The organism is Actinocatenispora comari (assembly GCF_017312725.1).
Taxonomy (GTDB): domain Bacteria; phylum Actinomycetota; class Actinomycetes; order Mycobacteriales; family Micromonosporaceae; genus Actinocatenispora; species Actinocatenispora comari.
This window is the reverse complement of sequence record NZ_BOPO01000149.1, coordinates 56,205-111,473: the sequence shown is the minus strand read 5'-3', so window position 1 is coordinate 111,473 and position 55,269 is coordinate 56,205. Positions and strand designations below refer to the sequence as shown.

56 protein-coding genes and 1 tRNA gene (1 of these 57 cut by a window edge) are annotated in these 55,269 nt (G+C 72.3%); 28 read left to right on the top strand and 29 right to left on the bottom strand.

The window, feature by feature from the left end; genetic code table 11:
- On the top strand, nucleotides 1-267 hold the 3' portion of the coding sequence (locus NUM_RS35340; RefSeq protein WP_207129289.1) for a response regulator. Its footprint begins 381 nt before the window's first position; 267 of the gene's 648 nt are visible here — the last part of the coding sequence; its start codon lies beyond the left edge, outside the window; the stop codon is at nucleotides 265-267.
- Nucleotides 268-324: 57 nt separating this feature from the next.
- Here NUM_RS35340 and NUM_RS35335 read toward each other — a convergent pair whose 3' ends face one another.
- On the bottom strand, nucleotides 325-957 hold the full coding sequence (locus NUM_RS35335) for a TetR family transcriptional regulator (RefSeq protein WP_207129288.1): 633 nt from the start codon (nucleotides 955-957) through the stop codon (nucleotides 325-327).
- Nucleotides 958-1,359: 402 nt separating this feature from the next.
- Here NUM_RS35335 and NUM_RS35330 point away from each other — a divergent pair, with 402 nt between their 5' ends.
- Nucleotides 1,360-2,943, top strand: a complete 1,584-nt coding sequence (locus NUM_RS35330; protein WP_207129287.1) for an MFS transporter — start codon at nucleotides 1,360-1,362, stop codon at nucleotides 2,941-2,943.
- A gap of 705 nt (nucleotides 2,944-3,648) precedes the next feature.
- On the opposite strand, the gene NUM_RS35325 is transcribed toward NUM_RS35330, so the two are convergent.
- Nucleotides 3,649-4,494: a LysR family transcriptional regulator gene (locus NUM_RS35325; RefSeq protein ID WP_207129286.1), complete on the bottom strand. Its 846-nt coding sequence runs from the start codon at nucleotides 4,492-4,494 to the stop codon at nucleotides 3,649-3,651.
- 102 nt (nucleotides 4,495-4,596) lie between these two features.
- Here NUM_RS35325 and NUM_RS35320 point away from each other — a divergent pair, with 102 nt between their 5' ends.
- Nucleotides 4,597-5,322: an SDR family oxidoreductase gene (locus NUM_RS35320; protein ID WP_207129285.1), complete on the top strand. Its 726-nt coding sequence runs from the start codon at nucleotides 4,597-4,599 to the stop codon at nucleotides 5,320-5,322.
- Nucleotides 5,323-5,398: 76 nt separating this feature from the next.
- Here NUM_RS35320 and NUM_RS35315 read toward each other — a convergent pair whose 3' ends face one another.
- Nucleotides 5,399-5,998, bottom strand: a complete 600-nt coding sequence (locus NUM_RS35315; protein ID WP_207129284.1) for an NADPH-dependent FMN reductase — start codon at nucleotides 5,996-5,998, stop codon at nucleotides 5,399-5,401.
- 102 nt (nucleotides 5,999-6,100) lie between these two features.
- Here NUM_RS35315 and NUM_RS35310 point away from each other — a divergent pair, with 102 nt between their 5' ends.
- The 5 genes from NUM_RS35310 to NUM_RS35290 all read left to right on the top strand — a co-directional run bounded on the left by NUM_RS35310 (nucleotide 6,101) and on the right by NUM_RS35290 (nucleotide 11,638).
- A complete protein-coding gene (locus tag NUM_RS35310) occupies nucleotides 6,101-6,937 on the top strand; it encodes a helix-turn-helix domain-containing protein (RefSeq protein WP_207129283.1) in 837 nt (278 codons plus the stop codon).
- A gap of 314 nt (nucleotides 6,938-7,251) precedes the next feature.
- Complete coding sequence (locus tag NUM_RS37815; protein WP_263975162.1) at nucleotides 7,252-8,268, top strand: NUDIX hydrolase; 1,017 nt, start codon at nucleotides 7,252-7,254, stop codon at nucleotides 8,266-8,268.
- A 100-nt stretch (nucleotides 8,269-8,368) separates the two neighbouring features.
- A complete protein-coding gene (locus tag NUM_RS35300; RefSeq protein WP_207129282.1) occupies nucleotides 8,369-8,626 on the top strand; it encodes a hypothetical protein in 258 nt (85 codons plus the stop codon).
- 283 nt (nucleotides 8,627-8,909) lie between these two features.
- On the top strand, nucleotides 8,910-10,751 hold the full coding sequence (gene asnB, locus NUM_RS35295) for an asparagine synthase (glutamine-hydrolyzing) (RefSeq protein ID WP_207129281.1): 1,842 nt from the start codon (nucleotides 8,910-8,912) through the stop codon (nucleotides 10,749-10,751).
- A 95-nt stretch (nucleotides 10,752-10,846) separates the two neighbouring features.
- Nucleotides 10,847-11,638, top strand: coding sequence for a DUF4352 domain-containing protein (locus tag NUM_RS35290; protein ID WP_207129280.1), 792 nt, complete (start codon nucleotides 10,847-10,849; stop codon nucleotides 11,636-11,638).
- A 58-nt stretch (nucleotides 11,639-11,696) separates the two neighbouring features.
- Here the strand turns inward: NUM_RS35290 and NUM_RS35285 are convergent, their stop codons facing one another.
- From NUM_RS35285 to NUM_RS35275, 3 genes are all read right to left on the bottom strand, one after another.
- Nucleotides 11,697-12,500 (bottom strand): S1 family peptidase, encoded by an 804-nt coding sequence (locus tag NUM_RS35285; RefSeq protein WP_207129279.1) that lies wholly within the window; start codon nucleotides 12,498-12,500, stop codon nucleotides 11,697-11,699.
- Nucleotides 12,501-12,782: 282 nt separating this feature from the next.
- Nucleotides 12,783-12,941, bottom strand: coding sequence for a hypothetical protein (locus tag NUM_RS35280; RefSeq protein ID WP_207129278.1), 159 nt, complete (start codon nucleotides 12,939-12,941; stop codon nucleotides 12,783-12,785).
- Between the two features lie 70 nt (nucleotides 12,942-13,011).
- The gene (locus tag NUM_RS35275) at nucleotides 13,012-13,320 is read right to left on the bottom strand and encodes a hypothetical protein (RefSeq protein WP_207129277.1); all 309 of its coding nucleotides are present in this window, start codon (nucleotides 13,318-13,320) and stop codon (nucleotides 13,012-13,014) included.
- A gap of 68 nt (nucleotides 13,321-13,388) precedes the next feature.
- Here NUM_RS35275 and NUM_RS35270 point away from each other — a divergent pair, with 68 nt between their 5' ends.
- Nucleotides 13,389-14,000 (top strand): TetR/AcrR family transcriptional regulator, encoded by a 612-nt coding sequence (locus NUM_RS35270; protein WP_207129276.1) that lies wholly within the window; start codon nucleotides 13,389-13,391, stop codon nucleotides 13,998-14,000.
- Between the two features lie 63 nt (nucleotides 14,001-14,063).
- Here NUM_RS35270 and pstB read toward each other — a convergent pair whose 3' ends face one another.
- From pstB to NUM_RS35245, 5 genes are all read right to left on the bottom strand, one after another.
- Nucleotides 14,064-14,840 carry a phosphate ABC transporter ATP-binding protein PstB gene (gene pstB / locus NUM_RS35265; RefSeq protein ID WP_207129275.1) on the bottom strand — a complete coding sequence of 259 codons (777 nt, stop codon included), beginning with the start codon at nucleotides 14,838-14,840 and terminating at the stop codon, nucleotides 14,064-14,066.
- A 15-nt stretch (nucleotides 14,841-14,855) separates the two neighbouring features.
- Nucleotides 14,856-15,932: a phosphate ABC transporter permease PstA gene (pstA, locus tag NUM_RS35260; RefSeq protein ID WP_207129274.1), complete on the bottom strand. Its 1,077-nt coding sequence runs from the start codon at nucleotides 15,930-15,932 to the stop codon at nucleotides 14,856-14,858.
- Nucleotides 15,929-16,945, bottom strand: a complete 1,017-nt coding sequence (pstC, locus tag NUM_RS35255; RefSeq protein ID WP_207129273.1) for a phosphate ABC transporter permease subunit PstC — start codon at nucleotides 16,943-16,945, stop codon at nucleotides 15,929-15,931. The genes pstA and pstC overlap by 4 nt, the downstream gene beginning before the upstream one ends.
- Before the next feature lie 89 nt (nucleotides 16,946-17,034).
- On the bottom strand, nucleotides 17,035-18,144 hold the full coding sequence (gene pstS / locus NUM_RS35250; RefSeq protein WP_207129272.1) for a phosphate ABC transporter substrate-binding protein PstS: 1,110 nt from the start codon (nucleotides 18,142-18,144) through the stop codon (nucleotides 17,035-17,037).
- Nucleotides 18,145-19,005: 861 nt separating this feature from the next.
- Complete coding sequence (locus tag NUM_RS35245; RefSeq protein WP_207129271.1) at nucleotides 19,006-19,728, bottom strand: adenosylcobinamide amidohydrolase; 723 nt, start codon at nucleotides 19,726-19,728, stop codon at nucleotides 19,006-19,008.
- Nucleotides 19,729-19,947: 219 nt separating this feature from the next.
- Between NUM_RS35245 and NUM_RS35240 the strand changes: the two genes are divergently transcribed.
- Nucleotides 19,948-20,622: a Crp/Fnr family transcriptional regulator gene (locus NUM_RS35240; protein ID WP_030449834.1), complete on the top strand. Its 675-nt coding sequence runs from the start codon at nucleotides 19,948-19,950 to the stop codon at nucleotides 20,620-20,622.
- A gap of 115 nt (nucleotides 20,623-20,737) precedes the next feature.
- On the opposite strand, the gene NUM_RS35235 is transcribed toward NUM_RS35240, so the two are convergent.
- The 6 genes from NUM_RS35235 to NUM_RS35210 all read right to left on the bottom strand — a co-directional run bounded on the left by NUM_RS35235 (nucleotide 20,738) and on the right by NUM_RS35210 (nucleotide 27,471).
- Entirely contained in the window at nucleotides 20,738-21,577 is an 840-nt protein-coding gene (locus NUM_RS35235) for a serine/threonine-protein kinase (RefSeq protein WP_225919062.1), read from the bottom strand.
- 208 nt (nucleotides 21,578-21,785) lie between these two features.
- Nucleotides 21,786-25,304: an adenylate/guanylate cyclase domain-containing protein gene (locus NUM_RS35230; RefSeq protein ID WP_207129269.1), complete on the bottom strand. Its 3,519-nt coding sequence runs from the start codon at nucleotides 25,302-25,304 to the stop codon at nucleotides 21,786-21,788.
- Nucleotides 25,301-26,095, bottom strand: a complete 795-nt coding sequence (locus NUM_RS35225; protein ID WP_370467119.1) for an MBL fold metallo-hydrolase — start codon at nucleotides 26,093-26,095, stop codon at nucleotides 25,301-25,303. Before NUM_RS35225 ends, NUM_RS35230 begins: the two co-directional genes overlap by 4 nt.
- A 266-nt stretch (nucleotides 26,096-26,361) precedes the next feature.
- The gene (locus tag NUM_RS35220) at nucleotides 26,362-26,826 is read right to left on the bottom strand and encodes a RidA family protein (protein ID WP_207129313.1); all 465 of its coding nucleotides are present in this window, start codon (nucleotides 26,824-26,826) and stop codon (nucleotides 26,362-26,364) included.
- Complete coding sequence (locus NUM_RS35215; RefSeq protein ID WP_157035221.1) at nucleotides 26,823-26,984, bottom strand: DUF4177 domain-containing protein; 162 nt, start codon at nucleotides 26,982-26,984, stop codon at nucleotides 26,823-26,825. Before NUM_RS35215 ends, NUM_RS35220 begins: the two co-directional genes overlap by 4 nt.
- A 4-nt stretch (nucleotides 26,985-26,988) precedes the next feature.
- On the bottom strand, nucleotides 26,989-27,471 hold the full coding sequence (locus NUM_RS35210) for a hypothetical protein (protein WP_207129268.1): 483 nt from the start codon (nucleotides 27,469-27,471) through the stop codon (nucleotides 26,989-26,991).
- Nucleotides 27,472-27,562: 91 nt separating this feature from the next.
- Here NUM_RS35210 and NUM_RS35205 point away from each other — a divergent pair, with 91 nt between their 5' ends.
- From NUM_RS35205 to NUM_RS35190, 4 genes are read left to right on the top strand one after another with little or no spacing between them, the layout of a single operon-like run.
- Entirely contained in the window at nucleotides 27,563-27,979 is a 417-nt protein-coding gene (locus NUM_RS35205) for a MerR family transcriptional regulator (RefSeq protein WP_207129267.1), read from the top strand.
- Nucleotides 27,980-27,989: 10 nt separating this feature from the next.
- A complete protein-coding gene (locus tag NUM_RS35200) occupies nucleotides 27,990-28,487 on the top strand; it encodes an Rv0361 family membrane protein (RefSeq protein WP_207129266.1) in 498 nt (165 codons plus the stop codon).
- A 1-nt stretch (nucleotide 28,488) separates the two neighbouring features.
- A complete protein-coding gene (locus tag NUM_RS35195) occupies nucleotides 28,489-29,550 on the top strand; it encodes an ArsA-related P-loop ATPase (protein WP_370467118.1) in 1,062 nt (353 codons plus the stop codon).
- Nucleotides 29,547-30,716: an ArsA family ATPase gene (locus NUM_RS35190; RefSeq protein WP_225919059.1), complete on the top strand. Its 1,170-nt coding sequence runs from the start codon at nucleotides 29,547-29,549 to the stop codon at nucleotides 30,714-30,716. The genes NUM_RS35195 and NUM_RS35190 overlap by 4 nt, the downstream gene beginning before the upstream one ends.
- A 251-nt stretch (nucleotides 30,717-30,967) precedes the next feature.
- Here NUM_RS35190 and NUM_RS35185 read toward each other — a convergent pair whose 3' ends face one another.
- Nucleotides 30,968-31,270 (bottom strand): WhiB family transcriptional regulator, encoded by a 303-nt coding sequence (locus NUM_RS35185; RefSeq protein ID WP_035298806.1) that lies wholly within the window; start codon nucleotides 31,268-31,270, stop codon nucleotides 30,968-30,970.
- Nucleotides 31,271-31,726: 456 nt separating this feature from the next.
- Between NUM_RS35185 and NUM_RS35180 the strand changes: the two genes are divergently transcribed.
- The gene (locus tag NUM_RS35180; RefSeq protein ID WP_225919058.1) at nucleotides 31,727-34,051 is read left to right on the top strand and encodes a transglycosylase domain-containing protein; all 2,325 of its coding nucleotides are present in this window, start codon (nucleotides 31,727-31,729) and stop codon (nucleotides 34,049-34,051) included.
- A 132-nt stretch (nucleotides 34,052-34,183) separates the two neighbouring features.
- On the opposite strand, the gene NUM_RS35175 is transcribed toward NUM_RS35180, so the two are convergent.
- On the bottom strand, nucleotides 34,184-34,639 hold the full coding sequence (locus NUM_RS35175; protein ID WP_207129265.1) for a GatB/YqeY domain-containing protein: 456 nt from the start codon (nucleotides 34,637-34,639) through the stop codon (nucleotides 34,184-34,186).
- A 78-nt stretch (nucleotides 34,640-34,717) separates the two neighbouring features.
- Here NUM_RS35175 and NUM_RS35170 point away from each other — a divergent pair, with 78 nt between their 5' ends.
- The gene (locus NUM_RS35170; protein WP_207129264.1) at nucleotides 34,718-35,608 is read left to right on the top strand and encodes a metallophosphoesterase; all 891 of its coding nucleotides are present in this window, start codon (nucleotides 34,718-34,720) and stop codon (nucleotides 35,606-35,608) included.
- A gap of 132 nt (nucleotides 35,609-35,740) precedes the next feature.
- Nucleotides 35,741-35,814, top strand: a tRNA-Pro gene (locus NUM_RS35165).
- Between the two features lie 225 nt (nucleotides 35,815-36,039).
- Here NUM_RS35165 and NUM_RS35160 read toward each other — a convergent pair.
- Nucleotides 36,040-36,651, bottom strand: a complete 612-nt coding sequence (locus NUM_RS35160; protein ID WP_207129263.1) for a hypothetical protein — start codon at nucleotides 36,649-36,651, stop codon at nucleotides 36,040-36,042.
- A gap of 246 nt (nucleotides 36,652-36,897) precedes the next feature.
- On the opposite strand from NUM_RS35160, the gene NUM_RS35155 reads away from it, so the two are divergent.
- Nucleotides 36,898-38,013, top strand: a complete 1,116-nt coding sequence (locus tag NUM_RS35155; RefSeq protein WP_207129262.1) for a hypothetical protein — start codon at nucleotides 36,898-36,900, stop codon at nucleotides 38,011-38,013.
- An 83-nt stretch (nucleotides 38,014-38,096) separates the two neighbouring features.
- Here the strand turns inward: NUM_RS35155 and NUM_RS35150 are convergent, their stop codons facing one another.
- Nucleotides 38,097-38,600, bottom strand: a complete 504-nt coding sequence (locus tag NUM_RS35150) for a GNAT family N-acetyltransferase (protein WP_207129261.1) — start codon at nucleotides 38,598-38,600, stop codon at nucleotides 38,097-38,099.
- 293 nt (nucleotides 38,601-38,893) lie between these two features.
- Between NUM_RS35150 and NUM_RS35145 the strand changes: the two genes are divergently transcribed.
- Complete coding sequence (locus NUM_RS35145; protein WP_207129260.1) at nucleotides 38,894-39,676, top strand: dienelactone hydrolase family protein; 783 nt, start codon at nucleotides 38,894-38,896, stop codon at nucleotides 39,674-39,676.
- Here NUM_RS35145 and NUM_RS35140 read toward each other — a convergent pair.
- The gene (locus NUM_RS35140; RefSeq protein WP_207129259.1) at nucleotides 39,666-40,097 is read right to left on the bottom strand and encodes a GNAT family N-acetyltransferase; all 432 of its coding nucleotides are present in this window, start codon (nucleotides 40,095-40,097) and stop codon (nucleotides 39,666-39,668) included. The two genes, NUM_RS35145 and NUM_RS35140, sit on opposite strands and share 11 nt — an antisense overlap.
- Before the next feature lie 211 nt (nucleotides 40,098-40,308).
- Here NUM_RS35140 and NUM_RS35135 point away from each other — a divergent pair, with 211 nt between their 5' ends.
- Nucleotides 40,309-40,479, top strand: coding sequence for a hypothetical protein (locus NUM_RS35135; protein ID WP_207129258.1), 171 nt, complete (start codon nucleotides 40,309-40,311; stop codon nucleotides 40,477-40,479).
- A 322-nt stretch (nucleotides 40,480-40,801) separates the two neighbouring features.
- On the opposite strand, the gene NUM_RS35130 is transcribed toward NUM_RS35135, so the two are convergent.
- A complete protein-coding gene (locus NUM_RS35130) occupies nucleotides 40,802-41,020 on the bottom strand; it encodes a hypothetical protein (protein WP_207129257.1) in 219 nt (72 codons plus the stop codon).
- A gap of 327 nt (nucleotides 41,021-41,347) precedes the next feature.
- Here NUM_RS35130 and NUM_RS35125 point away from each other — a divergent pair, with 327 nt between their 5' ends.
- On the top strand, nucleotides 41,348-42,817 hold the full coding sequence (locus tag NUM_RS35125; RefSeq protein ID WP_225919057.1) for a diguanylate cyclase domain-containing protein: 1,470 nt from the start codon (nucleotides 41,348-41,350) through the stop codon (nucleotides 42,815-42,817).
- A gap of 699 nt (nucleotides 42,818-43,516) precedes the next feature.
- On the opposite strand, the gene NUM_RS35120 is transcribed toward NUM_RS35125, so the two are convergent.
- The gene (locus NUM_RS35120) at nucleotides 43,517-44,203 is read right to left on the bottom strand and encodes a hypothetical protein (RefSeq protein ID WP_207129256.1); all 687 of its coding nucleotides are present in this window, start codon (nucleotides 44,201-44,203) and stop codon (nucleotides 43,517-43,519) included.
- Nucleotides 44,204-44,269: 66 nt separating this feature from the next.
- Nucleotides 44,270-44,800 (bottom strand): TetR/AcrR family transcriptional regulator, encoded by a 531-nt coding sequence (locus NUM_RS35115; RefSeq protein ID WP_207129255.1) that lies wholly within the window; start codon nucleotides 44,798-44,800, stop codon nucleotides 44,270-44,272.
- Between the two features lie 87 nt (nucleotides 44,801-44,887).
- Here NUM_RS35115 and NUM_RS35110 point away from each other — a divergent pair, with 87 nt between their 5' ends.
- From NUM_RS35110 to NUM_RS35100, 3 genes are read left to right on the top strand one after another with little or no spacing between them, the layout of a single operon-like run.
- Complete coding sequence (locus NUM_RS35110) at nucleotides 44,888-45,406, top strand: DoxX family protein (RefSeq protein ID WP_225919056.1); 519 nt, start codon at nucleotides 44,888-44,890, stop codon at nucleotides 45,404-45,406.
- 49 nt (nucleotides 45,407-45,455) lie between these two features.
- Complete coding sequence (locus tag NUM_RS35105) at nucleotides 45,456-46,133, top strand: TetR/AcrR family transcriptional regulator (RefSeq protein ID WP_207129254.1); 678 nt, start codon at nucleotides 45,456-45,458, stop codon at nucleotides 46,131-46,133.
- Nucleotides 46,133-47,068, top strand: a complete 936-nt coding sequence (locus NUM_RS35100) for a hypothetical protein (RefSeq protein ID WP_207129253.1) — start codon at nucleotides 46,133-46,135, stop codon at nucleotides 47,066-47,068. The genes NUM_RS35105 and NUM_RS35100 overlap by 1 nt, the downstream gene beginning before the upstream one ends.
- A gap of 107 nt (nucleotides 47,069-47,175) precedes the next feature.
- Here NUM_RS35100 and NUM_RS35095 read toward each other — a convergent pair whose 3' ends face one another.
- Nucleotides 47,176-48,258: an aspartate-semialdehyde dehydrogenase gene (locus tag NUM_RS35095; protein ID WP_207129252.1), complete on the bottom strand. Its 1,083-nt coding sequence runs from the start codon at nucleotides 48,256-48,258 to the stop codon at nucleotides 47,176-47,178.
- 6 nt (nucleotides 48,259-48,264) lie between these two features.
- Entirely contained in the window at nucleotides 48,265-49,530 is a 1,266-nt protein-coding gene (locus NUM_RS35090; protein ID WP_207129251.1) for an aspartate kinase, read from the bottom strand.
- A 290-nt stretch (nucleotides 49,531-49,820) separates the two neighbouring features.
- Here NUM_RS35090 and NUM_RS35085 point away from each other — a divergent pair, with 290 nt between their 5' ends.
- From NUM_RS35085 to NUM_RS35075, 3 genes are all read left to right on the top strand, one after another.
- Nucleotides 49,821-50,615, top strand: coding sequence for a hypothetical protein (locus NUM_RS35085; RefSeq protein WP_207129250.1), 795 nt, complete (start codon nucleotides 49,821-49,823; stop codon nucleotides 50,613-50,615).
- 268 nt (nucleotides 50,616-50,883) lie between these two features.
- The gene (locus tag NUM_RS35080; protein WP_207129249.1) at nucleotides 50,884-51,957 is read left to right on the top strand and encodes an NAD-dependent epimerase/dehydratase family protein; all 1,074 of its coding nucleotides are present in this window, start codon (nucleotides 50,884-50,886) and stop codon (nucleotides 51,955-51,957) included.
- Nucleotides 51,958-51,987: 30 nt separating this feature from the next.
- Entirely contained in the window at nucleotides 51,988-52,794 is an 807-nt protein-coding gene (locus NUM_RS35075) for a WecB/TagA/CpsF family glycosyltransferase (protein WP_207129248.1), read from the top strand.
- Here NUM_RS35075 and NUM_RS35070 read toward each other — a convergent pair whose 3' ends face one another.
- Nucleotides 52,795-53,682 (bottom strand): aldo/keto reductase, encoded by an 888-nt coding sequence (locus NUM_RS35070; RefSeq protein ID WP_207129247.1) that lies wholly within the window; start codon nucleotides 53,680-53,682, stop codon nucleotides 52,795-52,797.
- A 137-nt stretch (nucleotides 53,683-53,819) separates the two neighbouring features.
- Complete coding sequence (locus NUM_RS35065; protein ID WP_207129246.1) at nucleotides 53,820-54,449, bottom strand: isochorismatase family protein; 630 nt, start codon at nucleotides 54,447-54,449, stop codon at nucleotides 53,820-53,822.
- A 168-nt stretch (nucleotides 54,450-54,617) separates the two neighbouring features.
- Here NUM_RS35065 and NUM_RS35060 point away from each other — a divergent pair, with 168 nt between their 5' ends.
- Complete coding sequence (locus NUM_RS35060) at nucleotides 54,618-55,259, top strand: TetR/AcrR family transcriptional regulator (RefSeq protein WP_207129245.1); 642 nt, start codon at nucleotides 54,618-54,620, stop codon at nucleotides 55,257-55,259.
- Nucleotides 55,260-55,269 lie beyond the last annotated feature (10 nt).

Here is a 55,269-nt window from a genome sequence, read left to right as displayed (position 1 = left end):
CCGAGCGTCACCCGGCGGCTGATCGCCGACTTCGTCGACCGGCCGACCCCGGCCCGGCCGGTACCGGCGCTGGAGGCGGTGACCGAGCGGGAGCGCGAGGTGCTGACGCTGGTCGGGCGCGGCCTGTCCAACGCCGAGATCGCCGGCCAGCTCTACATCAGCGCGGCCACCGCGAAGGCGCACGTGGCCCGGCTGCTGACCAAGCTGGACGCCCGGGACCGGGTGCAACTGGTCATCATCGCGCACCGCACCGGACTGGTGTCCTGAAACAGTCCATTGTGGACGAACTGCCGGCGGTCGGGCCGCGGCCGACGGCGGGTCGGGTCAGGACCGCCAGTGCCGGAAGATGTCCGGCAGCGCGGCGAGGCAGCGCTCCAGCTCCTGACCCATCAGTACCGGGTCGATGGCCGCGGCGTCGCACGAGCTGAGGGTGGCCACCCGCAGCGCGCCGTCGAACGTGGTGACCGCGAGCCGGGGCCGCGGATCGTCGGCCATGTCGACGCCCTCCCGCTCGGCGAGCAGCTGCGCCAGCCGCTCGCCGCGGGCCACCGTCCGGCGCAGGTTCTCGGCCAGCAGTGCGGGCGTGCGGTTGACCAGATCGATGGTGCTGCCGAGGATCTGGCGCCGCTGCTCGATCTCCGGGTCGTCGCCGGCGAAGGCGCCGATCATGGCGCGCGCCGCGAGCCGCAGCGCGGTCATCGGCGGCTCGCCGGGCGGCCGCCGGCGCACCTCGTCGGTGAACCCCTCCTGCATCTCGGCCAGCGGCGCCAGCGCCATCTCCTCCTTGCCGGCGAAGTACCGGAACAGGGTGCGCTGCGACACGTCGGCCGCCGCGGCGATCTCGTCCGTGGTGGTGCCGTCGAAGCCCTGCTCGGTGAACAGCCGCTGGGCGGCCGCGATCAGCGCCTCGCGCGTCTGCTGCTTCTTGCGCTCGCGCAGCCCCGCCGACTCCGTCATCCGCGCCACCTCCTTCAGAGATCAGTTCAGAATGGACTGTCGGCGCCCGGCGGGCCCAGAACGACGCTGGCCGCGTTGTCGGCACGTCCGAGTGGCTCCGCCACACGAACGCGCCTCCGCCTTGCCAGCCCCGCTCTGGACCACGCCAGCCATCCGACGCCATTCTGAACTGGTCTCTTCGATACTCGCCGGTGTCGTCCTGAGCGTCAGGGTCATGTGTCTCACATTGCCACTTGTCAGCGACTGACAATATGCTGTGCCGCGGGGGTTGAGTCGCGTGGGGGAGCGCGGCTCGGGCGTCGGCAGCGCGGCGTGGCACAGCCCGTTCGATCGGGTGTCTTGGGGGACAGCTCGCCGCGCGCCGACTGCCCACCATCAATCGATCTTGCGGGGGAGACCCACATGAGTACCACTGCGGCCGGTACGGCGATCACGACCGCACGCAGCACCGGCCGCGGGGGCCCGTGGGCGACCCTGGTCGCCGTCGCCTTCGGCGTGATCATGGTCGCGCTGGACGGCACCATCGTCGCCATCGCCAACCCCGCCATCGGCAAGTCGCTGCACGCGTCCCTGTCCGACCTGCAGTGGATCACCAACGGCTACCTGCTCGCGCTGGCCGTCTTCCTGGTCACCGCCGGCAAGCTCGGCGACCGGTTCGGGCACAAGAGCATGTTCCTCGTCGGCGTGGTCGGCTTCGCCGCCAGCTCCGGGATCATCGGGCTCTCCGGCAGCATCGGCCTGATCATCGCGTTCCGGGTGCTGCAGGGTGTCTTCGGTGCGCTGCTGCAGCCGGCGGCCCTCGGGTTGCTGCGCGAGGCGTTCCCGCGGGAGAAGCTGAACATCGCGATCGGCATCTGGGGTGCCGCGATCGGCCTGTCCACCGCGGCCGGCCCGATCGTCGGCGGCCTGCTCGTCGAGCACGTCAACTGGCAGTGGGTGTTCTTCGTGAACCTGCCGGTCGGTGCGCTCGCGCTGGTCCTCGGCCTGCTCGTACTGGGCCGCAACCACCGGGTCGACCGCGGCTCGCGGGCCGACGTCCCCGGCATCGCGCTGCTGTCGGTGGCGATGTTCGCGCTGGTGTTCGGCGTGATCAAGGCGTCCGACTTCGGTTGGGGCGACTGGCGCACGATCGGCCTGTTCGTCGGTGCGGCGGTGTTCGCGGTGCTGTTCATCCTGCGCGAACGGTCCGCCCGCGACCCGCTGCTGCCGCTCGGCCTGTTCCGGTCCCGGTCGCTGTCGGTCGGTACCGTGCTGATGGTCCTGATGGCGTTCGCGATGTTCGGTTCGCTGTTCTTCGTCACCTTCTACCTCCAGCTCGTGCACGGCCTCTCGCCGGTGCAGTCCGGCGTCCGGTTGCTGCCGATGACCGCCGGCATGGTGGTCGGCTCGCCCATCGCCGGTGCGCTGATCGGGAAGATCGGGCCGCGCGGCCCGGTCGCCACCGGGATGGCCGCGGTCGCGATCGCGATGTTCGGCCTGTCCCGGCTGCCGATGGAGGCGTCCGCCGGCCTCACCTCGCTCTGGTTCGTCATCCTCGGCCTCGGCCTGTCCGTGGTCATGGTCGGCGCCACCGAGGTCATCGTCGGCAACGCGCCGGTGCAGCTGTCCGGCGTCGCGTCCGGCGTCCAGCAGGCGGCCATGCAGGTCGGTGGCGCCCTCGGTACCGCGGTGCTCGGCGCGGTGATGACCGCCCGGGTCGGCAACGTGCTCAACGGGCACTGGACCGACCAGCACCTGCCCGCCCTGACACCGGCGCAGGTCGACGCGGCCAAGAGCGCGGTGGCCGGGGGCGTGGCACCGGTACCGCCGGGTACCAAGGCGGAGATCGCGGCGCTGATCACCAAGGCCAGCAACCTGTCGTTCCTGGACGGGATGCACCTGGCGTTCACCGTGGCGGCGGTGGTGGCCGTGGTCGCGGTCGGGCTGTCGCTGCTGATCCGCCGCTCCCGCAACGGTTCCAGCGCCCCAGCCGTACCGCACGTCTAGCGGCCGGTCGCCGTTCGGGGCGGCGCGGCCCGTCTCGCGTCGCCGCGTCCGCTCTTGCTGCCGGCGCAAAGGCCACCTCTACCCGCTGAGGTGCGTCCCAAGCGCTCGTGTCGCGGGGTGTGTCCGGGCTGGTGGTGTAAAGGCCACCTCTACCCGCTGAGGTGCGTCCCAAGCGGCGGTGTAAAGGCCACCTCTGTTCACGCTCTGACCCCTTGTGGGGGAATGCGAGGAGAGGGCTTCGCCCCCTCCTCGCGCTCCTTCCCCGCCAAGGGGGCCGCCCCCTTGGCCATCCCCGCCCAGCCCCCGGTACTGCTGCCCATCGACGCCCAGTGGCCTACGAAGAAGAACGGGGCCCCGGTCCGGCCTACCCATCACGGCCACGCCCGCTTCGCGTCGCGTCGCACCGTGGGCAGTTGGTTGTCGTGGCGGGCTGGGCGTCGATGGGCAGGCCGCACCGGGCCCCGTAGTTCCGAAGCGGCCAGGCGGGGTCCTGCCTGATCACTGATTCCCCGACAGGGGATGTCAAGGGGGCGACTGCCCCCTTGATGGGGTGGGGTGTGGGGAGGGGCGAAGCCCGCTCCCCACGTTCCCCCACGGGGGTGAAAACCGCGAACAGAGGTGGCCTTTACACCGCCAGCAACAGCGAACCCACCGCCGACACGAGCGCTTCGGGAAGCACCTCAGCGCAAAGAGGTGCCCCCCGGTTCAGAGGCGGATGGCCGTAGCGATGAGAGTGGCGATGGGGTGGGAACGGGTCTGGGGTGGCCAGGCGATGACCGTGGTGACGTCGGGGGCGTCCACGACCGGTACGGCGACGAGGTCGTCGTGCAGGTGGGCGCGGACCGTCTCGGGCATGACCGCCATCGTCCGGCCGAGCGCGATCAGCTGCAGCAGCTGGGTGTGATCCCGGACCTGCGGCCCGGGGCCGTCCGGGTAGCTTCCGTCGGCGGCCGGCCAGCGCGGTTGCGGCAGGCCGGGTAGCGCGGCGACGTCGGCCATCCGTACCTGCGTCCGGGTGGTCAGCGGGTGCCCGGCCGGCAGCACCGCGACCTGCCCCTCGGTCCGCAGCGGCTCGGTGTCCAGCCCGGTGACCCGGTCGTACGGCAGGTGCAGCAGGCCGACGTCGGCGTGTCCGGTGCGCAGCAGCCGTTCCTGCTCGCCGGGGCCGCACAGCAGCACGTCGACGGGGACCGCGCCGGGCTCGGCGGCGTACGCGTCGAGCAGCTTGGCGAGCAGTTCGCCGGCGGCGCCGGCCTTCGTGACGAGGACGATGCCGCCCGCGCCGGTCGCCTGCGCGGCCCGGCGGGTGCGGCGTTCGGCGGCGGCCACCGCGTCCAGCGCCGCCCGGCCCTCCCGCAGCAGCGTCGCGCCGGCCTCGGTCAGCGCGACCGCGCGGCTGGACCGCTCCAGCAGTCTCGCGCCGAGGCGGTGTTCGAGCTGGCGGATCGCCCGGGACAGCGGGGGTTGCGCGATGCCGAGCCGCTCCGCCGCCCGGCCGAAGTGCAGTTCCTCGGCGACGGCCACGAAGTACCGCAGCTCCCGCGTCTCCATGCCGCCACGGTATCCCGCGCCGAGGGGATCGATACCGGTGCGGTATCGACGGGTACCCGATCGGTGTTGGAGCGCGGGTCGCCGCCGACCGACGATCGGGGCATGAGTGAAGCGACGACTGCGCTGGTCACCGGCGCGAACAAGGGCATCGGGTACGAGATCGCCGCGGGCCTGGGAGCCCTCGGCTGGCGGGTGGGGGTCGGCGCGCGGGACGACCGGCGCCGGGAGGAGGCGGTCGCGAAGCTGCGAGCGGCCGGTGCCGACGCGTTCGGCGTACCGCTGGACGTGACCGACGACGCGAGCGTGGCCGCCGCCGCCGAGCTGATCGCGGCCGAGGCCGGCGGCCTCGACGTGCTCGTCAACAACGCCGGCGTCACCGGCGGGATGCCGCAGGCGCCGACGACGGTGGCCGCCGACACGATCCGGACCGCGGTGGAGACCAACGTGATCGGCGTCGTACGGGTCACCAACGCGATGCTGCCGATGCTGCGCCGGTCCGCCTCGCCGCGGATCGTGAACATGTCGAGCAGCGTGGGTTCGCTGACGCTGCAGACCACGCCGGGAGCCGAGGTCGGCCCGATCTCCGCGGCGTACGCCGCATCGAAGACGTTCCTGAACGCCGTGACGGCGCAGTACGTCAAGGAGCTCGCCGACACGAACATCCTGGTCAACACCGGCTGCCCGGGGTTCTGCGCGACCGACCTGAATGGGTTCCGTGGCGTGCGGACGCCGGAGCAGGGGGCGCAGATCGCGATCCGGCTGGCGACGCTGCCGGACGACGGTCCGAACGGCGGCTTCTTCGACGACAACGGCGTCGTCCCCTGGTGAAGCGGTGGACGGGTGAAGGCCGGCAGCGCGGGGACGAGGTCCCGATCCCGTTTCGCAGGTTCGGGCGTGCCGGGGGTCAGGCGGGTACGGGATAGGGCGTGGTGGCGCGGGCCGAGCGCAGGGTGGTGGACCACCAGGCGAGCTGGCTGAGCAACTGGTGGGCGTGGTCGGTACTGGCGGGGTCGGCGGGGTGGCCGTCCTGCCAGGCGGTGAAGTAGTTGGGGAAGGCGAGCCCGTCCCGGATGGTGACCGCGTGCAGCTCGGTCAGGACGTTCTCCAGGTGGAGCACCGCGTGCCGGCCACCGGCCGCGCCGCCGTAGCTGACGAACGCCACGGGCTTGGCGGTCCACTGGGTGAAGTGCCAGTCGATCAGCGCCTTCAACGACGCCGGATAGCTGTGGTTGTACTCGGGCGTGACGATGACGAACGCGTCGGCCGCGTCGAGCCGCTTGGTGACCGGCAGCATGCCGTCGGGCCGCGGGTAGTCGTCGCCGGCCAGCTTCGGCGGGACGGCCGGCAGCGTCAGCGGGATGTCCACGTCGGCCAGGTCGATCACGTCGACGTCGAAGCCGCCGTGTTCTCGTGCCCGGTCGGCGATCCAGGAACCGACGACGGGGCCGAACCGGCCCTCCCGGACGCTGCCGACGATGACCGCAAGGGTGCTGTTCTCGTTCATGCCCTCGATGGTCGGCGCCGGCGGGCGGGACAACCAGACCGCGATCAGGCTGGCCCTCGCAGGGCCACGCTGCGGCTTCCCCGGCTCGGTACGCTTCCCGGCATGGGTACGCCGCTGGGAGACTTCGTCCGGGCCAAGCGGGACAGCATCCGGCCGGCCGATCTCGGCCTGCCGGACCAGCCGCGTCGCCGGGCCCCTGGGCTGCGGCGCACCGAGCTCGCCACCCGGGCCGGCGTCAGCGTCGAGTACCTGACCCGGATCGAGCAGGGCCGGGACCGCAACCCGTCGATCGCGGTGCTCAACGCGCTCGCCGACGGGTTGAGCCTGGACACCGCCGAGCGGGCTCACCTGCGCTACCTCGCCAAGATCACGGGAGGCGTCTGTGCCGCACACCAGCGACCGGTGCCGCCGCCCCGCGAGGTACGCCCCGCGGTGCTGGACACGTTGCGGCTGCTGGAACCCGGCGTCGCCCTGGTCACCAACCGGCTGGGCGACGTGCTGGCGCACACCAGCGGGTTCGAGCTGCTGATGGCAGGCTCCGGCCTGCTCGACGGGCCGGAACCGAACCTGACCCGGTACGTGTTCCTCGATCCCGCCGCCCGCACCGTGTTCGCCGACTGGGACCAGGTCGCCGACGAGCAGGCGTTCGACCTGTGGCTCGGCCCGTCCGCCGGGACGGCCGAGTGGTTCCGGGCCGAGCTGGCGCCGCTGGCCGGCGCCGAGTTCACCCGGCGGGTGGGTCGGCAGCTGCCGCCGCCGACGGTACCGCTGCGGGTGAACCATCCGTCCGGCCCGCAGCTGCGCTGGCATCGCGAGGTACTGGAACTGTCCGGATCCGACGCGCAGCAGTTGGTCGTGCTGCTGCCCGCCGACGAGGCCACCGCCGCGGCGTTCGACCGGCTGCGCGGTGCCCACCGCGGCCAGCTCCGCGCCGTCTGACCGCACCGCCCGACCGCGGCGTCCGAAGGCGCCCGATCGCACCGCCCGACCGTGGCGTCCGAGGACGTCCGATCGCACCGCCCGACCGCGGCGTCCGAAGGTGTCCGAAGACGTCCGGCGGCCGTTCGACCGCGCCGTTCGACTGCGGCGCTCGACCGTGCCATCCGACCGCGGCGTCCGACGGCGTCCGACCGCGGCGGGCCGGCGGTACCGGAGCGGGCGCCTCTGCGTGGCTCGCGGTGGCTGCGCGGACGAGGTCGGTGCCCGGGCGAGGGGCCGGGCCGTGCGAGCATGGCGGTGTCGAGGAGGTACGGATGCGGACGGAGCCGATACCGGCGGGGTTGGCGGAGCATGCCCGGCGGTTCTACGCCGAGGGTCGTACCGCGGTCGTGCCGCGCCGGGCGGCGACCGTGGTGCTGCTGCGCGACGCGCCGGGTGGCCCGGAGGTCTTCCTGGTACGGCGCCGCACCACGATGCCGTTCGCCTCCGGGATGTACGCGTTCCCCGGCGGCAGCGTCGATCCGCGGGACGGCGCCGAACCGACCGGTGGCCCGTGGGTCGGGCCGGATCCGGAGTCCTGGGCGCGGATGCTGGGCCTGCCCGGTGAGGTGCGCGCCGCGCGCGAGGTGGTCGCCGCCGCCGTGCGGGAGATGTTCGAGGAGACCGGCGTCCTGTTCGCCGGCTCCGACGCCGACTCGCTCGTCGGCGACGTGTTGCTCACCGCCCCGCCTGCCAGCGCGGACGCCGCCCCGTCCGCCGGTGCCCTCGGCGGGGACGTCGTCGCGGCCACGGATTCCCTCGGCGCGGACGCCGACCCGCCCGCCGGCGCGGGTGACACCCCGCCCGCCGGCGCGGGCGCCATCCCGCCCGCCGGCGCGGACGTCACGTCGGCCGCCGGGGACGTCGCCGCGGAGGGTTGGGCCGCCGCCCGACTGTCCCTTGTGGAGCATCGGATTTCGTTGTCGGAGCTGCTGGCCGAGCGCCGACTGTCGGTGCGCGCCGACCTGCTGCACGCCTGGGCGCGGTGGATCACGCCGGAGTTCGAGCCCCGGCGGTACGACACGTTCTTCTTCCTGGCCGAACTGCCGGCCGGGCAGACCGCGCGCGAGGTCGGCGGCGAGGCCGACCGGATCGCCTGGGTACGGCCGGCGGACGCGCTGGCCGGCCGCGAGGCGGGCGAGCTGGGCATGCTGCCGCCGACCGTGGCGGTGTTGGAGTCGTTGTCCGGCTTCGACCGGGTCGCGGCGGCGCTGGCCGCGACGGCGCCGTCGCTCGCGCCGGTACAGCCCCGGCTGGAATGGTTCGAGGACGGCGCGCGGCTGGTGCTGTGAGTTCTCGGATCGAGCCGCATTGATCTTCAAGTAGCCGTAGCCTCGCTCTGGGTAGCTGAAGATTTCACGGCATTCAGGGGAGATCGCCATGGACAGGGCAATGACGCAGAACGCGCATGCCACTCGTCAATCGGCCGCTTCGCACGTCGTCGACCATTCGACGCGACCCGCTGCGGCAGAGCCGATCGCGGACCAGGAGCCGGCCCGGCGACGATCCGGACGACGGCTGCTGCTGCTCGCCGGTACCGGCATGTTCCTGATCGGAGCGGCCTGGACGGTCGCGACGGTACGGACCGGGCTCGCCGCCGCGTCGCGGCAGCGTAACCGGAAGAACCGCCGGCGGTTCCGCCGCCACTGACCAGTACCCGACGGCCCGGATCGCGCGCCCGCAGGGGCGAACGGCCCGGGCCGTCGCCGTGCCCGGGCCCCCGCGGCGCTCCGGTCCGGTCCGCCGCGAGCGGCGTAGCGCGTCGGCGTCTACCCGGCCAGGTAAACACCGGTTTAGGTAAAAGGTCACAAGGTATTTACGGTGATGAAACGCGCGTATCAGACTGACCTGCGGCGGTGGGCCGATCGGCTGCCGCCGCGCGGTGCGGAGCCGTCCCGAGCCCGTACCAGCGCCGATGCGTGGAGGTCGCCTCGTGTGCGGAATCACCGGGTGGGTCGACTACCGGCGTGATCCGACCATCGTCGACGAGGTCGGTCGCGCGATGATCGACACCATGACCTGCCGTGGCCCGGACGCGGAGGGCAGGTACCAGGCCGAACACGTCATGCTCGGGCACCGCCGGCTCGCCGTCATCGACGTCGAGGGCGGCGCGCAGCCGATGACGTACCCGGACGCCGACGGCGAGATCGCCCTGACCTACTCGGGTGAGGCGTACAACTTCGTCGAGCTGCGGGACGAACTGCGCCGCCGCGGCCACGAGTTCCGGACCGCCAGCGACACCGAGGTGGTGCTGCACGGGTACCTGGAATGGGGCGAGTCACTGGTGGACCGCCTCAACGGGATGTACGCGTTCGCGATCTGGGACGGCCGGACCGAGTCGCTGCTGCTGGTGCGAGACCGGATGGGCATCAAACCGCTGTACTACCAGCCGATCGAGCACGGGATCCTGTTCGGCTCGGAGCCGAAGGCGATCTTCGCCTCGGGGCTGGTCGACCCGGTCGTCGATGCGGACGGGCTGCGCGAGCTGTTCGGCTTCGTCAAGACGCCCGGCACGACGTACTACCGGGGCATGCGCGAACTGCGCCCCGGTCACCTGCTTCGCTTCGACCGCAACGGACTTCGCGAGCACCGCTACTGGGCACTGGAGGCACGCGAGCACACCGACGACCTGGACACCACGATCGCGACCGTACGGGAGCTGTTGCAGGACACCGTTTCGCGGCAGCTGATCGCCGACGTGCCGTTGTGCACTCTGCTGTCCGGCGGTCTCGACTCCAGCGTCATCACCGCGCTCGCCCAGCAGTCGCTGCATGCCCGTGGCGCCGGGCCGGTGCGGTCGTTCGCGGTCGACTTCGTCGGCCAGACCGAGCGCTTCCAGCCCGACTTCATGCGCGACACCCCGGACGCGCCGTACGTCGCGGACCTCGCGGCACACGTCGGCGCCGACCACACCGACGTCGTACTCTCCACGTCGGACCTGATGGATCCGGCGGCGCGGCGGGCCGCCCTGGCGGCCAGGGACGCGCCGCCGCTCGGCGACATGGACACCTCGCTGTACCTGTTGTTCCAGGCGATCCGGGAGCGCTCGACGGTGGCGCTGTCCGGGGAGTCGGCCGACGAGGTGTTCGGCGGGTACAAGCAGTTCCACGACCCGGAGATCGTTGCCATGCCGACGTTTCCGTGGCTCGCGCTTCGCCGCCGGACGCGGGACCGGGGTGGCCTGGCAGCACTGCTCGACCCCGACCTGACCCGCACCCTCGACCTCGAGACGTACGTCGCCGACCGGTACGCCGATGCGCTCGCCGAGGTGCCCCGGCTGGACGGCGAGACCGGCCTGGAGCGCCGGATGCGCGAGGTGTGCCACCTGCACCTGACCCGGTTCGTGCAGATCCTGCTGGACCGCAAGGACCGGATGAGCATGGCGGTCGGGCTGGAGGTCCGGGTACCGTTCTGCGACCACCGGCTCGTGCAGTACGTGTTCAACACCCCGTGGGCGATGAAGACGTTCGACGGTCGGGAGAAGAGCCTGCTCCGGGCGGCCGGCCGCGACGTCCTGCCGCAGTCGGTCGTGGACCGCGTCAAGAGCCCCTACCCGTCCACCCAGGACCCGACCTACCACCAGGCGCTGCGCGAGTCGGTGCAGAAGCTGCTCGCCGACCATGCCGCGGCCGGTCTGCGACTGTTCGACGCCGACGTCGTCGGCCGGCTGGCCGAGGCACCGCCGAGTTCCGGGCAGCTCGGCCGGATGGGCCTCGAACTCGTCCTCAACACCACCGCCTGGCTCGACCACCAGAACGCCACCCTGGCCGTCTGACCCCACGGTCCGACCGGATATCCGAGGTGGGTGGGCCGGTCGGTCCGGCGGTACCGGTCATTCGCCTGTGCTCACAGGAACACGCCGATGCTACGTTGAGTCATCGCACGAACACGGCGAATGGAGCACCGATCCCCACCCGTACGTGCCCGGCGAGCCTGCGCGGCGCGCGTCGCGTCGCGATCTCCTTCTCGCCCGAGAGGCGTGCACGATCGTACGGGCGAGACCTGATCGGTCGGGAGGCGGCCATGACACAACCTCCGACGGGTCCGCCCGTCTACTACGGGCCACCGGTTCCCCCGCCGCCGCAACCGAAGAAGAGGAAGACCGGCCGGATCGTGCTGTTTTCGATCCTCGGTGCGATGGTGTTGCTCTGCGGAGGCATCGTTACGGTGATCGCCTCTTCGTTCGGTGGTTCGAGCGGCGACACGGGTTCCAGCAGCGCGCAGAACCAGGCCCAGACGCAACAGAACGCGAAGAAGCCCACCGCGAAGCTGGGCACCCCGGTACGTGACGGCAACTTCGAGTTCGTCGTGCAGAAGGTGAAGTGCGGCGTGCCACATATCGGTTCGGCCGACTTCGGCAAGTCCGCACAGGGACAGTTCTGCCTGGTGACGATGACCGTGCAGAACATCAAGTCCGAGCCGCAGACCTTCGACAGCAGCAACCAGTACGCCTACGACAAGCAGGGCAGCAAGCTCGATGCCGACAGCGACGCGGACATGTACCTGAACCAGGTCGACTCGACGTTCCTCAACGACATCAATCCGGGTAACAAGGTGACCGGGACGATCGCGTTCGACATTCCCCAGAAGTCGAGCATCAGCACGTTCGAACTGCACGACTCCGCGTTCTCCGGCGGTGTCGCGGTGTCCAACCGGCGCTGAGGTGGAACGCGACGAGGGCCGCGAGCGGTGCGCTCGCGGCCCTCGGATGCGGGACGGTTCAGCGGATCTGGCGCAGGATCCAGCCGGCCACCGTGTCGACCCGGGAGGTCGTCTCCGGGCCGGTGTGCGGGCAGTCCGGGCCGGTGCTCTCCACGCCGACCAGCCGCGGGCCGTGCGCGGTCTCGGCGAAGTACGGCGCACCCGAGTCGTACGGGCAGGCCGACGTGTCGGTGGACGGTGCGGCGCCGGACACGTACACGTCGTGCTCGTCGACGCTGGTGACGGTGAAGTCGCCCATCTGCAGGTGCGTCTCCGGGGCGCCGTCGGCGGTGGTGGCACCCCAGCCGACGAGCCGCAGCGGGTCGCCGGCGACCGGCGCCGTGCGGTTCAGCCGCAGCGGCCTGATGTCGCGCACCGGCGCGGACAGCTTCGCCAGCGCGATGTCGGTGTCCGGCGACTGCTGCACGTCCACCACGTCGAGCACGTGGCCGCCCTCGTCGGACAGGTCGGTGCGGCCGACGGTGGCGGTGGTCGACCCGTACTGCGGGGGGCCGCTGACCGGGTTGCGGTTCACGTCGTGGAAGCAGTGTCCGGCGGTCACCACCCAGCGCGGCGCGACGAGCGCACCGGAGCAGGCGCTGTCGTACGTGCCGCCGTCGGGCTGTGGGATGCCGGTCATGGTGAACTTGACCGAGAACGGGTACGCGCCGTCCGGCGCCGGGGTGCCGTGCGCGATCTGCGGTGTCACCGTGCCGTCGACGGTGGCCGGCTGCGCGGCGGCCGGCGCGGCGCCCAGCGCGAGCAGGCCGAACAGTCCGGCGGCGACGGCGGCCGCCCGGCGGGCGAGGGTGGTGGAACGCATCTGGCGAGAGTCCTCTCCGAACCCGGCGCGCGCGAGACGTCGGCGGCGACGCGGGTACTCACGGTCGGTGCACCCGATCAGCTGGGATCGGGATGGCGGTGCCGCAGCGTGCGGCCGGGCGGTGAACCAGCACCGATCGGTGCACGGCGTGCAACACGGACGAACATACCAAGGCGTTGCGAGTACGCCGATCCCGCCGAGCCGAACCGAACCGTGTGCAGTGCCACGGTCACCGCGTAGGTACCTTTGTCCATAGTGGAGGGTGCGGGTCGGGCCGGCCGCTCAGTCGCGGCGGGAGACGCGGCGCCAGATCAGCGCCATGCCGGCGGCGAGCAGCAGCAACCCGACGACCACGATGCCGATCTTGGCGAGCCGGTCGAACAGCAGCTCGCGCACGATCTCGTCGCCGCCGCTCTCGGCCAGCAATCGCAGCGCGCTCATCGGCCTTCCTCCTTCGCCGGACCGCCGATCAGGCACCAGGGCGCACGATGCTCGTGGTTCGCCCGCGCGCTCATCGGCGGCCCCCGTCGCTGGACCGGGTGTTCCGGTCGGCTTGGTACCGGTCGGCCAGGTACCGGCCGGCTGCTCGGGCGGCGGTCGCGCCCAGCCCGGCGCGCCGTCCGCGGGCGAGGTCGCGGGCGGCGTCGGCGACCATCGGTGCCGCGTACCGGCGGGCGCGGTCGGCGTGCCGGCGAAGGGTGTCGTCGCGACCGCGGCGCTTGAGCGCCACCGCGATGCCGAACAGCACCAGGGCGGCGAGCACCACCACCCCGACGATGATCCCGAACCGGATCAGCAGCAGGTCGAGGACCGTCTCCATCGTTGCCTCCAGGTTTGTATCACAGATGTGCTAAATCCAACGTAGCACAGCTGTGATAGAAAGGAGCCATGCCCAGGAAGGTCGATGCCGAGGCGCGCCGCCGCGACGTGGTGGCCGCGCTGTTTCGGGTCGCCGAGCGCGACGGCCTGGCCCGCGTCTCGTTGCGTACCGTCGCCGACGAGGCCGGGCTCAACCTCGGTTCGCTCCGGCACTACTTCGCCAGCCAGCAGGAACTGATGCGGTTCGCGATGCAGGCGATGGTCGACCGGGTCGGCGACCGGCTGCAGGCCCGCGTCGACCGGATTCGGGCGCTCGGCGATCTCCCCGCCGCCGACCGGGTCGAGCAGGCCACCGACCTGCTCGCCGAACTGCTACCGCTGGACGACGAGCGCCGCGCCGAGCTGACCGTCTTCCTCGACTTCACTGCGCACGCCCGCACCCATCCCGAGCTGCGCGACCTCGCGGTACGGGCGGCGACCGGGTCCCGCTCGCTGGCCCGCCGGGTGGTCGCCCGGTTGGCCGGCGACTCGACCCCCGCCGACGAGATCGAGCTGCAGACCGAGCGGCTGGTGTCCCTGGTGGACGGCCTGGGCGTGAACGCGACCCTCTACCCCGAGGTGCTGACCGCGCCGCGGGCCCGCGAGGTCCTGCACGCACACCTGACCGCCCTGGCTCGCTGACCGAACGCACCCGGTCCCGACGACAGCGCGGCCGGGCGAGGACTGAGCCCGGCGCAGCGCCAGCTACCCGAAGCGGCCGGTGATGTAGTCTTCCGTCTTCTTCTCGCCGGGGTTCTGGAAGATCTTCGTGGTGTCGTCGAACTCGACCAGCCGCCCCGGATCGCCGGTCGACTCGATGGAGAAGAACGCGGTCCGGTCCGACACCCGCGCCGCCTGCTGCATGTTGTGCGTGACGATGACGACGGTGTAGCGGTCCTTCAGCTCGCCGATCAGGTCCTCGATCGCCAGTGTGGAGATCGGGTCCAGCGCCGAGCAGGGCTCGTCCATCAGCAACACCTGCGGCTCGACCGCGATCGCCCGGGCGATGCACAGTCGCTGCTGCTGGCCGCCGGACAGGCCGCCGCCGGGCCGCTTCAGCCGGTCGGACACCTCGCCCCACAGGTGCGCGGCTCGCAGCGACGACTCGGCCGCATCGTCCAGTGTGGACTTCTTGCGTACCCCGTTGAGCCGCAGCCCGGCGACCACGTTGTCGTAGATGGACATCGTCGGGAACGGGTTGGGCCGCTGGAACACCATGCCGATGGCGCGGCGGACCGCGGTGACGTCGACCCGCGGGTCGTAGATGTCCTCCGCGTCGATCATCAGCTTGCCCTGCACCTTCGCGCCCGGCGTCACCTCGTGCATCCGGTTGATCGAACGCAGGAACGTCGACTTGCCGCAGCCGGACGGCCCGATCAGGGCGGTCACCGACTTCGGCTCGATCGTCATGGTGATCGAGTCGATCGCCTTGAACGACCCGTAGTACGCGGTCACGTCGACCGCTTCGACACGCTTGGCCATGTTCACGGTCACCTTCTACCGGCCGATGGTGGAGCGGCGGGCCAGCAGCTTCGCCGCGATGGTCAGGATCGCGACGATCGCGATCAGGGTCAGTGCCGCCGTCCAGGCCCGGCCCGGCGCGAACTGCGACGCCGCGCCGGCCTGCTCGTACACGAAGTACGACAGCGACTCCTGGTTGCCCGAGAACGGGTTGAAGTTGATCGCCGGGGTACCGCCGGCGACGAGCAGCACCGGCGCGGTCTCGCCGGCGGCGCGGGCGATCGAGAGCATCACACCGGTGACGATGCCGGGCGCCGCGGTGGGCAGCACCACCCGCATGATCGTCTTCCACTTCGGCACGCCCAGCGCGTACGAGCCCTCCCGCAGCGCCTGCGGTACCAGCCGGAGCATCTCCTCGGCGGAGCGCACGATCGTCGGCAGCATCAGTACGGTCAGCGCCAGTGCCGCGGCGAACCCGGAGTAGCCGGGCCGGCCGTGGTTGAACACCGGCGTGACGATCAGTACCCAGAACGCCAGCACGAACAGGCCGGCCACGATGGACGGGATACCGGTCATCACGTCGACGAAGAACCGGATCACGGTGGTCAACCGCCCCCGGCCGTACTCGACGATGTAGACGGCGGCGGCCAGCCCGAGCGGGATCGCCAGTACCGCGGCGATGCCGACCTGCTGCAGGGTGCCGATGATCGCGTGGTACGCACCGCCGCCGGAGTCCAGCGCGGTGATGTTGTTCATCGAGTGGTAGAAGAACTCCGCGTCGATCCGGCCGGTGCCCTTCGCCAGCAGGGTCGCGACGACCGAGCCGAGCGGGATCAGCGCCAGGATGAACGCGCCGTACACGGCGATCGTGGCGACCCGGTCGCGGGCCCGGCGGCCGCCCTCCACCGCCCCGGAGACGATCAGCGTGGCCAGCACGAACAGCACCGCCGCCACCACCACGGTCAACACCCAGCCGCCGGCACCGGTACCGAGGATGCCGGCCGCGGACACGCCCAGCGCGGCGACCCCGAGCAGCGGCGGCAGCGCCTTCGGCAGCCGGCGGCGGCGCAGCGAACCCGCCAGCAGCGATCCGTTCTGCGACAAGGTGGTCATGACTGGCCCCCCACGAACTCGCGGCGCCGGAAGATGATCGCGCGCGCCGCGACGTTGACGATCAGGGTGATGGCGAACAGCAGCAGGCCGGAGGCGATCAGCGCACCGCGACCGGTGGCGTTCGCCTCGCCGAAGCCGTTCGCGATGTTCGCGGCGATCGAGTTGCCGCCGACCTGGATCAGGTCGATCGAGACGCCGAACGTGGCGCCCAGCGTCATCGCCAGCGCGATCGTCTCGCCGAGCGCGCGGCCCAGGCCGAGCATCACGGCCGCGACGATGCCGGGCCGGCCGTACGGCAGGACCGCGGTACGGATCATCTCCCAGCGCGTCGCGCCCAACGCCAGCGCCGCCTCCTCGTTCGCCTTCGGCGTCTGGACGAACACGTCCCGGCACAGCGCCGTGGTGATCGGCAGCACCATGATCGCCAGGACGATCGAGCCGAGCAGGATCGAGTTCCCGTACGGGCCGCCGCTGCCGAACAGCGGGATGAACCCGAGGTAGCGGTGCAGCCAGCCGGACAGGTCGGTGACCGGCCCGGACAGGTAGTCGCGGCCCCACAGCCCGAAGATGACGCTGGGTACCGCGGCCAGCAGGTCGATGACGAACCCGAGCCCGGTGGCGATCCGGCGCGGCGCGTAGTGGGACAGGAACAGCGCGATGCCCAGCGCCACCGGAACCGCGATGACCAGTGCGATCGCGGCGCTCAGTACCGTGCCGTAGGCGAGTGCGGCGATGCCGAACCTGGGGTGGGCCACGTCGTTCGGCAGCCACTTGGTGGACGTGAAGAAGTTGGCCTGGTTCGCCCGCAGCGCCGGGATCGCCTGGGTGATCAGGAAGGCGGCGATCGCCACGATCACCACGAGCACCAGCACGCCGGCACCGGTACTGAACCACCGGAACAGCCGTTCCAGCCCGCGGCCGGCGCGGGGGAGGGCGGCGCCGCCGCCCAGTGTCGGTCCACTGTGGACGGTGGGGTCCGGCCCGACCTTCGTGGGCATCGGCGATTCGCTCATCTCGACCCGGTCCTCATCTGCCAGAGGTCCCTCATCTGCAAGAAACGACACCGATGTGGTGCCGGTCGACGACCGGCACCACATCGACGTCAGGCCAGGCCCTTGATGGCGCCCTGCACCTTGGTCTGCACCGACTTCGGGAGCGGCGCGTAGCCCTGCTGGGTCAGCGCGGCCTGGCCGTCGTCGGACGAGACGTACGTCAGGAACGACTTGAGCAGGTCGAGCTTGCCGGAGTCGTTGCCCTTGCTGCACGCGATCTCGTACGTGACCAGCACGATCGGGTACGCCCCGGCGACCTTGGTGTTGTAGTCGATGTCGAGCTTCAGGTTGTCGCCCTGGCCGACGACCTTGGCGCCCTCGACCGTCTTGCCGGCCGCCTCCGCGGTCAGCTCGGTGTACTGCCCGGCCCCGTTGTAGATCTTCGCGATGTCGAGGCTGTTGGTCGTCGCGTACGACCACTCGTCGTAGGCGATGGTGCCCGCGGTCTGCTTCACCTTCGCCGACACACCGTCGGAGCCCTTGGCGCCCACCCCGCCCGGCGCCTTCCACTCCTTGGCGTGGTCGTACGTCCAGTCCGCGCCGGCGGTCTTCGACAGGTACTTGGTGAAGTTGTCCGAGGTGCCGGACGACTCGGAGCGGTGCACCGCCTGGATCGGCGTCGACGGCAGCTTCGCCTTCGGGTTGTCCGCCTTGATCGCCGGGTCGTCCCAGGTCTTGACCTTGCCGGCGAAGATCTTCGCCAGCGTGGCCGGCTTGAACTGCAGGTCCTTCACGCCCTGGACGTTGTAGACCACGGCGATCGGGCCGGTCACCATCGGCAGGTCGAGCGCCTCACCGCCGGTGCAGCGCTTGTCCGCCGCCTTCTGCTCGTCCCCGTCCGCGAGCGCCGAGTCGGAGCCGGCGAAGTCCGCGGTACCGGAGGTGAACGCCTGGATGCCGGCGCCCGAACCGGTGCCGTCGTAGGTGATCTGCGCACCGGAGCACTTCGTCTGGTACGCCTTGATCCACTGGTCCATCGCGTTCTTCTGGGCCGTCGAACCCTGCGATGTCAGCGAACCCTTGGCGCATTCGGTGCTCGGCGCCTTGGCGGTGCTCTTGCTGCCGCCGCCCGAGCCGGTGTTGTCCGAACCGCAGGCGGCCATCGCCAACGTGGCCGTGATGGCCAGCGCGGCGAGCGCGCCATGCCGCTGGAGCTTCACGCGAAGTTCCCTTCACTGTGCGTCTACGAGTCCCGGTCGCAGCCGCGGCCGGGGCCGCCGGTACTGGCGGTCTGGCTCGGACGCTAGGAGCGCGAGGTTGCCGCCCTCCCGGGGCACGGTGAACGAGCCGTGAACAGCTCCCGCCGGCGCGGTGACATGACGCCGGAGTTGCGATGTACCCAACATGAACGCACCCGCCTACCCACCCGTGGAGAGAGAGCTGTTCGCCCTCTCTCCACCCCTCTCTCCCACCCCACTCCCTTTTCGGTGCCCGCTCTCTGCGCGGCTGGCGCGCTTGGGCTCGTGGTGCAGGGCCACCTCTACCGGTGAGGTGCGCTCGGGCTGGCGTTGTAAAGGCCACCTCTGTCCGCGGTTTTGACCCCGCGTGGGGGGATGCGAGGAGAGGGCTTCGCCCCCTCCTCGCGCTCCTTCCCCGCCAAGGGGGCCGCCCCCTTGGCCATCCCCGCCCAGCCTCCGGTGAGGATGCCCATCGACGCCCAGTGACCTACGAAGAAGCACGAGGCACGGCCCGGCCTACCCATCACAGCAACGCCCGCTTCACATCGCGTCGCGTCGCGTTGCAGGCGGGGTTGGGTTGGTCGTGGCGGGCTGGGCGTCGATGGGCAGGCCGCACCGACTCCCCGTAGTTCCGAAGCGGCCAGGCGGGGTCCTGCCTGAACACCGATTCCCGAGCAGGGGATGTCAAGGGGGCGACTGCCCCCTTGATGGGGAGGGGTGTGGGGAGGGGCGAAGCCCGCTCCCCACGTTCCCCCACAAGGGGTCAAAGCGGCGAACAGAGGTGGCCTTTACCCCGGTGCCAACAAGCGAACCCCGAGCCGAAACGGGCGCTTCGGGAGCACCTCAGCGCAAAGAGGTGGGACTGGCGATCCAGGCGCGGCTGCCGGTGAGTACGGCCGAGTGCACGGCGCGCGCCAGCCGGGCACCCCACGGCGATCGGGGCCCGCCGTACGGCTCGGGCTCGCCGTCGACGGGGCAGTGCACGACGACCGCGTCCGAGGCGGTACCGGTGGCGCGGACGCCGGCCTCGTACAGCGCCTGGGTCTTCGCCTCGGTGGCGGTGACGACGGCGTTGACCAGCGCGGCGGGCGACAGCGGTACCGGCAGCGCGACGACGACGTTGATGGTGCCCGGCCGGTAGGGCTCCGGTGGCAGGTACTCGACGGTCTCGTACTCGGCGAAGACGGCGGGTCGGTCGCCCGCCGGTACCTCGCGGCGGAAGTGACCGTCCGGCGCGGCGGCCCAGGCGGGGCTGGACAGCCCGACGGTGGCGGTCGCGTGCACGTCGGAGTCGACCGCGACGTGGTAGCGGGTGACGTCGACGGCGGTGAGCAGCCCGGCGCCGGTACCGGTGAGGCCGAACTCGGCGCCGATCTCGGCGAGGTGCCGGTCCGGATCGGTCCGGTCGTAGCTCAGGGGTACGGTGGCGTTGATCAACCAGTCGCGGACCGTGAGGCCACCGCCGAGCGGGCCGGACGAGATACACGACCGGGGCGCCGTGAACTCCCACACGAGCAGCGGGATCGACCGATTTCGTTCTGTTCGCGCGGTCAGCCTGGGGTCCATAGCGACATCTTCACGTGCCGGCGCTGGCCGCGGGCACCGGCCCCGCGTGCGCACTGAACTGGTGATACGGCAAGATCGGTGGTAGGCCGGGCGCCGGGGCACAACCTCGCGCCCGCCTTGACCAGGAAACTGACGGCTTATCGACGTTGTGCGTACATCTGCGGCGTTGGTACGCCTAGACTCAACCGCGCAGCGCCGGCTGCGGGGTGGAGGTGCGCGATGGATGATGTACTGGCACGGGCGGGCCTGTTCCAGGGTGTCGACCCTGAGGCTGCCGAAGCGCTCGCGAAGGATCTCGACATCGTCGAGTTCCGCAAGGGCGACGTGGTCTTCACCGAGGGTGAGCCGGGCGACAGCCTGTACATCGTGCTCTCCGGCAAGGTGAAGCTCGGTCGTCGCGCCGCGGACGGGCGGCAGAACCTGATCGCGATCATGGGCCCGAGCGACATGGTCGGCGAGCTGTCGCTGTTCGACCCGGGTCCGCGCACCGCGACCGGGACCGCGGTCACCGACCTGCGGCTGGCCCGGTTGCGCAAGGCCGCGATGCGGCCGTGGCTGACCAACCGGCCGGAGATCGCCGAGCAGCTGCTGCGGGTGCTCGCCCGCCGGTTGCGCCGCACCAACGACTCGCTGGCCGACCTGATCTTCACCGACGTGCCCGGCCGGGTCGCGAAGAACCTGCTGCAGATGGCCGGCCGGTTCGGCACCCGGGACGGCGGCGTCCTGCGGGTCACCCACGACCTCACCCAGGAGGAGCTGGCGCAGCTGGTCGGCGCCTCCCGGGAGACCGTCAACAAGGCGCTCGCCGACTTCGCCTCGCGCGGCTGGCTGCGGCTGGACGGCAAGAGCGTGATCATCCTCGACCCGGAGCGGCTGGCCCGGCGCGCCCGCTGACCCGTACACGTCATCATCGCGAACCGGCCCGGGATCCCCAGCGGAGATCCCGGGCCGGTGCGTGTGCATCGTGGCGCGGACTCCGCCGGCCCGACGCCGGCGCGCTCCGGCCGGTTCAGCCGACCGGTTCGGGCGGTGCGCTGACCGCGGCACCGGCCAGGAGCTGCTCGAACTCGGCGGCGCTCGGTCGCCGGTCCGGGTCGGTGGACAGCGCTTGCCGCAGCACCGCGAGCAGCGCGTCCGGCACGCCGGGCAACCCGGGCACCGGCTGCTCGTACAGCTCCAGCAGCGTGGCGGTGGTCGGCACGCCGGGGCCGGGCAGCCGCGGCGGGTACCCGCCGAGCAGCGCGTACAGCGTGGCGGCGAGCGAGTAGACGTCGCCGGACGGCAACGCGACGGCGTCGGCGACCGACTCGGGCGCCGCGTACGCCGGGGTGAGCGGGTCGAGCGCCTCGGTGCCGTCCCGCTGGTCCAGCAGTACGGCGAGGCCGAAGTCGGCGAGCACCGGGGTGCCGAACCGGGTGTGCAGGATGTTGCCCGGCTTGACGTCGCGGTGCAGCACGCCGGCCGCGTGCGCGGCGGTCAGCGCGCTCGCGATGCGGATGCCGACCGACCGGACCTGGGCCGGGGACAGCACGCCGACGTCGTCGGAGTACGACCCGTTGCACAGCTCCATCACCAGGTACGGGTGGCCGGCCGGGCTGACCGCGGCGTCGAACAGGTCGATCACGTGCGGGTGGCCGGAGACCCGGCCGGTGGCGTTCGCCTCGTCCCGGAACCGGCGCCGGTCCCGCTCGGTGTCCAGCGTCCGGTTGTCGATCTTCACGGCGACCGGGCGGCCCACCGACGCCTGCAACGCCCGGTACACCGTGGCGGTGCTGCCGTGCGCGATCGGCACCAGCGCGGTGAGGCCGGGCCCGAGCGTCGGCGGTGCGGCAGGAGTCGCGGGATGCATCGACGTCACGTCTCCTCCCCGGACCGAACAAGTGCTCAGCCGCACGAGCCTACGATCTTGGTTGCCGATTTGCCGACCCGCCAGGATGCATCTCGACAACGACCGCCGATCTCCGCCGCCAGCCCGGGGCTCCCGCGGTGACGTCCGCGTGAACCCCGCACCGAACAGACCCTAGCCGTGTCGTCCATCACTCGATGTCGTGAACCTGTCAGCCCGGCAGCTCGGCCAGCAACCCGTCGACCCGGGCCCGGTCGGCGGTCTGCTCCGTCGCGTACGCGGCCTCGGCGGCCAGCTGCGCCTCGTGCCGGGCGCAGTCGGTGTTGCCGGCCGCGGCCAGGCAGCGGGCCAGCGCGGCGTGCGCCAGCACCCCGCTGCGCACGTCCTCGGCCGGGGAGTCCACCGCGGCCCGGGCCCGGTCGACCGCCTCGACGGTACGGCCGGCGCACAGCAGCGCGCTGGCATGGATGGCGCCGGCCTGCTGCCGGGAGAGCAACAGCACCGGCCGGTCCGGGTCGGCGTCGATCTCGTCCAGCAGCCGCAGCGCCGCCGGCAGGTCGCCCTGCGCCCGGCGCGCCTCGGCCAGCAGCACCATCGGGCCGACCCGCGCCGAGTCGACCACGTCGTACGGCTCGACCAGGTCGAGGGTGGCCCGCGCGTCCCGTTCCGCCGCGACCGGATCGGACCGGTCCAGCTGGCAGAAGCCGCGGATCGTCCGGGACATGCCGAGCAGCAGCGGGTGGCTGGTCTTCTCGCCGAACCGCTCCGCCTCGGTGAGCAGCTCGACCGCCTGGTCGACCTGGCCGGCGCCGCGCGCCACCATCGCCCGCGCCACCAGCGCGAGGCCGCGGCCCCAGTCGTCACCCATCAGCTCGAAGTCCTGGTACGCCCGCTGCGCGATCCGCTCCGCCTCGGCCAGCCGGCCCAGCTCGGCGGACGCGAACGCGGCGACGCTGCGCAACGTACCGACCGCCCAGGTGTCGCCGACGCGCTCACCGAACGGCAGGAACGCGCGCGCCAGCTTGTCCGCCTCGGTCAGCCGCCCGGCCAGCATCCGGCCGAACGCCGTCGTCCCGCGCACCCAGGTACGGCCGGTGTCGTCGTCCAGCTCGGCGAACAGCTTCGCCGCCCGGCCCAGCGCGCCGTCCGCGCCGGCGAAGTCGCCCCGGCTGGTCGTCACCCAGGCCAGATACTGCAGCGCCCACGCCTGGTTGCGCTTGTCACCGGCGTCCTGCGACACCTTGTACGCGTCGGAGATCTGCTCCTCGGCCTCGGCGAACCGGCCGGACAGGTAGTCGCTCATCGCCAGCTTGCACAGCGTGGCGGCCCGCTGCTGCGGCAGGTTGGCCGACCCGGCCGCCTGCAACGCCGCCCGCCACGACGCCCGCGCCTGCTCCCGGTTGCCCAGCGTCCGGTACGCGTCGCCGGCGAGCAGCAGCGCGTCGATCCGGACCACGTCGCTGATCGCGCCGGCGGCGACCTGCTCCGCCTCCTCGCGCGCGTCGTTCGCCCGGCCCAGCTGCAGCAGCGCCTGCGCCCGCACCAGCCGGTCGGCGACCGGCAGGCTGCCCCCGCCGGTACCGCCGGCGACCCGGGCGGCGCGGCCGGCGAGCTCGACGGTACGGCCGGGTTCGCCGTCCTCCAGGGCGCGGCCGGCCATCCGGGACAGCGCCGCGGCGCCGAGCGGCGCCACCGACCGGGCGTCCGCGTCGTCGCGCAGCCCCACCTCGTCGGCCAGCAGTACCGCCTTCTCGGCGTGCTCGGCGACGAACGCGTCGTCGCCCAGCGTCTCGCCGTCGGCCGGCGAGTACGTGCCCTCCGAGTGCACCCGCTGCGCCGCCCACCGGGCCAGCCGGGCGTGCCGGTCGGCCAGGTCGGCCTTGCCGATCCCGGCGTACGCGGCCTCGCGCATCAGCGGGGTGGTGAAGGTGAACTCGTCCCGCCCGGTGCGGCGCAGCATGTTGCGCGCGACCAGGTCGTCCATCGCCTTGTCCTCGTCCGCGTCGGACAGCTCCGGCTCCAGCGACGACAGCGACGACAGCGGGACGGTGTCGCCGACCACGGCCGCGTCTCGCAGGACGGTCCGGGCGGTCGGGGACAGCGCGTCGATGCGGGCCGCGAGCACCGCGGCGAGATCGCGGGACAGCAGCCGGCCGCCGAGTGAACCGGCGGCGAGCGACCAGCGCACCCGGCCGTCCTCGCCCGGCTCGTCGTCGTCGACCAGCCGGCCCCGCTCCATCAGCAGCGTCACCAGCTCGGCCAGGTAGAACGGGTTGCCCTGCGCGGTGGCGAGCAGCCGGCCCTCGTCCGCGGCGGACAGCGACCCGCCGGACAGGTACGCGCGGAGCAGCCGGCTCGCGTCCTCACCGCGCAGCGCCGGCAGCGGCGCCAGCTCCGCATCCGGGATCCGGGACAGCAGCCCGGCGGTACGGGTCAGCTCCGGCCGGCCGAGCAGCAGCACCAGGACGGGACCGGTGAGCCGGGAGATCATCGCGCCGAGCGCGGCCAGCGACTCGCTCGTCGCGTCGTGCACGTCGTCCACCACCAGCACCAGGGGCGACTCGGCGGCGAGCACGTTGAGCAGGTCGGCCACCGCGGCCGGGATCGCCTCGCCGGCGTCCCCGCTGGTACCGGCGGGGCGCTCCATCCGGTTCGGCAGGTCACCGTGCCCGAGCAGCGCGAGCAGCAGGTCGATCGGCAGCCGCGGCGCGTCCCCGGGCTGCTTCGCGGCCAAGCGGTAGAGCCGGGACTGCGCCGTGGAGCGGCTCGCGCCGCGCGGGCTGCCGTCCTCCCGGGACAGGCCGGCGGCCTGGCGGACCAGGTCGGCGAGCGGCGCGAGCCGGCGCCGTTCCCCGTACGCCTCGCAGCGCACCGACAGCACCCGGGCGCCGTGCTCGGCGGCACGTCGCCCGGCCTCGGCCGCGAACCGGGACTTCCCGACGCCGGCCTCCGCGGTCATCACCAGGGTGCGCGGCTGGCCGCGGTCGATCACCTCGTTGAGCCGGCCGTCGAACCGGCCGGCCTCCGGCTCGCGGCCGATGAACGGAGCCTCGTCGCCGAGCCCGGACCGAGTGCCCGGCGCGTCCCGCAGCCCGAGCAGCTCGTACGTCTCGACCGGTTCGCGCTTTCCCTTGAGCCGCAACGGAGGCAGCCGCCGCCACGCCGCCCGCTGCCGGGTCGCGTGGTAGGTCGTCGAGCCCGCGTACACGGTGCCGACCTGCGCGGCGTCCGCCAGCCTCGCGGCGGTGTTCACCGCGTCGCCGATCACCGTGTACTCCAGGTTGGCCTGCACGCCGGCGACCACCTGGCCGGTGTTGAGCCCGACCCGCAGGCCGAGCGGCACGCCGCCGCCCTGCTCCGCGTCGAGCACCCGCCGCACCGCGCGCTGCATCGCGAGCGCGGCGCGCACCGCCCGGTCCGGGTCGTCCTCGTGCGCCACCGGGGCGCCGAACACCGCCATGATCCCGTCGCCGGTGAGCTTGTCGACGTGCCCACCGAACGTGGTGACCGCGCCGGCGAACGCGGCCAGCACCCGGTCGGTGACCGAACTGACCCGCTCCGGGTCCAGGTCCTCCGACCAGGCGGTGAAGTCGGACAGGTCGCCGAACAGGATCGTCACCACGCGCCGCTCGGTCGCCGGGGCAGCCGCCACCGTCGGCAGCCGGCTACCGCAGTGATGGCAGTAGCGGGCGCCGGGCACGGCGACGGTTCCACACACCGGGCAGGTCACGTGCGGTCCAACGGCTCGAAGGGGGGATTGTGTTCCCGGTCACGCAGGTACGCGAGCTGGGCACGCACCGTCAGCTCGGCGGCCGGTCGTACGTCGGGAGCGATGTCCGGGTAGACCCGCGCGAGGACGGTGGCCACGTCGGTCGCGCCGTCCGCGAGCGCAGTGCGCACCTGGTCGAGCCGGGCCCGCCGGTGCGCCAGGTAGAACTCCGCCGCCGCGGCGCAGTCGGCGAGCGCCGGCCCGTGCCCCGGCAGTACCGGCAGGTCGGCGCCGAGGTCGCGGAGCCGATCGAGGCTCGCCAGGTAGGCGCCGAGGTCGCCGTCCGGCCACATCACCACGGTGGTACCGGCGCCGAGCACGGTGTCGCCGGTCAGGATCACCCGCTCGTCCCCGCAATCGACCAGGTAGCAGGTCGAGTCGGTGGTGTGCCCCGGCGTCGAGACGATCTCCACGGTCAGCCCGGCGGTCCGCAGGACCTCCCCGTCGGCCGCGCCGCGGGACGGCTGGTGCACCCGGGTGGCCGGGGCCAGCTCGCGGAACCGGTCCAGCCCCTCGACGTGGTCCGGATGGTCGTGCGTGATCAGGGTGAGCTGGGGCCGCTCGGCGGCCAGCGCGGCCAGGTGCGCCTCGTCGGCCGGCCCCGGATCGACGACGACGCAGGTGTCGTGGCCGGGCGCGCGCAGCACCCAGGAGTTGGTACCGGTGAGGGTCATCGGGCCGGGGTTGGGCGCCCGGAACAGCCGGACCCATCCGGGCAAGTCGACCAGCGGGGTCGTCGCGGAACCGGTCAACCGCACCCCCGCCCGGGGGCCGGCGAGCTGATCCTCCGGCTCCGCGCTGCCCACGGCAGAGATCGTACGGCGTGCGAGCCCGATCACCTACTCTGACGTCGGAGATCCGTCATCGTCGCCCGATGGTGGCCTTGCATTCTTTCCGGAATTCCGGAATCCGCCGACGAATCCTCGCCAGCCGGGCGGCCGGCGCGTTGATCATCGGCCGCCCCGCGGGCGCCGGCCGGCGTCACCACCGGTACCGGCCGGTTCACCGTCTGGGCTGGTCAGAGCGCGATTCGGGCGATCACGTCGATCTCGACCGGCGCGCCCTTCGGCAGCTCGGCCACCCCGACCGCGCTGCGGGCGTGCTGGCCGGCCGGCCCGAACACGGCACCGAACAGCTCGCTCGCGCCGTTGACGACCAGCGGCTGGTCGGTGAAGCCCGGCGCCGAGGCGACGAAGCCGGTCACCTTGACGATCTGCCGCACCCGCTCCAGGTCGACCACTGAGGCGAGCGCGGCGACGCAGTTCACCGCGCAGGTACGGGCCAGCGCGGCGGCGGCGTCGGTGGACACCTCGGCGCCGACCTTGCCGGTCGCCACCAGCTCGCCGGCGATCACCGGCAGCTGCCCCGACACGTACACCAGGTCGCCGTCGACCAGCGCCGGAACGTACGTCGCCACCGGCGCGGCGACCTCCGGCACGGTGAGGCCCAACTCGGTGAGCCGGTCCGCGACCGTACCCATCAGGACTGCTCCACGGGCCGCTTGAGGTACGCGACGAGGCTCTCCGGGTTCGGCCCCGGAATCACCGCGACGAGCTCCCAGCCGTCCGAACCCCAGTTGTCCAGGATCTGCTTGGTGGCGTGCACCAACAGCGGCACCGTCTGGTATTCCCACTTCTGCATGGCGTCAGCTTAGGACGCGCTGGTCGGGGCCCTCGGCCGGCTCCGCGGATCCGGCCCGCGCCGCACCCGGGCGCGGCCGCGACCTCGCCAGCGGTACCAGCTGGGCGACCGCGAACGCGGCCTCCACCAGCAGGAACGGCCACAACATCGCCGAGAACCCGTGCGCCAGCGCCCAGCCCTGCCAGAGCGCGAACAGCACCCGGGCGACCCCGTCGTACCCGCCGTAGCGGCGGCTCGGGCGGCGCAGCCGCAGCACCGCCCAGACGACGACGATCGACCCCATCAGGTTCGCGTACAGCAGCTGGGCCGGTTCGAGCGCGGGCAGCGTACCGAGCCCGAACCGGTCGCCCAGCCCGGACAGCGCGGCGTGCAGCAGAGCGTAGCTCCACGGCGTGGCGAAGCCGGCCGTGACGACGAGGTCGTAGCCGGCGCTCGCGCGCACGACGCGCAGGTACCGGCGATCGGCCGGTGCGGTGACGGTGGACACGGGTACCTCCCGGGGCTCGGGGCGGGGAACGGGGCCGACGCTAAGGGGCGGAGTACGGTCCAAGGTCAAGTCCGGCGGCAGGGGGAGCGGCGTGCTGATCGGGGAGGTGGCCCGCCGGGCCGGCGTCAGCAAGGACACCGTGCGGCTCTACGAGCGGCTCGGGCTGGTGCGCGGCCGGCGGCTGCCCAACGGGTACCGGGACTTCCCGGCCGAGGCGGTGACCTGGCTGGGCTACGTGCGTACCGCGCAGGCGCTCGGGTTCACGCTGGCCGAGATCGCCCGGCAGGCGGACACGCTGAGCCCGGCACCGGCGGACTCCCCGGCGGTGTCCGAGCTGGTCGCGGCGAAGGTACGGCTGATCGACGAGCGGATGGCGGAGCTGGCGGCGCTGCGGGCCGAACTCGCCGGCCGGGTCGGTACCGACTGCCCGATGCGCCCGCTGCCGCCACCGGCCGCCGGCCCGTCCTCCGTGGCTCGGCGGGCGCTGCCGTCTTGCCCGACCGCTTAGGGTGACGGACATGACCGCGCCGTACCCCGCCCCGACCCCGCCGGCGCCGCCCGGGCCGACCCGTACCAGGGCCGGCACGGTGACGGTGTTCGTGCTGATCGGGGTCGTGCTGATCTGCCTCGGCCTGGGTACCACCGGCTACCTGCTGGTGGTGAAGGTGGCGCCGGGTGCGAAACAGCCGACCGCGGCGGCGTCCGGGCTGCTCGGCGCGATCTTCGTGGAACAGGACGAGAAGGCCGCCGAACGCTATGTGTGCGCCCGGCAGCGGGACGCCAAGGCGGTGCAGCAGCTGCTCGACGAGGCCGCCCAGTACCAGCAGGCCGGCAGCAAGGTGACCTGGAGCGACCTGACCCAGACCAGCCGGCACGGCGACGAGGCGACCGTGACCGCCGAGCTGCACCTGCGGCGCACCGTCGACGGGCAGCCCCGTACCGACGACCAGAAGTGGCGGTTCGGGGTGACCGACGAGCACGGCTGGCGGGTCTGCGCCATCAGCACCGGTCGATGAGCTGCCGCCCCCGGGTACGCTCGGGAGCGTGCCGCGACCAGCCGACAACGCCGGACCGGCCGATCCGTCGGCTGAGTCCCGGGCCCGACTGTCGTCGGACTGGCCCCGGGCCCGACTGCACGTCGTCACCGGCAAGGGCGGGACGGGCAAGACCACCGTCGCCGGGGCGCTCGCGCTGGCGCTCGCCGCGGACGGCCGCCGCACCCTGATCGTCGAGGTCGAGGGGCGCCAGGGCCTCGCCCAGCTGTTCGACACACCCCCGCTGCCGTACGCGGAGCGTCGCGTCGCGGTCGCCCCGGGCGGCGGCGAGGTGCGCGCGCTCGCGGTGGACGCCGAGGAGGCGCTGCTCGACTACCTCGACATGTTCTACCGGCTCGGCACCGCCGGCCGGGCGTTGAAGCGGCTCGGCGCCATCGACTTCGCCACCACCATCGCGCCCGGCCTGCGCGACGTGCTGCTCACCGGCAAGGTCAAGGAGGCGGTCACCCGCACCGAGCAGGGCCGCCGGGCCCGCGGCCGGGTGTACGACGCGGTCGTGCTGGACGCGCCGCCCACCGGCCGGATCGCCCGGTTCCTCAACGTCACCGCGGAGACCGCGAAGCTCGCCAAGGTCGGGCCGATCAAGACCCAGAGCGAGGGCGTCGCGGCGATCCTGCGCTCGCCGTTGACCGCGGTGCACGTGGTCACGCTGCTGGAGGAGATGCCGGTCCAGGAGACCGCGGACGCCACCGCGGAGCTGGCCGAGCTGGGCATGTCGGTCGGCGCGATCATCGTGAACGAGACCCGCCCGGCCCTGCTCGACGGCGGCAAGGTCACCCAGGCGGAGCTGCGCCGCGGCCTGTCCAGCGCCGGGCTGCCGGCGGACCGGGCCACGGTGGCCGGCCTGGCCGCCGAGGTCGCCGAGTACCGCGCCCGGCTGGAGCTGGAGCGCCGGCTGCGCGGCGAGCTGGACAAGCTCGACCGGCTGATGCTGGAGCTGCCGCTGCTGCCCGAGGGCATCGACGTCTCCGCGCTGTACTCGCTGGCCGAGACGCTCACCAAGCAGGGGGTGGTGACGGCGTGACCGGGGTCGACGACGTGCTGTCCGGCCGGCCGGCCGCCTCACCCACCCTCGACGTGGACGCGATCATCGGCGACCCGTCGGTCCGGATCGTGGTGTGCTGCGGTTCCGGCGGGGTCGGCAAGACGACCACCGCCGCGGCGCTCGGGCTGCGCGCCGCCGAGCAGGGCCGCCGCACCGTCGTGCTCACCATCGACCCGGCCCGCCGGCTGGCCCAGTCGATGGGGCTGACCGAGCTGGACAACACGCCCCGCGAGGTGACCGGCGTCGACACCGGCAACGGCGGTGCGCTGTTCGCGATGATGCTGGACATGAAGCGCACCTTCGACGAGGTGGTGCTGGCGCACACCGACCCGGCGAAGGCCAGGGAGATCTTCGCGAACCCCTTCTACCAGGCCATGTCGTCGACCTTCGCCGGTACCCAGGAGTACATGGCGATGGAGAAGCTGGGGCAGCTGCGGGCCACCGACGAGTGGGACCTGATCGTGGTGGACACCCCGCCGTCCCGGTCCGCGCTGGACTTCCTGGACGCGCCGCAGCACCTGGCCAAGTTCCTGGACGGCCGGATGTTGCGGATGCTGCTGGTGCCGGCCCGCAACGGCGGCCGCTCCGTACTGCGACTGATGACCGCGTCGTTCTCGCTGGTCGGCCGGGCGTTCATGAAGGTGCTGGGCACCGAGCTGATCTCGGACGTGTCGACGTTCGTGTCCTCGCTCGACTCGACGTTCGGCGGGTTCCGCCAGCGCGCCGAGCGCACCTACCGGGTGCTGCAGCACCGCGAGACGGCGTTCCTGCTGGTCGCGGCGCCGGAGCCGGACGCGATCCGGGAGGCGACGTACTTCGCCGAGCGGCTGTCCGCCGACCGGATGCCGCTGTCCGGCCTGGTGCTCAACCGGGTGCACGAGGTGGCCGCCGCGCAGCTGTCCACCGACCGCAGTCTCGGCGCCGCGGAGTCGCTGACCGCCGCCGGCGAGTCGCCGCAGACCGCGGCCGCGCTGCGGATCCACGCCGGGTTGCGCCGCCGGGTGGCCCGGGAGCGGTCGGTCGCCGAGCGGTTCGCGCTGGCCCACCCGCAGGTACCGCTGTCCGCGGTGCCGGCGCAACCGGCCGACGTGCACGACCTCGCCGGCCTGCGTGCCGTCGGTGCCGCCCTCGGCGACGCGCACTGACGACCGGCCCGGGGCGCGAACCCCGACTGCGGGCCGGCTGACCCCGCTACGCGGCGGAAAGCGCCCGGCCTCGCTGGGCCGGGCGCTTCTGCGTTGGACGTGTCGGACGCCGGGTGACAGCTCCGTGGCCCGTTCGTTTCCCCCCGTACGGGCCGATGATGTTCGCGTCCGGTACGACCTCCGGTTGTTCCCCCACCGCTCCGATCAGCGTCCGGGTCCCCCACCCGGTACGTCGACGCGGAACGGCCGTGTCAGCCGGCCAATGCCGCGGTGGCCGGCGTCCGCTGGTTCTTCAACGCCGTCTCGAAGACTGCCCGCCAGCTTCGGATCTGCGGGTGCCGTCGCAGCAGCGCCCGGCGTTCCCGTTCCGTCATGCCGCCCCACACGCCGAACTCGATGCGATTGTCGAGCGCGTCTGCGAGGCACTCGAACCGGACCGGGCACGACCGACAAACTCGCTTGGCGATGTTCTGTTCCGCTCCCTGTACGAACAGTGCGTCCGGGTCCCCATCCCGGCACGCGGCACTTGTTGCCCATTCGGCGTTCAGCCCCATAACCCAAGACCCCCCTCTTGGTCCCCCTGCCGAGCCACCGTCGTGGCCCGCTGGTGTGGGTTGGAGCTGCCCCCGTGCGCAGACTAGATACTGATCGCTCCAACCACAACAGCACGTACGGGCTTCGTCGCTCTCAAGCGTGAGAGATCGACACACCCGTCGCCCCGTCATGATCCTCTGTAATCGCTCAGTTACGCAATGTCGTCAGAGGATTTTTCTTCGCGAATCTGGGGTCGCCCGTCATGGTGACCTTCACTACCCTCCCGGCCCGGTACGCAACCAACCAACGCCGCGCGCCGTCTGGTGTTACGGGGGTGCGTGCCGCGATGCCCGACATCGCCTCGGCCGCGCCCGCTGGGCCGAGCGACCGCTCGACGGTCGGATCGGGCCCTCCTGGGCGCTCAACCGACCGCGGTTGGGCCAGTCGACGTCACGTACCCTGGGACGGTGATCCGGATGCGCGAACACTCCCTGCTGTCCAACGCCGCGTCATTGCTGATCTGTGGTCTGCTAGCTGGCGTTGTGGTGGCCGCCGCGGCATTTCCGGCGGTCGCCTTCGGCGGGCTCACCGCGAAGGCCGGCTCCGACTCGTTCGAGAACCTGCCGAGCGACCTCAAGATCGCACCCTCCCAGCAGATCTCGTACCTGTACGCGAACGACGGCAAGACGCTGATCGCGCAGATGTACGACGAGAACCGCAAGGACGTGCCGCTCAGCCAGGTCTCCAAGAACATGCAGCGGGCGATCGTCGCGGCCGAGGACACCCGCTTCTACCACCACCACGGCGTCGACCTGAAGGGCGTCATGCGCGCCCTGGTGGCGAACGGGCAGAGCGGCGAGGTCCAGCAGGGCTCGTCCACGCTGACCATGCAGTACGTGCGCAACGTGCTCAAGAGCGACCCGAACCTCACGCCCGAGCAGCAGAAGGAGGCGCTCGCCGACACCCCGGCCCGCAAGCTCAAGGAGATGCGGTACGCGGTGGCGCTGGAGAAGAAGCTCACCAAGAAGCAGATCCTCGAGCGCTACCTCAACATCTCCTACTTCGGTCACGGCGCCTACGGGATCTACGCGGCCAGCAAGACCTACTTCTCCAAGCTGCCCAGCGAGTTGACGGTGTCCGAGGCGGCCATGATCGCCGGCCTCGTCCAGTCGCCCGACCAGTACGACCCGACGAAGGACATGAAGGACGCCACCGCCCGGCGCGACTACGTGCTCGGCGCGATGGCGAAGATGGGCTACATCGGCACGGACACCGCGAACAAGGACCAGAAGCAGAAGATCAAGCTGCACGTCAGCCAGGCCGAGAACGGCTGCAGCAGCGTCCCGGACAACCACAACGACTGGGGCTTCTTCTGCGACTACGTGCAGAACTGGTGGTCGCACCAGAAGGCGTTCGGGGCCAACCCGGCCGAGCGGGTGAAGAACCTCAAGCAGGGTGGCTACAAGATCATCACCTCGCTGGACCCGAAGACCCAGCAGACCGCGATGGACCAGTCCACCAGCGTCTACTCCAAGAACAGCAACTTCGCGCTGCCGATCGCGGCGGTCCAGCCGGGCACCGGCCGGGTGCTCGCTCTCGCGGTGAACCGCAACTACAGCTACGCGAAGAACCCGAACGGGCAGAACGGCTACCCGAACACGGTCAACCCGCTGATCACCGGCACCGGCGACTCGGTGCACGACGGCGGTTACCAGACCGGTTCGACGTACAAGATGTTCACCATGCTGGCGGCGCTGGCCGACGGCAAGCCGCTGGACACCGGCTACGTGGCGCCGGTCCAGTTCAAGTCGCGCTACCCGACCGCGGCCGGTGACGGCGCCTGCCCGGGCGAGAACGGCGGCTACGTCTACTGCGTCAAGAACGACAGCGACACCAGCTACTTCTCCGGGTACCGCAACATGTGGACCGGCTTCGGCCACTCGGTCAACACGTACTTCGTCTGGCTGGAGCAGGAGGTCGGGCCGCAGAAGGCGGTCGCGATGGCGAAGAAGCTCGGCATCAAGTTCAAGGGTGACCCGAAACAGGGCTTCACCGAGAACCACGGGGCGAGCGACGCGTGGTACTCCAACCACGCGGACGAGTGGGGTCCGTTCACCCTCGGCGTGACCAGCACGTACCCGCTGGAGCTGGCCAACGCCTATGCCACGGTCGCCGCGGACGGGAAGTACTGCGCGCCGCTGCCGGTCATGAAGATCATCAACAACGAGGGCAAAGAGGTCTCGGCCGGCAAGCCCAACTGCCACCAGGCGATCCCCGCGGACGTCGCCCGCGCCGCCACCGACGCCACCCGGTGCACCGTGAACCAGACGCCGTACTACGGGCAGTGCAGCGGCGGCACCGCCGGCACCGTCGCCGGCTGGCTGGGCGACTGGCAGTTCGGCGGCAAGACCGGCTCCTCGCAGAACAACGCGACCGAGACGTTCGCCGGGATCACCACCGGGGTGGCCGCCGCGGGAACCGCGGTCGATCCGACCGACCAGCGAAACTACGTCGGGGCCGGAGTCTCGAACTCCGTCGACCAGGCGGTCACCAAGACCATGCAGACGGCGCTGCGGGGCAAGAAGCCGGTCGACTTCAAGAAGGAGTCGAAGAAGATCGCCCTCGGCGACGACGGCACCCTGACCCAGCCGCCGCCGACCAAGAAGAAGAAGGACGACCCCAAGCACCCCGGCGGTGACGACCACGGCGGCGGGCACGGCGGCCATGGCGGCCACGGCGGGGGCACCTGGCCGTTCGGTGAGACGCCGCAGAGCTACAGCCCCACCGGCCGACGCAACTGACGACCGGGCCCGGGTGCCGACCATCGGTCGGTCCCCGGGCCGCTGGTCGGTCCTCGGGCTGCTGGTCGGTCCTCGGGCCGCCGGTTGGGCTCGGTCGTCGTCGCCCGGTGCGCCGGAGGGCGCGCCCGGCGGTCAGCCGGCGAGCTGGCGCTTCACCTCGGCGGCCACCCGCTTGCCGTCGGCCCGGCCGGCCACCTTCGGCTGGATCTGCTTCATCGCCTGGCCCATCTGCCGCGGCTCGGTGAACCCGCCGTCGGCGAGTTCGGCCGCGACCAGCTCGGTCAGCTCGGCGTCGGACAGCTCCGCCGGCAGGTAGCGGGCCAGCACCTTCGCCTCGTCCCGCTCCCGCTGTGCCGATTCGGTACGGCCGGCGCCGTCGAACGCCTCCGCCGCCTCCCGGCGCTTCTTCGCCTCCTTGGTCAGCACCGCCTGTACCTCGTCGTCGGACAGCTCGGTGGCCGTCGTCCCGGACGTCTCGGCGGTGCGTACCGCGGTGAGCACCATCCGCAGCGTGTCCCGGGTCAACCCGTCCTTGGCCTTCATCGCCGCGGTCATGTCCGCGCGCAACCGTTCGTGCAGTGAACTCATCGGTCCATGATCCTCCTGTCCGCCCACGCGCCGGTGCCGCGTCGGAGGGGTCCCGCTGCGGATCACTACAGTTGCGGCATGCGGAGTCGGACCAAGCTGCTGGCCGCCGGTGTGCTCACCGCCGGTGCGGCCACCCTCGCGTACGCCAGCCTGATCGAGCGCAACCGCTTCACGCTGCGCCGCTACGACGTGCCGGTGCTCGCGCCGGACGCCGAGCCGCTGCGGGTACTGCAGATCTCCGACCTGCACATGATGCCGGACCAGCGGCGCAAGCAGGACTGGACGGCCGGCCTCGCCGCGCTCGACCCCGACCTGGTCCTGCTCACCGGCGACAACATGGCCCACCCCGGCTCGTTGCCCGGCGTACTGCGGGCGCTGCAGCCGCTGCTGACCACCGCGCCCGGCGCGTTCGTGTTCGGCTCCAACGACTACCAGGGCCCGGTCCTGAAGAACCCGTTCACCTACTTCAACCCGAACCGGGTGTACCGGCAGGGCGTGCACCTGCCCGTCGAAGACCTGCGCGACGTGCTCGCCGCACACGGCTGGGTCGACCTGAACAACGCCCGCAGCGTGCTCAAGGCCGGCGGGCGCACCGTCCAGCTCGTCGGCGTCGACGACCCGCACATCGAACGCGACGACTACGCCGCGGTCGCCGGCGGCGTCGACCCGGTCGCCGACGTACACGTCGGGCTGACCCACTCGCCCGAGCCGCGGGTGCTCGACCCGATGACCGACGACGGGTTCGAGCTCATCGTCGCCGGCCACACCCACGGTGGCCAGGTCCGGATGCCCGGCTTCGGCGCCCTCGTCACCAACTGCGGCCTGGACCGCCGCCGCGCCCGTGGCCTGCACCGGTACGGCGCCTCTTGGCTGCACGTCTCCGCCGGCCTGGGCACCAGCCCGTACGCGCCGGTCCGGTTCGCCTGCCCGCCGGAAGCGACCCTGCTCACCCTCGTCCCCCGCTCCTGAGCGAGGCAGCGCGCGGCAGGACGACCCGGGTCGTCCTGCCCTTGCCGGCCGCCGCCGCGGGGCCGGCCGGTCGTGGCGGACCCCGCGTTCGCACCCGCCTCCCGCGGTCCGCTAGTATTGCGTCCGCACCACCGGGGTGTGGCGCAGCTTGGCAGCGCGCTTCGTTCGGGACGAAGAGGCCGTGGGTTCAAATCCCGCCACCCCGACCCGGTCGCCTGGGCGCCTTGTATCCGCGGAAAGCGCGGATCGGGGCGCCCGGTGTGTTTTCTGGGGGCGCAGCCCCCAGGCCCCGCGCCGGAGGGGCTTCGCCCCCCGGCACCCCCCGATCTTGGCTCACCGTGGGCTGGGGCTCTGGTGAGTCCCGTGAGCCTGGGGGCTCTGGTAGGTCGCGGCGCTGGTGTCTGTTGGGGTGGGCCCGCCGAATGTGATGGTCAGCTGGCGCAGTTCTGGTTGCGGGTCATGGTGATGGCGAGGACCTTGCCGTTCGCGAAGGCGAAGCGGTAGCGGGCCTGCGGGTTGCCGGGGACCGGGGCGACCTTGGTGCCGTTGTACGACGGGGCCAGCCGCGGGTACGCGGCCCGTACCTGGGCGAGCGTGGCGCCGGCGGCGATGTGCTGCGGGGTGGGCACGGCGGCGGGCGGTGCGATCACGACCACCCCACGGTCCGGCGAGACCAGCACGAACGCGTCCTGGACGGTGCCGCCGACGAGCGGGTACTGGGTGCAGCGGTTGGCGTCCGGGGCGCGGGTGGCCGGGTTGGCCAGCATCCCGGTGGCGGTGGCCTGCCGGGCGGTCATGCCGAAGCGCAGCGGCCCGAGCCCGGTCGGGCCGAGTACCAGGCCGGTGGGCAGGGTGCCGCTCGGCGTGCGCGAGGCGGCGGTTGTCCGCGACGGCGCGGCGCTGCGGGCGGCAGCGGCGTGCCGGCTGCCGGCGGCGGCGTGGTGGGCGTTCGCGGGGGCGGCGTCGCAGGCCGTGACGGTCAGGAGCGGCAGGACGAGGAGGCCGGCCAACGCTTCTCGCCGCGCCGCTGCTTGTCGTCGCACTGCGGCGCCTCCAGCCCGCCGGGCGGGCGATCCCGCCGAGGAAGATCACCTTATCGCGCGACGTGTGCCGGTTCCGTCCCGGAAGGAAGCGGTCCGGCGCCGCTGGGCGGGAACGTCGGCGCCCACCGTTCGGTCGGATGTTCCGACGCGGCGGCGTTCACATGCTCTGGTGGGTTGATCGCAACCGGCGCTCGGTGTCGAACGTGGAGCGAGAAACGGGGACGTCTCAGTCAGACGGGAGTTCGGATGATGCGGGGGAAGTTACTGGCCGCGGTTCTGGCCACCGGGCTGGTACTCGTCGGTACCGGCAGCGCGGCCTCGGCGCGCGAGGCCGGTACGAGCGGGCACGAGCAGGTGAAGGCCGCCACGGCGTGGCCGGGCAGTATCGCGCGGGTCGGTGAGGCGCCGGCGGGCTCGGACGGCCGGCTGATCATCACCTACGACCCGAACACCGGCCAGCGCAACGGGCGGTACACGACGCCGTGGGAGGTCTTCTATCCCGACCTGGATCTGGGCGTCAGCCCGGACCGGACCTGGGCCGCCGCGTCGACGACCAACGGACTGGAGATCGGGAAGCGGTCCGGCACCAGCTTCCAGACGGTTCGTACGATCACGACCGACGACCTCCAGCCGGAGGACCGCGACTCGACCTACCCGACCAGCCCGCACTTCATCGACGACACGCACCTGATGTTCGCGGCGGAGCAGGTCGACGACTTCGGGTTCCGGCCGCTCGGCGGCTACCTGCTGGATCTGTCCGATCCGTCCAGCGCGCCGGTTCGGACCACCGACGGTGCGGATTACTGGGACTCGGCCGGCCGGCCCGTCACGACGATCGGCGACCTGCCGGTCGAGGGACTGTCCACAGTGGACGGGAAGGCGGTCACCGCCCGGGTGTCCGGGTCGACCGGCGAGCTGGCCTCCGCGTACATCAGCGACGGCACGGTGGAGCACATGTTCTCCGCGTACTACACCTGCAACCAGCGACTGGATGCCGGTTCCCTGCTCTGCATGGCGAACCTGAGCAAGTCGGCCAAGGAAGGGCACCCGCCGGCGCGCGGCACCGTCGCCGTGCTGCGCCGCAGCGCGGACGGCCAGTCCGTGACGCTGACCAAGCTGGTCGGGACGCTGCCGGCGCACTCGACACCCGCCAATCCCGAGTACCGGCAGGACGTGTACCTGTCGCCGGACCGCAAGACGCTGCTGATGGTGACCACCCAGGGCTGGTACTCGGCGAACATCGACGGCTCGCAGGTCACCTACCGGTACCCGCATCTGGGCGCGGTGCCGGTCGGTGACAACGAGTTCCTGGACGGCTGGGGCCCGCGCCACTTCACGCCCTTCTACCACGGCCTGAACTGACATCGCCGGTTCGGCCGGGGCGCGCGAGGGTGCCCCGGCCGAACCGCCGTGTCGGGGAAGCTCGGTGCGCCGGGCGGGCGCGGTCAGCGCTCGGCCGGCGGCCGTACGTCGAGCAGCCGGGTGTACGTGCGGGCCGGCTTGCCGTTCAGCTCGGTCTCGGCGCCGGGCGTGAAGGCGTTGCGGGTGAGGACGGTGCGCGAGGCCGCGTTGGCGAGCGTGGTGCGGGCCCGCAGCCTGGTCAGGCCGTACTCGGTGGCGGCGCGGACGCACAGCTCGGCCACCGCGGCGGTGGCGAGGCCCCGGCCGGTGGCGTGCTCGGCCATCCGGTAGCCCAGTTCGGCCTCGCCGTCGGCGATGTCCACCAGGTTGAACCGGCCGAGTACCGCACCCTCGTCGTCGACCAGCAGGTGGAACCGGCAGGCACCGGTGTCCTGTTCGGCGATCCGCTCGGCCAGGATCTCGTCGAACCGGGCGAAGAAGTCGTCGCCGCGGTCCGGGATGACCGCGGCGAAGAACGCGCGGTTCTCCCGTTCGAAGGTGAGCAACGCCTCGGCATGGTCGGCGCGCAGCAGTTCCAGCGTGGGCATTGCGCGAACGTAGCCGACGGCGCACCGGCACCGCCGCCGAATATCGCACCGCCCCGAACCCCGCCGGCGCCGGACGTCGTGCCGCCACCGAACCCCGCCGCCACCGAACATCGCCGGCGCCGGACGTCGCGCCGCCGCCCGACGTCGGCACCACCACCGAACATCGCTGCCGCCGAACGTCGTGCTGCTGCTCAACATCGGCACCACCACCGAACATCGCTGCCGCCGGGCATCGGTGCCGGCACTGCCGGCCGGCGGCCGTACCGTGCGGGTGACGGCGGCGGGAGGGCGGGATGGACGTGACGGCGGTGCGGTGGGCGTCGGCGACCGCGGCGGACGGGGTGGTGGAGCGCGGGTTCGAGCTGGCCGGGGTGCCCGGGGTGGCGTGGCTGCCGGAGCGGGCCGCGGCGCCGGTTCCGTTGGTACTGCTGGGACACGGCGGTAGCGGGCACAAGCGGGCACCGCGGCAGCTGCGGCTCGGTCGCTGGTTCGCCGGTACGGCGGGGATCGCCGCGGCCGCGATCGACGGCCCGTACCACGGGGACCGGGGCGGCGGCCGGCCCGGCGTGGCGGCGTACCAGGGGCGGATCGCGGCGGCGGGGATCGAGCGCGTCGTCGACCGCATGGTCGGTGACTGGCAGGCGACCCGGGCGGCGCTGACGGCGCTGGACGCGGTCGACGCCGACCGGGTCGGTTACCTGGGGCTGTCGATGGGGACCCGGTTCGGCCTGCCGTTCGTGGCCGCCGCCGGCGACCTGCTGCGCTGCGCGGTACTGGGAAAGTTCGGGCTGCGCCACCCGGACGAGTTGCCGGCCGGGATGGACATGGCGCCGCGGCTCGCCGGGGACGCGGGCCGGGTGCGGGTACCGGTGCTGTTCCACGTGCAGTGGGACGACGAACTGTTCGGTCGCGCCGGCCAGTTCGAGCTGTTCGACCGGCTCGGCTCGCCGGACAAGCAGCTGATCGCGTTCCCCGGCGGGCACGCCACGGCGGGCGAGGCGGCGATCGCCGCGTGGTGCGACTTCCTGGTCCGCCACCTGACCGCGGAGCGGTCCGCGGCCGAGGTCAGGTCGTGATGCGGTAGAGGTTGGTGGTGCGTTCGGTGAACCCGAGGCGGCGGTAGAGCCGGTTCGCCGCCTCCCGGGACGGCCGCGAGGTCAGGTCGACGGTACGGGCGCCGGCGGCGCGGGCCAGCTCGACCGCCTCGGTGACCAGCGCCGCGCCGACGCCCTGGCCGCGGGCGGCGGAGTCGACCACCACGTCCTCGATCCAGGCCCGTACCCCGGTCGGGATGGGGAACGTGACGAGCGTCAGGGTGCCGAGGATCTCGCCGCCGGCGCGCGCGACGAGCAGCTGGTTCGCCGGATGGTCGGCGAGCGCCTGCAGCGTCTCGACGCCCGGCGGCGTGGCCGACCCGGACAGTTGCGGCAGCAGCCGGCGGAACGCCTCGGCGATCTCGCCGGAGACGGTACGGACCACCTCGATCTCGACGCCCATGCCCGGCACTGTAGAGGGCGCGCCGGACCGGGCCGGCGCGCGGCGGGTAGGCATCGATCCGGTTACACCCTTTGAGTGATCATGAATGTTCCGTCCGTGACCAGATGGTCGTTCCGGCGTTGGACTCCCCAGAACTCCAAGCAAGTTGCAGCGAGGGAAAACCGTCGCAGGTTGCCGGCTTTCCATCCGCCTGACCGAGCAGGGAGGAACGATGTTGGACCGGATCCGACGCCGGCTGCTGTCCTGGCCGCACCGTGGCGGGAGCGCCGTTGCGTCGGTCGCCGACCCGTACGAGGGCGCCCAGCGGCTGGCCCAGCGGCACCAGGCGATCCGCCGCACCCTGGCCGAGATCCGCGCGGAGCGGGTGACAAGCCAGCACTGATCGCTGCTGCGGAGCCGTCGGGGGCGTCGACTCCGTACCAGCCGAGAAGACCTTCGAGATGTTCGATGACGGCCGGCGACTGCCGGCCGTCAGTCGTCTCCGGACGCGCCGTCCGATTCGGATCGTCTACTCAGGACGGTCGTACGCCGGCCGGATGCCGCCGGGAGCCTCGACCGGAGACGAGCGGCCCGGGTTCGCGGGCGGGCAACGAAAGGGCGGCCGTCGCCGACCGGGAACGAAGAACGGACATGCCGTGGCACCTCGCCGGTGTCACGGCATGTCCGTGTGGTCCGCGGGGCCGCGCCGTACCCGCGGCCCCACGTCAACGGCGGACCAGCAGGCCCGCCGCGTTCACCAGCACCGTGCGCTCGGCCCGGTGCCGCCGGTTGTGGTCGAGTTCCCAGCCGGTCAGGTAGAGCCAGCCGGCCCGACCGGGCGACCGGCCCCGGCTGGCGTCCACACTGGACGGTTCGACCTTGACGACCTGCAACAGGATCGACTCGCGTGCGAACTGCGGCGAGGCGCGTCCGGTCAGGTGCACGACCTCGCCGGCGGACGGAACCTGACCGGCCGGAAGTGGCTCGTAACGGGGGAGTGACTGCGATAGCAGAGTGTGCGCGGCATTGGTCACCTCCGTCATCTTGCCTCTCGGATTGTGCAGGCGGGAGCCGCCCACCCCCCGAATGGGTGTGTGCGGTTTCACTGGGCGGCGGTAATCGGACACCGAGTGGGGAACTGGCGCAACGAGCGCGCACGGCCATGGTGACGGCTACTCAACGTACACTTTGTGGAGACGGAGAGAGACCATCGCGCCGGCCGACGTCGTGCTCGGCGTTCGCGGTACGACAGAAAGGCTCGGCCCCGGCACGTGAGCACCGACGGCATCGATCAGGGACGGCTCGTCGACGCGCTGGCGACCACGGTGACCATCGCGCCGTCGGTACCGGACGCCTGCCAGGCGGCGGTCCGCGCGCTGGCCGACCAACTGCCCGGCACCATCGCGGTACTGCTCGACCTGCGCGGCCGGCTGCGCTGCTTCGGCGCCGCCGGGGCCTGGCAGGTGTTCGACGGGGTACCGTCCGACGCCGGCGTCATCGGCAGGGTCTTCCGCACCGGCAAGGCCGCCGAGGTCTGCGACGTGCGCGCCGACCCCGACTACATCCCGCTCGACCCGGACGTCCGCACCGAGGTCTGCACGCCGATCGTCGGCCCGCACGGCCCACCGTTCGGCGTCGTCAACATCGAGTCGGCCGACGGCCCGCCGCTCGACCAGGTACGCGCCGCGCTGGACCAGACCGCGCAGGTGCTCGGCGAGCGCATCGCCGGGCTCGGCGGCCTGCCCGCCGAAAGTGCCGGCCAGCAACTGCTCCGGCACGCCGTCGACCTGTCCGCCGCCGCCGACGAACCCGCCGTCCTGCAACGCTGCCTCGCCGCGACCCAGGACATCTCCGGGCTGTCCTCGGCGGCGATCGCGGTCGGCGCCGGCAGCGACACCCGGGTACAGGCGGCCCGCGGCCCGCTCGCCGGGCTGCTGGTGATGGCCGACCGGCCGGCGCTCGCCCTGCTCGCCGCCCGTACCCGCCGGCACGGCTCCACCTACAGCCTCGGCGACCCGGACAGCCTCGACGCCCGCGGGTTCGAATCGCTCACCGAGGCCGGCATCCGCACCATGATCGCGGTACCGATCGGCGGCCGGCACGACGACGGCGGCGTGCTGCTCGCCGTCGACCACCGGGTCGACGTACCCGAGACCGTCACCGTCAGCCTGCTCGAACTGCTCGCCGCGCAGACACTCGTCTGCCTCGAACGCGTCCGGCTGGTCGGCCAGCTACGGCTGCGGGCCAGCTCCGACCCGCTCACCGGGCTCGGCCACCACGGCCGCTTCACCGAACGGCTGGCCCGCGCGCAACCCGCCCGTACCGCCGTGCTCGCCATCGACGTCGACCAGTTCAAGGCCGTCAACGACACGTACGGGCACCAGGAAGGCGACCGGCTGCTGGTCGAACTGGTCCGCGCGCTGCAGGCCACCCTGCGCGCCGAGGACGACCTGTACCGGATCGGCGGTGACGAGTTCGCCGCCGTCGTCGAGGTGACCCACGAGACCGAGGCGCAGGCCGTCGCCGAACGGCTCGTCGCCGCGGCACGTCGGGTCGGGCGCACCATCAGCGTCGGGGTCGCCCTGCGCGAACCCGGCGAGACCGCCGAGAACACCCTGCGGCGGGCCGACGACGCCCTCTACGCGGTCAAGCGCAGCGGCCGGGACGGGGCCAAACTCGCCGAGCCCGGCGCCGTGTCCCGCCCCCTCATGGTTCTCCCGCCGACGGTCACCGAACCGTAGCGGCACCTCTATGCGCTGAGGTGCTCCCGAAGCGCCCGTGTCGGCTCGGGGTTCGCTGTTGCTGGGGTGGTAAAGGCCACCTCTGTTCGCCTCTTTCACCCCCGTGGGGGAACGTGGGGAGCGGGCTTCGCCCCTCCCCACACCCCCCTCCCCATCAAGGGGGCAGTCGCCCCCTTGACATCCCCTGCTCGGGACCGGTGCCCAGGCAGGACGCCGCCTGGCTCGCTTCGGAACTACGGGGCCCGGTGCGGCCTGCCCATCGACGCCTAGCCCGCCCCGACAACCAACTGCCCACGGTGCGACGCGACGCGAGCGACGCGGGCGTGGCCGTGATGGGTAGGCCGGGCCGGTGCCCCGTTCTTCTTCGTCTGCTGCTCGGCGTCGATGGGCAGCAGTACCGGGGGCTGGGCGGGGATGGCCAAGGGGGCGGCCCCCTTGGCGGGGAAGGAGCGCGAGGAGGGGGCGAAGCCCTCTCCTCGCATTCCCCCACAAGGGGTCAAAGCGACGAACAGAGGTGGCCTTTACACCGCCGCTCGGGGCGCACCTCAGCGGTCAGAGGTGGTCTTTGCATCGCCGCTTGGGGCGCACCTCAGCGGACAGACGTGGTTTTTGCATCGCCGCTTGGGGCGCACCTCAGCGCAAAGAGGTGGCCTTCACACCGCCAGCAAGAGCGAACCCAGCAGCGCTTCGGGCAGCACCTCAGCGCATAGAGGTGCCTGGGGTTCGCCTTGGTGCGGGGAGATGGCTGGCGATGCCGGCGGCGGCGGTCCAGACGATGAGGAGGGGGAGGGCGACGGCGGCCGCCTGGGCGGGGAGGGGCAGCAGGAAGACGTAGCCCACGGCGCAGACCGCCATGGACGCGGCGACGGCGGCGCCCCACCAGGCCACCCAGCGGGGCAGGCCACGGCCGGCGAGCGCGACGCCGATCGCGGCCATGGCGCCGAGCAGCGCCATTTTCACCCCGTCGACCCGGCTGATGGTGTCGAACAGGGCGCCGGCGGTGGCGGCGTCGCCGCGCGGCGCGTCCCAGAGGGTGAGGTGCAGGCCGAGGGCGCACATGACGAGGGAGAGCAGCGCGGCGACCAGGCCGGTACCGGCGAGGGCGTTGCCGGCGCGGGAGCGGGCGCGGCGCGCGACGGCGACCGCGACGATGGCGATGCCGATCGCGGGCAGCCCCTCGGTCAGCAGGTACTGGATGGTCTGCGCGGCGGTGTGGCCGGACAGGTCGGCGAGCACCTGGGCGCCGGTGGCGTGCGGGTCGGTGGACACCGACGAGACGGACAGCCCGGCCACCCACGACACCGCGAAGCCGATGCCGGCGAGGGCGGGCACGGTGCCGAGGGTGCGGTACCAGGGGCGAGGTGCGGGAAGGGCGCGGCTGCTCACGAGCACTCCTTGGTTAGAGCTGATAGCTGTAAAGCTAATAGGATTAGCCAAGAAGCGCAAGGGCGATCAGCGGACGAGGCGGCTGGCCACCCGGCGGGCCAGCGCGTCCACGTCGTCGGGCCGCTCGGACAGCACGCCCGCGTTGTACAGCGAGGTGAGCCCGTGCACCAGCGCCCAGCCGGCGAGCCCGGTGGTGGCGGCGTCCGCGTCGACGGTGGCGGCGCCGGAGTAGAGCAGGTCGGAGGCGCGGCTCTGGGCGGCGACGAGCTCGGGATCGTCCGGGTGGTAGAGGTCCGGCCGGAACATCACTTCGAAGTGGCCGCGGTGCCGGGTGCCGAACCGCACGTAGGCCACGCCTCGCTCCAGGAAGTTCTCGCCGGCGGCGGTCAGCGCCTCGGACAGCAGCCGGAAGCCGTCGGTGGCGAGCGCGGTGAGCAGGCCGGCGCGGTCGCCGAAGTGGTGCGCCGGCGCGGCGTGCGAGACGCCGGCCCGCCGGGCCAGGTCGCGCAGGCTGAGGGTGGCGAGGCCGCCGGCCTCGATCGTCTCGACGGCCGCGGCGAGGATCGCCTCCCGCAACTGTCCGTGGTGGTACGCCATGCGGTCCACTCTAGTCGCGATCTAGCCATTGACAAGATGAAGCGCCTGCGGCAATCTAGCCAGTGACAAGATTTCAGGGAGGGCCCGATGACCGCCAGCACCGAACGACCTGCGCCCCGGGCGACCGGTACCGCCGGGCGGAAGGCGCCGCCGCTGCTGCTCCGGTTGGTGCTCGGCAACATCACGCTGACCGCGCTGCTGATCGGCGCGCTCGGTACCGCCGCCCTCGGGCTGGCCGTGCCGGCGCTCGACGGCTGGCGAACCCCGGTACGGGCGGGGCTCGCGCTGCTGTTCCTCGTCGCCGCGTCCGGCCGGCTCGGCCCGCCGAGGGCCGCGCTGGTGGCGATGGTGCCGCCGCGACTGCCCCGGCCCGCCCTGCTGGTCGGGCTCACCGGCGCGCTGGAGGCGCTCGGCGCGGTCGGCCTGCTGGTGCCGGCGACCGACCGGCTCGCCGCCGGCTGCCTCGGCCTGCTGCTGATCGCGGTGTTCCCGGCCAACGTGTACGCCGCGCGGCACCGCGTCGGGTTGCACACCGCGCTGCTGCCCCGAACCCTCGAACAGCTGCTCTACCTGGCCTGCTGCGCCGCCGTGGCGCTCTCGAACTGAATTCTGGACTCAGTTTGTTTTTGAATCGAGTCTGGTTTATTCTCGTGGCATGACCGGGCTCCGGGAACGCAAGAAGGCGCAGACGCGCCACCGCATCACCGAGGCCGCGCTCCGACTGTTCGCCGAGCGCGGCTTCGACGCCGTCACGATGACCGAGATCGCCACCGCCGCCGACGTCTCCCGGGCCAGCCTGTTCGGCTACTTCCCGACCAAGGAGTCGCTGGTCGTGCAGGACGTCGGCGACGATGACCTGGCCGCCGTGGTCCGGTCCCGGCCCGCCGGCAGCGATCCCGTCGCCGCGTTGCGCGGCCACTTCCGCACCGTCGCCGCCGACCCGCCCACCGGCCCCGAGATCGGCGACCTGCTCGCCCGCATCCGGCTCATCGTCGCCAACCCGAAGCTCGGCGCCGCGGCGCACACCCTGCGCCACCGGCAGCAGGCGGCGCTGGCCGGCGCGCTCGCCCCGGCGTACGGGGAACGGGCCGCGGAGCTGGTCGCCGGGCAGGTCGCCGCCGCGACGTCGACCCTCCAGGAGGCGTACTTCCGGCGGTTGGCCGACGGCATCGCGCCGGTCGACGCGGCCCGCGTCCTCGCTGCCGACGTCGAACTCGCCTTCGATCTGCTGGCCCACGGCACCCAGGGCCTCGACCGGACCGGTCCCGCCGGGTCCACCGCGCCCGGCGGGACCGCCGCCGGGACGTCCGACGACCCCGGAGGAGACGAGTGATGCACGGTCGGGGGATCAACTACGACACCGGGTTCCTGCCCGGGTTGGCCAGCCGGCCCGGGTACGACCCGGAGTCGGTGCGGCGCGACCTGGATACGATCGCCGCCGACCTGCACTGCGACACGGTACGCATCTCCGGCGGTGACCTGGATCGGCTCGATGTCGCGGCCGAGGCGGCGGCGGAGCGCGGCCTGCGGGTCTGGTACTGCCCGTTCCCGGTCGACCTGCCGCCGGCACGGCTGACGGACCTGTTCGTCGACGGTGCGGTCCGGGCCGAACGGCTACGCCGGCGCGGCGCCGACGTGACCTACCTGACCGGCTGCGAGCTGAGCCTGTTCGCCGCCGGGTTCCTGCCCGGCGACACCTACCGGGACCGGCTGGCCGCCGTCGCCGCCGCCGACCTCGACTGGTGGCTGTCGCTCGGCCCGGTCGCCGAGCGGGTGAACGGGTTCCTGACGGCGACCGTCGAGCGGGTCCGGGGCGTCTTCGACGGGCCGGTCAGCTACGCGTCCGGCTCGTGGGAGGCGGTCGACTGGGCGCCCTACGACATCGTCGGGATCGACGCGTACCGGGCCGCGCACAACGCCGCGAGCTACCCGGAGCTGCTGCGCGAGCAGTTCCGGCACGGCAAGCCGGTGGCGGTCACCGAGTTCGGCACCTGCCCGTACCGGGGCGCCGGGGACCGCGGCGGCACCGCCTGGCAGGTACCCGACGGCGCGCGGCGCGACGAGCAGGAGCAGGTGCGGTACCTGACCGAGCTGCTGGACGTGTTCGACGCGGCGGGTGTGCACACCGCGCTCTGGTTCACCTTCGCCGACTTCCTGCGCACCGGCGACGCCGACCTCGGCTCGTACGGCGTGGTCGGCGTCGGCGCCGACGGGGTGCGGACCCCGCGGGCGGTGTTCGCCGCGATGGCCGCCCGCTACCAGCGCTGACCGCCCCGAACCAACGCCGACCGCCCCCACGCCGACCGCCCCAACGGCGAACGTCCCAGCGCCGACCGTCCCCACGGCGACCGTCCCAGCGCCGACCGCCGGCCGGGTCAGCGTGGTTCGGCGGCGATCAGTTCGGCGATCTGCACGGTGTTGAGCGCGGCGCCCTTGCGCAGGTTGTCGCCGACCAGGAACAGGTCGAGCGCGCGCGGGTCGTCCAGCGCGCGGCGGACCCGGCCGGCCCAGGTCGGATCGGTACCGACGGCATCGGCCGGGGTCGGGAACTCGCCCTCGGCCGGGTCGTCCACCAGCACCACACCCGGCGCCTGCTTGATGATCTCCTGCGCGTCGTCGGCGGAGACCTCGGCACCGAACACCGCGTGCACCGCGACCGAGTGCCCGGTCACCACCGGCACCCGGACGCAGGTGGCGGACACCTTCAGGTCGGGCAGGCCGAGGATCTTGCGGGACTCGTTGCGCAGCTTCAACTCCTCCGACGACCAGCCGTGGTCGCGCAGCGAGCCGGCCCACGGCACCACGTTCAGCGCCAGCGGGGCCGGGAACGGGCCGAGCTCGTCGCCGACGGTGCGCCGCACGTCGCCGGCCCGGGTCCCGACCGTACGGTCCCCGGACACCTTCGTCACCTGGTCGTGCAGCGTGTCGATGCCGGACTGGCCGGCGCCGGACGCGGCCTGGTAGGTGGAGATGATCAGCTCGCGCAGCCCGTACTCCCGGTGCAACGCACCGATCGCCACGATCATCGCGAGCGTGGTGCAGTTCGGGTTCGCGACGATGCCCTTGCCGCGGTCCCGGATCCGCTCCGGGTTCACCTCCGGTACGACCAGCGGCACGTCCGGGTCGAGCCGGAACGCGGCGGAGTTGTCCACCACCGTCGCGCCGTGCTCGACGGCGACCGGCACCCACTCCGCGGCGACGTCGTCGGGCACGTCGAACAGCGCCACGTCGACGCCGTCGAACGCCGCCGGGGCGAGCTCTCGTACCGTCAGCTGCTCGGCGCGGACCGGCAGGGTGCGGCCGGCCGACCGGGCGGACGCGATCAGCCGGATCTCACCCCAGACGTCCTTGCGGGACGACAGCAGCTCGCACACCACCCGGCCGACCGCGCCGGTGGCGCCGACGACCGCCAGGCACGGCGCCGGCGCGGCGCCTCTCGCCGGCTCGTTCGAGGCCACCGCCGATCACCGACCGGTGCCGGCGTAGACCACCGCTTCCTCGTCGCCGCCGAGGTCGAACGCCTCGTGCAGCGCGCGGACCGCCTCGTCCAGGTCGGTGTCGCGGCAGACCACGGAGACGCGGATCTCGGACGTGGAGATCATCTCGATGTTGACCCCGGCCTCGGACAGCGCCCGGAAGAACGTCGCGGCGACGCCCGGGTTGGACCGCATCCCGGCGCCGACCAGCGACACCTTGCCGATGTGGTCGTCGAACAGCAGGCCTTCGAAGCCGATCTCGTCGCGCGTCTTCTGCAGCGCGGTCATCGCGGCCGCGCCGTCGGTCTTCGGCAGCGTGAACGAGATGTCGGTGCGGCCGGTGGCCTTGGTCGACACGTTCTGCACGATCATGTCGATGTTGATCTCGGCGTCCGTGACGACCTGGAAGATCTTCGCCGCCCGGCCCGGCTCGTCCGGCACCGACAGGACGGTGATCTTGGCTTCGCTGCGGTCGTGCGCGACCCCTGAGATCAGTGCCTGTTCCACGGGAAGATCCTCCATCGAGCCGGCGACGATCGTGCCGGGCTTGGTCGAGTACGACGAGCGGACATGGATCGGCATGTTGAACCGGCGGGCGTACTCGACGGCGCGCAGGTGCAGCACCTTCGCCCCGGACGCGGCCAGCTCCAACATCTCCTCGTACGTCACGGTATCGAGCTTGTGCGCGGTCGGGACGATGCGCGGATCGGCGGTGAACACGCCGTCCACGTCGGTGTAGATCTCGCACTGGTCGGCGTGCATCGCGGCGGCCAGCGCCACCGCGGTGGTGTCCGAACCGCCCCGGCCGAGGGTGGTGATGTCCTTGGTGTCCTGGGCGATGCCCTGGAACCCGGCCAGGATCGCCACCGCACCCTCGTCGATCGCGCTCTGCAGCCGACCCGGCGTCACGTCGATGATCCGCGCCTTGCCGTGCGAGGAGGTGGTGATCACGCCGGCCTGGGAACCGGTGAACGAGCGCGCCTCGTACCCGAGGTTGTGGATCGCCATCGCGAGCAGCGCCATCGAGATCCGCTCACCGGAGGTGAGCAGCATGTCCAGCTCGCGGCCGGGCGGCAGCGGGGACACCTGGTGGGCCAGGTCGAGCAGGTCGTCGGTCGTGTCGCCCATCGCGGAGACCACGACCGCCACGTCGTCGCCGGCTTTACGGGCCGAGACGATGCGCTCGGCGACCCGCTTGATCCGTTCCGCGTCGGCGACCGATGAGCCGCCGTACTTCTGGACGACGAGTGTCACACCTACCCCTTCTGCGAGGGTGCCCGGATGGCCCTCAGGTCGATCTGGCGGCTGCCAGGGTACCGGCCAGGCGGGGTGCGGCCACCCCACGTCCCAGCATGCGACGAATCGCTCACACGCGGTACCGCGAGTGCACGTTCCGGAATCCCGACGCGGCGCCGGCGGGTCGGGTTCCGGGAGATCGTCGCGGTGCGGCGGGTGCGGGTTCCGGATCTCGTGCCCGCCGCGGGCGGGGACGCGCCCTGCGTGGCATCCCCGGGATCCGTGCGCCGGCCGCCCACAATGATCGAGTGCGTACCCGGACCGCTGCCCTGATGCCCGTACTGCTCGTCGCCACGTCGGTGGCGCTGACCGGCTGCGGCGGCAAGGCGAGGACGCCGGACCCGACCGAGCCGCCGACCCCCGCCGCGCACGATGAGGGCAGCCCGGCCGACCGGCTCGCCGGCCTGGTCGCCGCCGCCGCGGACAAGCGGTACGTGGCGCGCTACGAGTACTCGCCGGGCGGCCGGAAGACGACTTCGACGATCACCGTGACGCTGGCCACCGACGGTTCCTGGCGCTTCGACGTCCCGAAGGGCGGGCTCGGCGGCGGCACCGACGTGGCGGTCGTCGGCAACGCCGCCGGGGTGTACCAGTGCGGGCTCGGCGACGCGCAGTCCTGCGCCCGGGTGGCCGGCAAGGGCGGTTCGGTGCCGGCGAAGTACGACCCGAAGATCGAGCGGTTGTGGCTGTCCTGGCTGGCGATCGTCGGTGACCGCAGCGAGGCGCTGTCGATCGACACGGCGAAGAACCCGACCGGGGTGCCCGGCTCCTGCTTCTCCATCGAGCCTACCGCGGCGTCGCTGTCCTCGCCGGTCCCGTCCGGCACGTACTGCCTGGCCGACGACGGTGTGGTCACCGGTGCCCGGTTGAGTGTCGGCTCGGTCACCCTGATCGGTTCGGCCACCGCGGCGCCGAAATCGGCCAAGCTGCCCGGCCCGGTGGCGGCGGGCGGCGCGGTCCCGACGACCTCCCCGTCCCCGTCTCCGAGCCCGAGCACCTCGGCGTCCGGTTCCGCCTCGGCCTCCCCGTCCACCGCCCGCTGATGCCCGCCCGTCGCCACCGCGGCACCACCGCTCGCACCGGCCAGCCGCTGGTACCGTGCCGTTCCACCTCGCGCCGGTAGCCCCACCGTCTCGCCGGTGGTCCCACCGTGCCGATCCTCTCCGTCTCGCCGGTAATACCGTGCGATCCCACCGTCTCGCCGGCGCACCCGGGCGCCGGGCCGCGTCCAGCGGGACGGCGCCGTTACGATGGGCCGCGGCAACGGGGCCGGGCGGCCCTTCACCGAAGGCAGGGCCGAAGGAGTTTTTCGTGAGCGTCGCACTCGTGACCGGCTCGGCCGGCCTGATCGGTTCGGAGTCGGTCCGGCACTTCGCCAAGCTGGGCCTGACCGTGGTCGGCATCGACAACGACATGCGCGGCTACTTCTTCGGCGCGGACGGCTCCACCGCCTGGCAGGTGCGGCAGTTGCAGTCCGAGCTGGGCAGCTCCTACGAGCACCACAGCATCGACATCCGGGACCGGGATGCGGTCGCGGCGCTGTTCGCCCGGTACGGCAAGGACATCGCGGTGGTGATCCACACCGCCGCGCAGCCCAGCCACGACTGGGCCGCGAAGGAGCCGTTCACCGACTTCGACGTGAACGCGGTCGGCACCCTGAACCTGCTGGAGAACACCCGGCTGCACGCGCCGGACGCGCCGTTCATCTTCACCTCCACCAACAAGGTGTACGGGGACACCCCGAACCGCCTACCGCTGGTCGAGCAGGAGACGCGGTACGAGCTGGACGCCTCGCACACCTACTACGAGGGCATCCGCGAGGACATGTCCATCGACCACTCGCTGCACTCGATCTTCGGCGTCTCCAAGGTCGCCGCCGACGTGCTGGTGCAGGAATATGGCCGCTACTTCGGGCTGAAGACCGCGGCGTTCCGCGGCGGCACGCTGACCGGGCCGGCGCACTCGGCCGCCGAGCTGCACGGCTTCCTCGCGTACCTGATGCGCTGCAACATGGAGCGCCGCGTCTACACCGTCTACGGGTACAAGGGGAAGATGGTGCGGGACGCGATCCACAGCAACGACGTGGTGACCGCGTTCGAGGCGTTCTTCCGCGCGCCGCGGGTCGGCGAGGTGTACAACCTGGGCGGCGGCCGGCAGTCCAACTGCTCGCACCTGGAAGCCTTCCGGCTCGCCGAGGAGATCTCCGGCGTCGAGATGCGGCACGTGTACGACGAGACCGCGCGCACCGGCGACCACCAGTGGTACGTCAGCGACATGGGCCGGTTCCGCGAGCACTACCCGGACTGGAAGCAGCAGTACGACGTGCCGGCGATCCTGCGCGAGATGTACGAGGCGAACGCCGACCGCTGGACGCCGCAGGCGTGACGCGGCGGGTGCGGTGAGGGGCGGCAGGTCGTGATCGATCGGGGCAAGGGCAACGTGCTCGGCGTCTGCGTGGACGCCGTCGACTACGAGGCCGCGACCGACAGGGTGCTCGCCGCGGCGCGGGAGCAGCGGCCGCTGGCGCTCACCGCGCTCGCGGTGCACGGCGTGATGACCGGCGTGGCCGACCGGGCGCACGAGGCCCGGCTCAACTCGTTCGACCTGGTGACGCCGGACGGGCAGCCGGTGCGCTGGGCGCTGAACCTGTTGCACCACAAGCAACTCCCGGACCGCACGTACGGGCCGACGCTGACGCTGAAGGTGGTCGAGCGGTGCGCCGCCGAGGGCCTGCCGATCTACCTCTACGGGTCGACCCAGCCGGTGCTGGACAAGCTGTCCGCGGCGCTGGCGGCGCAGTTCCCCGGGTTGAAGATCGCCGGCGCGGAGCCGTCCAAGTTCCGCTCCGCGCGGCCTGGTGAGCCGGCCGAGATCGCCCGCCGGATCACCGATTCCGGCGCCCGGGTCGTGCTGGTCGGGCTGGGCTGCCCGCGCCAGGAGATCTTCGTGCACGCGATGCGGCCGCTGCTGTCGATGCCGCTGCTCGCGGTCGGCGCCGCGTTCGACTACCACGCCGGTGACCTGCGCAAGCCGCCGCCGTGGATGCAGCAGCGCGGTCTGGAATGGTTGTGGCGCCTGGGTCTCGAGCCGAAACGGCTCTGGCGCCGCTACCTGATCCTCAACCCGGCCTACCTGGCCCGGCTGGGCGCGCAGGCCAGCCACCTCTGGCGGGCCCGCCCCGCCGAACCCACCACCACCCCGGCCGACACCTTCGCCGTCTGATCACGACGCCGCGTCGAGCGCGGCGGTCTCGGCCGGGCTGAGCCGCAGCGCACCGGCGGCGAGGTTCTCGGCCAGGTGCCGTGGATCGCCGGTGCCGGGAATGGCCAGCACGTGCGGCCCCCTGCCGAGGGTCCAGGCGATCCGTACCTGGGCCGGCGTCGCATCGTGCGCCCGCGCGATCGCGGTGACCGTCTCGTTCGCGCCGACCCCGCCGGCTTCCCGTCCGGTGGCGGTCAGCGCGAAGAACGGGACGAACGCGATGTGCTGGGCGCCGCAGCTGTCCACCAGCTCGTCGTTGACCCGGCCGAAGTCGACGCCGTAACGGTTCTGCACGCACACCACCGGCGCGATCTGCTGCGCCTGCGCCAGATGCTGCGGCCGGACGTTGGACAGCCCGAGGTGCCGGATGAGGCCGGCGTCGCGTAGCTCGGCCAGTACGCCGAAGTGCTCCGCGATCGAGTCCAGACCGTGCAGCCGCAGGTTCACCACGTCGAGGTGGTCGACGCCGAGCTGCCGCAGTTCCGCCTCGACCAGCCCGCGCAGTTCGTCCGGCCGGGCCAGCCCGTGCCCGGTTGGCCCGATCTTGGTGACGATCGTCAGGTGTTCCGGGTACGGTGCCAGCGCCGCCCGGATCACCTCGTTCGCCCAGCCCAAGGACCTGAACGCGTGGGCCGGGTCGCCGTCGTCGGCGTACGTCGGATAGAAGGCCGCCGTGTCGAGGTGATCGACGCCCAGCTCCACCGCCCGACGCAGCAACGCGATCGCGCGTTCCTGCGCCGTACCGGGATCGCTCGTCCCGGCCGCGAGTCGCTTGACCCCCAAACCGATCCGGTGCACCGTACGGTCGCCCAACGTCCAACTGCCCGCGTCGCACTCGCTCGTGCCCATCGTCAGAACCTAACGGTGCCAACCGGTCCACGGCTTCCACCGGTTCCCGATACCGGGTCGCGCCGGCATCGGTTAACGTGGATGTACGGTCGCGGGCCACGGTCTCCCGGTCGGAGGCCCACGATGCGGGCGGCGCGTCACGCCGTCGCGTACGCGGCGGAGATCTGGCCGACCAGCGTCGCGAACGGCATGTCGAGGTCGGCGTACACGTCGTTCGCGATCGGGTCGGCGTTGTCGGCGAGGATCTCCACCAGGAACGTCGAGTAGTCACCCACGACGACGCCGGCCTGCTGCAGCCGGAGCCGCCCCGTCTCCCGCTTGGTGTCCCAGAAGGTGCCGGACGCATCGACCGCGACACAGCTGCGGTACCCGTCGGCCAGCGCGGCGATCGCCGGCAGCGCGGCGCAGACCTCCACCGAGATGCCGGCGATGATCAGCGCGGACCGGCCGGTGTCGGCGACGGCCTGCCGCACCCGGTCGTCGTGCCAGGCGTTGACGGTGCTGCGGTCGATCACCGGCCGGTCGTCCGGCAGTACCGCGGCGAGTTCCGGGGCGAGCGGGCCCCACATGCCGTCCGCGGCGGTCGTGGTCGCGATGACCGGCAGGCCGAGCCGCCGGGCCGCACGGGTCAGGGCGACGACGTTGTGCTTGAGGTCCTGGATGGTCATGTCGCGCACGCCGGAGAACAGCCCGACCTGGTGGTCCACCAGCAGAACGGCGGTGTTCTCGCGGGTGAGCGGCTGGTGGAAAGCGTTGGTACCGGACATCGTGGTCCCTCCGTTGTCGATGCTCGACGGGCCGGTCGACCCGGGCGCGCGGCGTCGTGACCGCAGCGCGTCGAGCGAACTGAACTGTACTGAACAGTTCGCATGAACTCAACGGTTCAGTTCATGTGAACTCGACCGCACAGTTCAGCGTCCGGTATGCTTCCCGGCATGACCGAGACCACCAGGCGGGTGCCCGCCGGCGACCGGGCGGAGCGGAAGCGGGCCGCGATCGTGCAGGCGGCACGCGCCGAGTTCCTCCGGCAGGGTTTCGGCGTGAGCATGGACCTCATCGCCGCCCGCGCGGGCGTCTCGAAGGTGACGGTCTACAACCACTTCGGCAGCAAGGAAGAGCTGTTCACCGCCGTCGTCGGCGACTCGCTGGAGCACGCTCTCGGCGAACCGGCCGCCACGCTGGAGAAGGAGCTCGTCGACCCGGGCGACCTGCGGCAGATGCTGACCCGCACCGTGCACGCCTGGGTCCGCGGCATGACCGAGCCGGACGTGCTCGCCCTGCGCAGCCTCGTCACCAGCGAGATCCGCCGGTTCCCGGAGCTCGGCGCATCGTGGGAGGCCGGCGGCCCCGGACGGGTCTCGCCGATCCTCGAGACGCTCTTTCGTGACCTGGCCAAGCAGGGCGTGCTCGCGATGCCCGACGTCGAGGTGGCGGTGATCCAGCTCTACTCGCTGGTGCTCTACCCGCACTTCGTCTACGCCACCTACGGCGGGCACATCGAACCGGCGCTCACCGAACGCCTGATCGCCGCCGGCATCGACATGTTCCTCGAGTACTACGAAGCGGACCGGGCCTGATCCGGGACCG

Excerpts from the sequence above, each read along its gene's own strand:
- NUM_RS35335 (WP_207129288.1), bottom strand. The coding sequence starts at position 957 with ATGACGGAGTCGGCGGGGCTGCGCGAGCGCAAGAAGCAGCAGACGCGC.
- NUM_RS35330 (WP_207129287.1), top strand. The coding sequence starts at position 1,360 with ATGAGTACCACTGCGGCCGGTACGGCGATCACGACCGCACGCAGCACC.
- NUM_RS35325 (WP_207129286.1), bottom strand. The coding sequence starts at position 4,494 with ATGGAGACGCGGGAGCTGCGGTACTTCGTGGCCGTCGCCGAGGAACTG.
- NUM_RS35320 (WP_207129285.1), top strand. The coding sequence starts at position 4,597 with ATGAGTGAAGCGACGACTGCGCTGGTCACCGGCGCGAACAAGGGCATC.
- NUM_RS35315 (WP_207129284.1), bottom strand. The coding sequence starts at position 5,998 with ATGAACGAGAACAGCACCCTTGCGGTCATCGTCGGCAGCGTCCGGGAG.
- NUM_RS35310 (WP_207129283.1), top strand. The coding sequence starts at position 6,101 with ATGGGTACGCCGCTGGGAGACTTCGTCCGGGCCAAGCGGGACAGCATC.
- NUM_RS37815 (WP_263975162.1), top strand. The coding sequence starts at position 7,252 with ATGCGGACGGAGCCGATACCGGCGGGGTTGGCGGAGCATGCCCGGCGG.
- NUM_RS35300 (WP_207129282.1), top strand. The coding sequence starts at position 8,369 with ATGACGCAGAACGCGCATGCCACTCGTCAATCGGCCGCTTCGCACGTC.
- NUM_RS35285 (WP_207129279.1), bottom strand. The coding sequence starts at position 12,500 with ATGCGTTCCACCACCCTCGCCCGCCGGGCGGCCGCCGTCGCCGCCGGA.
- NUM_RS35280 (WP_207129278.1), bottom strand. The coding sequence starts at position 12,941 with ATGAGCGCGCTGCGATTGCTGGCCGAGAGCGGCGGCGACGAGATCGTG.
- NUM_RS35275 (WP_207129277.1), bottom strand. The coding sequence starts at position 13,320 with ATGGAGACGGTCCTCGACCTGCTGCTGATCCGGTTCGGGATCATCGTC.
- NUM_RS35270 (WP_207129276.1), top strand. The coding sequence starts at position 13,389 with ATGCCCAGGAAGGTCGATGCCGAGGCGCGCCGCCGCGACGTGGTGGCC.
- pstB (WP_207129275.1), bottom strand. The coding sequence starts at position 14,840 with ATGGCCAAGCGTGTCGAAGCGGTCGACGTGACCGCGTACTACGGGTCG.
- pstA (WP_207129274.1), bottom strand. The coding sequence starts at position 15,932 with ATGACCACCTTGTCGCAGAACGGATCGCTGCTGGCGGGTTCGCTGCGC.
- pstC (WP_207129273.1), bottom strand. The coding sequence starts at position 16,945 with ATGAGCGAATCGCCGATGCCCACGAAGGTCGGGCCGGACCCCACCGTC.
- NUM_RS35245 (WP_207129271.1), bottom strand. The coding sequence starts at position 19,728 with ATGGACCCCAGGCTGACCGCGCGAACAGAACGAAATCGGTCGATCCCG.
- NUM_RS35240 (WP_030449834.1), top strand. The coding sequence starts at position 19,948 with ATGGATGATGTACTGGCACGGGCGGGCCTGTTCCAGGGTGTCGACCCT.
- NUM_RS35235 (WP_225919062.1), bottom strand. The coding sequence starts at position 21,577 with ATGCATCCCGCGACTCCTGCCGCACCGCCGACGCTCGGGCCCGGCCTC.
- NUM_RS35215 (WP_157035221.1), bottom strand. The coding sequence starts at position 26,984 with ATGCAGAAGTGGGAATACCAGACGGTGCCGCTGTTGGTGCACGCCACC.
- NUM_RS35200 (WP_207129266.1), top strand. The coding sequence starts at position 27,990 with ATGACCGCGCCGTACCCCGCCCCGACCCCGCCGGCGCCGCCCGGGCCG.
- NUM_RS35185 (WP_035298806.1), bottom strand. The coding sequence starts at position 31,270 with ATGGGGCTGAACGCCGAATGGGCAACAAGTGCCGCGTGCCGGGATGGG.
- NUM_RS35180 (WP_225919058.1), top strand. The coding sequence starts at position 31,727 with ATGCGCGAACACTCCCTGCTGTCCAACGCCGCGTCATTGCTGATCTGT.
- NUM_RS35175 (WP_207129265.1), bottom strand. The coding sequence starts at position 34,639 with ATGAGTTCACTGCACGAACGGTTGCGCGCGGACATGACCGCGGCGATG.
- NUM_RS35170 (WP_207129264.1), top strand. The coding sequence starts at position 34,718 with ATGCGGAGTCGGACCAAGCTGCTGGCCGCCGGTGTGCTCACCGCCGGT.
- NUM_RS35155 (WP_207129262.1), top strand. The coding sequence starts at position 36,898 with ATGATGCGGGGGAAGTTACTGGCCGCGGTTCTGGCCACCGGGCTGGTA.
- NUM_RS35150 (WP_207129261.1), bottom strand. The coding sequence starts at position 38,600 with ATGCCCACGCTGGAACTGCTGCGCGCCGACCATGCCGAGGCGTTGCTC.
- NUM_RS35145 (WP_207129260.1), top strand. The coding sequence starts at position 38,894 with ATGGACGTGACGGCGGTGCGGTGGGCGTCGGCGACCGCGGCGGACGGG.
- NUM_RS35140 (WP_207129259.1), bottom strand. The coding sequence starts at position 40,097 with ATGGGCGTCGAGATCGAGGTGGTCCGTACCGTCTCCGGCGAGATCGCC.
- NUM_RS35135 (WP_207129258.1), top strand. The coding sequence starts at position 40,309 with ATGTTGGACCGGATCCGACGCCGGCTGCTGTCCTGGCCGCACCGTGGC.
- NUM_RS35115 (WP_207129255.1), bottom strand. The coding sequence starts at position 44,800 with ATGGCGTACCACCACGGACAGTTGCGGGAGGCGATCCTCGCCGCGGCC.
- NUM_RS35110 (WP_225919056.1), top strand. The coding sequence starts at position 44,888 with ATGACCGCCAGCACCGAACGACCTGCGCCCCGGGCGACCGGTACCGCC.
- NUM_RS35105 (WP_207129254.1), top strand. The coding sequence starts at position 45,456 with ATGACCGGGCTCCGGGAACGCAAGAAGGCGCAGACGCGCCACCGCATC.
- NUM_RS35100 (WP_207129253.1), top strand. The coding sequence starts at position 46,133 with ATGCACGGTCGGGGGATCAACTACGACACCGGGTTCCTGCCCGGGTTG.
- NUM_RS35070 (WP_207129247.1), bottom strand. The coding sequence starts at position 53,682 with ATGGGCACGAGCGAGTGCGACGCGGGCAGTTGGACGTTGGGCGACCGT.
- NUM_RS35065 (WP_207129246.1), bottom strand. The coding sequence starts at position 54,449 with ATGTCCGGTACCAACGCTTTCCACCAGCCGCTCACCCGCGAGAACACC.
- NUM_RS35060 (WP_207129245.1), top strand. The coding sequence starts at position 54,618 with ATGACCGAGACCACCAGGCGGGTGCCCGCCGGCGACCGGGCGGAGCGG.